Consider the following 50,815-nt stretch of genomic DNA (forward strand, 5'->3'; position numbering starts at 1 on the left):
GAACGATGACGCGCTCTAGCGCTGCAACACCAGAATCCGCGACAACAACTCATCCCGATCCACATAGCACCCTTGGAAATGCCGCGCCCCGGTGGCGGGGTCGAAGGCGTTGCGGGCGTGCAGCGTGCGGCGATTGTCGAAGCACCAGAGCTGGCCGGGCTCCAGGCGTTGCATGACGCGAAACCGTGGTTCGCGGGTCAGGGCGATGAAGCGTCGGTAGGCGTTGTAGAGCCTGGGCATTTGCTCGACCGAGGTGTCGAACGGCCCGCGCAGGAAGTTCGCCATGCGAATTTCCGAGACTTGCCCGAGGGTATCCAGGGCGATGATCGGCGCCAGGCAGCGGTAGTCGCTGTGGCGGTCTTTGTTGCGAAACTCCACCGGGATTTCGCACAACGCAGCGAAGGCGTCGGGATCTTCCTGGCGCAGGGCCTGGGCGATGGCGAAACCATCGACAAAAATGCTCTCGCCGCCTTCAGCGTCGTTGACCAGGCAGTGCAGGAACTGCAAGCCCGGCTGCAATTCCCGAGTCGGCAAGTCGCTGTGCAGTGGCAGGTTGAAAGCGGTGTAGGCGTTGCTGTCGGCGTCGGCCTTGGATTGCACATTGAACAGCACGCCGAAGTTGCTTTCGCGAATGAAGGAAATCCGCTGGGCAATCGGTTTCAGCGAGCCGGGTTCGGTGGGCACGCCACGCACTTGGGTCAGGCCGATGTCGCGCACCGCCATTAGCCATTGCAGCAGGGCGGCGTTGTCGGTCATCAATGCCGGGTAGTCGAACACGGGTATGCGCAAGTCGTGCTGCCAGAGCTGGCGCCGGGGCTTGCCGGCCAGCCGTTCGGCCCGGGACTGATCGTCGTAGGCGTGGGCACGCAACCAGCCTGGGTCGAAACGGCTCTGGTGGCCGTCCTGCCAGTCCACGCACAGGCAGCCCTGGTCGTCGAGATGGGTCGCGGCGGGCGCCAGGTCTTCAGGGACATCGACGACTTCCAGTACCTGTTCGCGGGTGACGCTGTAGACGCACTGTGGGCAAGGGCAGTTGTCCCGCAGCCACGGATGATGGAAAGGACTGACCCGGCCGTCGGCCCAGGTGACCTGCACCCGGTCCGCCAAGGGTGTCACCACGCTCAGGGAACACACCAGGGGATAGCGGCGGAAATCGGCAAAAGCGGTGGCGGTGCGCATGGCGGTCTCCTGGGCTGTTATCGGGCGGGCGGCAGGGCAATGATCCGACCCATGTACGCTGGGGGCGGCAGGTCGGATTGTTCATCCAGCAGGGCCTGGAGCTTGTCCAGGGTCTGCTCGGTGAAGGGCGCGGCGCGCGGGCCGGCCAGGTCCACGTGCAGGAGCATCTGCTCGTTGCCCGCCAGCTCTTTGTCGCCTCCGGCCAGGTGCAGGCTGTGGTAGAGGTGCAGGCGCTTGGCGTCGTGGCCGATGATTTGCGTGTGCACTTGCACGTCGACGTCTACCTTCACCTCGTGCAGGTAGTTCAGGTGCAGTTCGAGGGTGAACAGCGAATGGCCGCTGGCGTCGCGGTTCTGGCTGTCCAGCCCGAGCAGGTCCATCAGCGCGTCGGTGGCGTAACTGAAAATCAGCAGGTAATAGGCATCGCGCAGATGGCCGTTGTAATCGACCCATTCGGGGCGGATGTGGGTTTTGTAGGTGGTGAGGGTGGGCATGGTGGAACTCCGCAGATGAGCACTGGTGTACACATGTGTGGCGAGGGAGCTTACTCCCGCTGGGGGCGAAGCCCCCCAAACGCTGATAACGCGGTGTATCAGAAATATCGCGTCAGCTGGTTTTGCGACCGCTTCGCGGTCGAGCGGGAGCAAGCTCCCTCGCCACAGGAATAGCGTTTAGTCACCAAAGGCCATGCCATGCCTGGCCTTGGTGGCTTTCACGGCCTCCAACACCGCCAGCAGGCAATCGTCACGGTAGCGCTCCAATGCTGAAATGCTGTGGTTGCCCAGTTGTGCGCTGGTCCCATCCACCACGTCATCGATCAGCTTCTCGGTCAGCTCCGGCGCCGGCAGGTAGGTCCACGGCAGTTGCAGCGCCGGGCCGAACTGGGCCATGAAGTGGCGCATGCCGGCGTCGCCACCGGCCAGGGTGTAGGTCAGGAAGGTGCCCATGAATGACCAGCGCAACCCGGCGCCAAAGCGAATGGCGTCGTCGATCTCGCCGGTGGTCGCCACGCCGTCGTTGACCAGATGCAGGGCCTCGCGCCACAGCGCTTCGAGCAAGCGGTCGGCGATGAATCCGGGCACTTCCTTGCGCACGTGCAACGGTCGCATGCCGAGGGATTGGTAAACCTGCATCGCCGCCTGAACGGCTTCGGGCGCAGTGTTTTTGCCGCCGACCACTTCGACCAGGGGCAACAGGTAAACCGGGTTGAACGGATGCCCGACCACGCAGCGCTCCGGATGGGTGGAGCCTTCATAGAACTCGCTCGGCAGCAGGCCCGAGGTGCTGGAGCCGATCAACGCGTCCGGCTTGGCGGCGGCGCTGATCTGGCTGTGCAGCTGGAGTTTCAATTCCAGGCGCTCGGGGGCGCTCTCCTGGATGAAGTCGGCGTCGCGCACGCATTCTTCGATGGTCGCGACGAAGCGCAGCCGGTCCTGAGAGGCGCCGGGTGCCAGGCCCTGTTGTTCCAGCGCACCCCAGGCATTGGCGACGCGCTTGCGCAGCGCCGCTTCGGCGCCGGGCGCCGGGTCCCAGGCCACGACGTCCAGCCCATGGGCCAGGGCGCGACTGACCCAGCCGCTGCCGATTACACCGCTGCCCAGGGCGGCGAAGGTCTTGATGTCGGTGATAAAGCGCATGGTGATTTCCTGAAATAGTTCGGTGAGCTGATTGTGGGGGAGCCTTTGTGGAGCGAGCCTGCTCGCGATGGCGCAGTGTCAGTCGGCACATTCGGCGCCTGTTGCACCGTCATCGCGAGCAGGCTCGCTCCCACAGGGACGGGGGTGTCTGGTCAGCTACGCTGGGTCAGCCCCATCTTCTTGCGACCTTCCGCCGGGGTGAGCACCCGCGCCCCGAGGCGGCTGAGGATTTCGCTGGCGCGTTCCACCAGTTGGCCGTTGGTGGCGAGTACGCCTTTGTCCAGCCACAGGTTGTCTTCCAGCCCGACTCGTACGTTGCCGCCCAGCAGCACGGCCTGGGCCGCCATCGGCATTTGCATGCGGCCGATGCCGAAGCCGGCCCACACCGCATCGGCTGGCAGGTTATCGACCATGGCTTTCATGGTGGTGGTGTCGGCCGGCGCACCCCATGGGATACCCAGGCACAGCTGGAACAGCGGGTTGTCCAGCAGGCCTTCCTTGATCATCTGCTTGGCGAACCACAGGTGGCCGGTGTCGAAGATTTCCAGTTCGGCTTTCACTCCCAGCTCGGTGATGCGCTTGGCGCCCGCCCGCAGTTGCGCCGGAGTCGAGACGTAAATGGTGTCGCCGTCGCCGAAGTTCAGGGTGCCGCAATCGAGCGTGCAGATTTCCGGCAGCAGTTCTTCGACATGGGCCAGGCGCGTCAGCGGGCCCACCAGGTCGGTGTTGGGACCGAACTCCATCGGCCGTTCGCCGGGCCCGATCTCCAGATCACCACCCATGCCGGCGGTGAGGTTGACGATGATGTCCACGTCCGCCTCGCGGATGCGCTCCATCACTTCGCGGTACAGCGCCACGTTGCGGCTGAACTTGCCGGTCTGCGGGTCGCGGACGTGGCAGTGGACCACCGTGGCACCGGCCTTGGCGGCCTCGACGGCGGCCTCGGCGATCTGTTTCGGGGTGACCGGGACGTGGGGGCTCTTGGCGGTCGTGTCGCCAGCACCGGTGAGTGCGCAGGTGATGATGACGTCGTGGTTCATGGTACGGCTTCCTTCAGGCGAGGTGAGTCACTGCGCAGCCCGGTGGGTGCTGCGCAGATGGATAACGAGTGATCAGTTGCTGGTGAGCTTGAGGTTGTCGGCGGCCGGCTTGCCGTCGAAGGTGGTGACGCCTTCGAGCCAGCGCTGTTTGTCCTGCGGATGGTCCTTGAGCCATTGCCGGGCCGACTCGAGGGGGTCCTTGTGATCCAGCAGCGGCTGCATCATCCGGCTCTCGTCCTCGGCGGTGAACGTCAGGTTGCTCAACAGGCGGCTGACGTTCGGGCATTGGCTGGCGTAGTCCGGCGCGGTGACGGTCCAGACGGTGGCCATGCCTTCGTTCGGGCCGAGGGCGTCTTCGCTGCCTGTGAGGTAGGTCATCTGCACGTTGACGTTCATCGGGTGCGGGGCCCAGCCGAAAAACACCACGGCTTCCTTGCGGCGCACGGCGCGGTCCACGGCGGCGAGCATGCCGGCTTCGCTGGATTCGACCAGCTGGAACTTGCCCAGGCCGAACTGGTTCTTGGCGATCATGGCCTTGATCTGGGTGTTGGCGCCGGAGCCTGGTTCGATGCCGTAGATCTTGCCGCCCAGCTCTTTTTCAAACCTGGCGATGTCGGCGAAGGTTTTCAGGCCCTTGTCGGCCAGGTAAGTCGGCACGGCGAGGGTGGCGCGGGCGTCCTTGAGGCTTGGTTGGTCCAGTACCTTGACCTGCCTGGCTTCGACGAACGGGGTGATGGTCTGGGTCATCAAGGGATTCCAGTACCCCAGGAATACGTCCAGGCGCTGGTCGCGAATCCCGGCAAAGATGATCTGCTGGGAGGCGCTGGTCTGTTTGGTCTTGTAGCCGAGGCCATCGAGCATCACCTGGGTCAGCGCGCTGGTGGCGATGACGTCAGTCCAGTTGACCACGCCCAGGCGCACGTTCTGACACGCGGCGGGCTCGGCCGCCAGGGCGGCGCCATTCAGGAAAGTGGTACCGCACACAGCAAGAACGCAAGAGCTGATCAATCGTTTCATGGCGGGGTCCTCGGCAGCTTATTGTTATGGATTCCGGTGTCTGCGCGCCGGTGATGCCAAGTTACGCAGGCGAGCCCTCGGCAAAGCGCACTGCGGCGACGCGCTCTTGCACTGCAGCGACCAACTGGCGTATCAAGTTCCCACGCTACCCGCCAACCGAGTGCGCTTAATGTCCCAGGATTTCTACTTTTTGTTGATGCCGGGTTTTTCGGCCATCGGTTTCATTTCGGCCATCGAGCCGTTGCGCGTCGCCAATCGATTTCGCGGTGAGCTGTACCGCTGGCATGTGCTGAGTGCCGACGGCGGGGCGGTGCTGGCGAGCAATGGCATGTCGGTCAATGCCGATGCGGCGCTTGAGCCGTTGAAGAAAGGCGCGACGCTGTGGGTGGTGGCGGGGTTCGAACCGCTGAAGTTCGCCACGCCGGCATTGGAGCGTTGGCTGCATCGGCTGGACAAGGAAGGCGTGACCCTGGGCGGCATCGATACCGGCAGCGTGGTCCTGGCCGAGGCGGGGTTGTTGGAAGGGCACCGAGTGACGCTGCACTGGGAAGCCATCGAGGCGTTCAAGGAGTCCTATCCGCAGCTCAGCGTGACCCAGGAGCTGTTCGAGATCGACCGCCGCCGCATCACCTGTGCCGGCGGTACGGCGTCCATCGACCTCATGCTGGACCTGATCGGCCAGGCCCACGGTGCCGAGCTGGCAATCCAGGTCAGTGAGCAATTCGTGCTGGGGCGCATTCGTCCACGCAAGGACCACCAGCGAATGGAAGTCGCCAGTCGCTACGGCGTGCGTAACAAGAAACTGGTGCACGTCATCGGTGAAATGGAGAGCCACAGCGAGCCGCCGCTGACGACCCTGGAGTTGGCCGAGGCCATCGGCGTCACCCGACGCCAGCTCGAACGGCTGTTCCGCCTGCATCTGAATGACACCCCGAGCAACTTCTACCTGCGCCTGCGTCTGGAAAAAGCCCGGCAACTGCTGCGCCAGACTGACATGAGCGTGCTGGAGGTCAGCATCGCCTGTGGCTTTGAGTCACCGTCGTATTTCACCCGCAGTTATCGGGCGCGGTTCGAGCGGTGTCCGCGGGAGGATCGGCGCAAGGTGGTCTGATGGCCGAACACGGACCCTGTGGGAGCGAGCCTGCTCGCGATAGCAATGGATCAGGTGACTGATGTGCCGTTTGACAGATCGCTATCGCGAGCAGGCTCGCTCCCACAGGAGATGCCTTGCCTGGTGCATTATTGTTTCTTCAACGCCGCACACGCCGCTTTGTACGCCTCATGCTGATATTTATTCAGCGTCGCCGGCAAAGCGATGTCATGCTTTTTGCTCTGGGCATTGATGGTTTGCGGCGACAGCAGCGTCACTTCGCAGCCTTCCAACAGCTGGAAAACCCCTTCGATCTTGAACGTGGTCGGGCCGCCGGCGAACTCGCCTTTCTTGCTGCGCTTCTTGATGGCGATCCGCTCGATACCGTTGTCCAGCACAAACGCCCGGACCTGGGCTGCGAACGCCCTGACGTTGGCTGCCTCGTCATCGTCGTCCAGAGCGATTTTCTTGGTGTTCAGCGCAACGTGGCTCAGCGCCTGCTGATCCAGCGAGGCAACGGCGATGATCGCTTCGCTGCCTTTGATTTCAATGCCGCAGATAATCATTCGAACCTTCGGGATCGGGGTATGAGGCTCAAGTCTATCCACATCGAAGCCAGGAGACGTGGTGATTTTGTCGCCTCAATCCATGGTCTTGCGCAGGTCCAGCATGATCTTGTCAAAGTAGTCGACCCGGATGATGCCGAAACGGGGGTATTCGAAGTCCAGGATCACATACAGCACGCCAACCATGACCGCCGCATAACCCAGGCTGTGCAGCCATTTGCGTTGGGCTGTACCGGCCATGCCGTAGCCGATCAGCACGGCGCTGATCAGGGCCATGGTCACCAGCATCAGATAGATGGCCAAGGGTGGATGGGTCTCGTGCGCCACGGCGCGGGTGGTGGTGATGTCGATCATTTCATTCTGCGCTTGCAGCACGCTGGTTCCCAACGTCGGAGTGGGCATCTTTTGCATGGCGCCGATCGTGCTTTTCCAGATGGCCTGTTGCAAAGCGTTGGCTCGGTCGTGGGCCGCCTCGTCGACCTGATCCTCGCGCAGATCACGGTAATACTCGATCCGGGCGTCGACATAGTCCCGGAACGCCTGGCGTATGACAGGTTGCTCGCTGGCCGGCAGCAGATCCAGGCGCAGCCAGGCGGTACCCATGGCGTTGGTTTCGGCAATGATCAACGCTCGCCGTTGATCCAGGCGCGAGGCTGCGCCGGAGAAGGTGAAGGCGATCAATAGTGCCAACAGACCGAACACCGCGCCTTCAATGGCCCCGATGCCTTGGCGGGCGCCCTCGGGATCCTGGGCCAGATGACGATTGCCGATCCGGCGACCGGCCTCGATACCCAGCACGATGGCAATGAAAATGGCCGCGCCGTAGAAGGGCAAGACAGTGAGCGCATGCATTCGAGAATCCCCGCAAAGCGAAGCGTGGGTTCATCCTAGGATTCTCGTAGTGATCCGCCTACTGTCAGAGTTGACAGTAGGCGGTGGCGGAGCCGCCCTGCTGCAAGACGACGTGCAGCTACAGCTCCAACTGATCGGCATGGATGCCAAAGACAGCGGCAATTTTCTCGCGAGTCGCCCGGCGAGGTTTGGCGACGGATTCCTGCTGGGCAAAGGCCGGCTGAGAAATCCCGAGACGTCTGGCAACGTCTTCCTGGGTCAGGCTCAGGTGTTCGCGCCAGGCGCGGATGGGGGTTGCGCCGTCGACGATACGGCTGACGACTTCATGGGGGATCAGGTCGGGCTCCAGCTTTTGCGCAACGTACTGGGCATATGGGATGACCACAAATGCCGGATTGCCGTCTGCATCGTTGATGATCTGAATATCAGTAGGTACGTTCATCGCGTTTCTTGACCTCTTGAATGCTGACGACCTTGATCGCCCCGTCCCAGTCGAACATGACTCGATAATTCCCCACCCGGAGGCGGTACGCATAGTCATGGCCGACGAGCGCTTTGACGTTAGTCACATCAGGCATCCGGGTGAGCAACGTAACGGCATCCCGAACCTGGACCTGATGAACAGAATGCAATCTCAGAAGCTGCTTAACGGCCTTTCTGGTCCAGTGAATGGTGTTCATGGGAAATATAAGTTTTTTATAAGTTTTTTTAAATGCTGACTTATATTTCCCTCAACGCCAACGGATGAAAGTTGTCGGGATATTGCTCCAGGTGCAAGTCACTGCACGGTGCGTCTCCAGATCATGAAGATTTGCTCTTGTTGCGCCATCACTCTTGCCCAATCGACTCCAAAAACTCCGACCGATCATCGCTCACCTGGGCCATGCAGTCGTTTTCGGCGATTTTGTAGGCTTCGCTGCCGGGTTTGGCCGGGAAGGCGGCGATGGCGCAGTCGGCTTCGCGCTGTTTGAGCCACAGCTGCTGGGCGGCCTTGATCTTGGCGGTGATGTCGGTCAGCTGGGTCTTGTCGCTGGCGTAGCGGGTTTGCAGGCGTTCGTTGAGGCTTTGCAGGTTTTCGCTGAGCAGTTGTTCGGCGGCGGTCTTGCCGTAGGCCGAGCAGGCCAGGGTCTGGACGTCGTTTTCCACGGCGTCGCAAGGGTTCGGTTCGGTGTCTTCGGTTGCGTGTGCGACGGTGCTGATCAGTGCCAAAGCCAGGAAGATTGATTTCATCGCGTTGCCGCTCAAGTCCAGTGAAAGCCAGTGATGCCGCGGATTCTGGCGCAACCGTGGGCTAAAGAACAGACGGGCAGGGTGGGCCTGTCATGGCCCAATGTCGGTGATTGACGCTTTCGGCAATTCCCCTGTCGTTTTTGCACCCGGTCCCCACGGCCCCGAGGCATATGCTGGCCCCAAAGCGCCGGCAGACGATTCGGCGCATGAAATCCGATAAAAGGGGACTGCCTGATGAGCCCAGCCGAATTGCACGCCGACAGCATCGTTATCGACGGGCTGATCATTGCCAAATGGAACCGCGACCTGTTCGAAGACATGCGCAAAGGCGGCCTGACCGCCGCCAACTGCACGGTGTCGGTGTGGGAAGGCTTCCAGGCCACCATCAATAACATCGTCGCCAGCCAGAAACTGATCCGCGAAAACAGCGACCTGGTGATCCCGGTGAAAACCACCGCCGACATCCGTCGCGCCAAGGAACAGGGCAAGACCGGCATCATCTTCGGGTTCCAGAACGCCCATGCGTTCGAAGACCAGCTCGGTTACGTCGAGATCTTCAAGCAGCTCGGCGTCGGTGTGGTGCAGATGTGCTACAACACCCAGAATCTGGTGGGCACCGGCTGCTACGAGCGTGACGGCGGCCTGTCGGGCTTCGGTCGTGAAATCGTCGCCGAGATGAACCGCGTCGGCATCATGTGCGACCTGTCCCACGTCGGTTCCAAGACCTCCGAAGAGGTCATCCTCGAATCGAAGAAGCCGGTCTGCTATTCCCACTGCCTGCCGTCCGGCCTCAAAGAGCACCCGCGCAACAAGTCCGATGAAGAGCTGAAGTTCATTGCCGACCACGGCGGTTTCGTCGGCGTGACCATGTTCGCGCCGTTCCTGGCCAAGGGCATCGATTCGACCATCGACGACTACGCCGAGGCCATTGAGTACACCATGAACATCGTTGGCGAAGACGCCATCGGCATCGGTACCGACTTCACCCAGGGTCACGACCAGGCGTTCTTCGAAATGCTGACCCATGACAAGGGCTACGCCCGCCGCCTGACCAACTTCGGCAAGATCATCAACCCGCTGGGCATCCGCACCGTGGGCGAGTTCCCGAACCTCACCGAGACGCTGCTCAAGCGCGGTCACTCCGAGCGAGTAGTACGCAAAATCATGGGCGAAAACTGGGTGAACGTCCTGAAGGACGTCTGGGGCGAGTGAATACCTCTGGAGCCTACTCCGCTCGCCGATAGCTGCGTCAGGTCCTCGCGCCAAGCTCGCCGTACATGCGTACTGTCTCGCTTGTCGCTCCGGTCCTTCCTTGCTCTCGACGTGCTCGCTACGGCTCCAAAGGCATTCACGCAGCTTTTTTATAAGAGCAAAAGCAAACGCTTCGCTCAGTAATGATCACGAATTTCCGGAGTCAAGTTTTCATGGCCAAAATCGCCCCCCAACTGCCTATCGAAGTCGACAGCGAAACCGGTGTCTGGACCTCCGACGCCCTGCCGATGCTGTACGTGCCGCGTCACTTCTTCGTCAACAACCACATGGGGATCGAGGAGGTGCTGGGCGCCGAGGCCTACGCCGAGATTCTCTACAAGGCCGGCTACAAATCCGCCTGGCACTGGTGTGAAAAAGAAGCCGAATGCCATGGTCTGGAAGGCGTCGCGGTGTTCGAGCACTACATGAAGCGTCTGTCGCAGCGCGGCTGGGGCCTGTTCAAGATCCAGGATATCGACCTGGACAAAGGCACCTGCAGCGTCAAGCTCGAGCACTCGGCGTTCGTCTACGTGTACGGCAAGGTCGGGCGCAAGGTCGACTACATGTTCACAGGTTGGTTCGCCGGCGCCATGGACCAGATCCTGGCCGCCCGTGGCAGTTCGATCCGCACCGTGGCCGAGCAGGTCTATGGCGGTTCCGAAGAAGGCCACGACGACGGCCTGTTCATCGTCAAGCCGTTGTAAGTCGAGGACCGCGCCATGGCTTTTGAAGCAATGTTCCAGCCGATCCAGATCGGCAAACTGACCATCCGCAACCGCGTGCTCAGCACCGCCCACGCGGAGGTCTACGCGACCGACGGCGGCATGACCACCGACCGTTACGTGAAGTATTACGAAGAGAAAGCCAAGGGCGGCATCGGCCTGGCGATCTGCGGCGGCTCGTCGGTGGTGGCCATCGACAGCCCGCAGGAATGGTGGAGCTCGGTGAACCTGTCCACCGACCGCATCATCCCGCACTTCCAGAACCTGGCCGACGCCATGCACAAGCATGGCGCCAAGATCATGATCCAGATTACCCACATGGGCCGTCGCTCGCGTTGGGACGGCTTCAACTGGCCGACCCTGATGTCGCCGTCGGGCGTGCGCGAGCCGGTGCACCGTGCCACGTGCAAGACCATCGAGCCGGAAGAAATCTGGCGGGTGATCGGCAACTATGCCCAGGCTGCGCGCCGCGCCAAGGCCGGTGGCCTGGACGGTGTCGAGCTGTCCGCCGTGCACCAGCACATGATCGACCAGTTCTGGAGCCCGCGGGTCAACAAGCGCACCGACGAATGGGGCGGCAGCTTCGAAGGCCGCATGAAGTTCGGCCTGGAAGTGCTCAAGGCCGTGCGCGCCGAAGTGGGCGACGATTTCTGCGTGGGCATGCGCATCTGTGGTGACGAGTTCCACCCCGATGGCCTGTCCCACGAGGACATGAAGCAGATCGCCAAGTACTACGACGACACCGGCATGCTGGATTTCATCGGCGTGGTCGGTTCGGGTTGCGACACCCACAACACGCTGGCCAACGTCATCCCGAACATGAGTTATCCACCGGAGCCGTTCCTGCACCTGGCCGCCGGTATCAAGGAAGTGGTCAAGGTTCCTGTCCTGCACGCGCAGAACATCAAGGACCCGAACCAGGCCACGCGGATCCTGGAAGGCGGTTATGTGGACATGGTCGGCATGACCCGCGCCCACATCGCCGACCCGCACCTGATCGCCAAGATCAAGATGGGCCAGGTCGACCAGATCAAGCAGTGCGTCGGTGCCAACTACTGCATCGACCGTCAGTACCAGGGCCTGGATGTGCTGTGCATCCAGAACGCCGCGACGTCCCGTGAGTACATGGGCGTGCCGCACATCATCGAGAAATCCACCGGGCCGAAACGCAAGGTGGTGGTGGTCGGTGCCGGCCCGGCGGGCATGGAAGCGGCACGCGTCGCTGCCGAGCGCGGCCACGACGTGACCCTGTTCGAGAAGAAGGAATTCATTGGCGGGCAAATCACCACTGCTGCCAAGGCGCCGCAACGGGACCAGATCGCTGGTATTACCCGCTGGTTCCAACTGGAACTGGCGCGCTTGAAAGTCGACCTTCGCCTGGGCGTAGCGGCTGACGCGGCGACCATCATGGACCTGCGTCCGGACGTGGTGGTGCTGGCCGTCGGCGGGCATCCGAACGTGGAGCAGAACGAGCACTGGGGCGCCGCCGAAGGGCTGGTGGTCAGCAGCTGGGACGTGCTCGACGGCAAGGTGCTGCCTGGCAAGAACGTGCTGGTCTACGACACCATCTGCGAGTTCACTGGCATGTCGGTGGCCGACTTCCTGGCCGACAAGGGCAGCCAGGTCGAGATCGTCACCGACGACATCAAGCCGGGCGTTGCGATTGGCGGCACCTCGTTCCCGACCTACTACCGTAGCATGTACCCCAAAGAAGTAATCATGACCGGGGACATGATGCTGGAGAAGGTCTACCGCGAAGGCGACAAGCTGGTGGCGGTGCTGGAGAACGAATACACCGGTGCCAAGGAAGAGCGCGTAGTCGACCAGGTGGTGGTGGAGAACGGCGTGCGGCCGGACGAGGAAATCTATTACGCGCTGAAGGAAGGGTCGCGCAACAAGGGTCAGATTGACGTCGAAGCCCTGTTCGCGATCAAGCCCCAGCCGTGCCTGGAGCAGAGCGGCGATGGCTACCTGCTGTTCCGCATCGGCGACTGCGTGGCCCAGCGTAATACACACGCCGCCATCTATGACGCGCTTCGGCTCTGTAAGGATTTTTGACGGCGTAGCTGCAAGCGGCAAGCTACAAGCTACAAGTAAAAGCACGGTCTCCGCTGCTCTTTCTTGCCGCTTGCAGCTTGTAGCTCGCACCTCGCAGAGGTGACTCTGATGCTTAACACCCTTCTCCCCATCCTGCTCTTCGCTGCCCTGGGCCTCGCGGTCCTCGGCGCCTTGCGCCGGGTAAACATGTGGCGCCGGGGGCGGCCGTCCAAGGTTGACCTGATCGGCGGCCTCTTCGCCATGCCCAAGCGCTACATGGTGGATTTGCACCACGTGGTGGCGCGGGACAAATACATTGCCAACACCCACGTGGCCACGGCCGGTGGTGCGGTGGCGTCCGTCGTGCTGGCGATCCTGGTCCACGGTTTCGGCCTGCATAACCGCTTCCTCGGCTATGCGTTGCTGCTGATGTCCGCCGTGATGTTCGTCGGCGCAATCTTCGTCTACCTGCGTCGGCGCAATCCGCCGTCACGTCTGTCGAAAGGCCCGTGGATGCGCCTGCCGAAAAGCCTGCTGGCATTCTCGGTATCGTTCTTCCTGGTGACCCTGCCGGTGACCGGTATCCTGCCGGAGAACTTCGGCGGCTGGGTGCTGGCGGCAATCCTGGGGATTGGCGTGCTGTGGGGCGTCTCGGAATTGTTCTTCGGCATGACTTGGGGCGGGCCGATGAAGCACGCTTTCGCCGGCGCCCTGCACCTGGCCTGGCACCGTCGTGCCGAGCGCTTTGGCGGCGGTCGCTCCACCGGCCTCAAGCCGCTGGACCTGAACGACCCGGCCGCGCCGCTGGGTGTGGAGAAACCCAAGGATTTCACCTGGAACCAGTTGCTCGGCTTCGACGCCTGCGTGCAGTGCGGTAAATGCGAAGCCGCTTGCCCGGCGTTCGCCGCCGGTCAGCCGCTGAACCCGAAAAAACTCATTCAGGACATGGTCGTCGGCCTGGCCGGCGGTACCGATGCCAAGTTCGCCGGCAGCCCGTATCCGGGCAAGCCGGTGGGCGAGCACGGCGGTAATCCGCACCAGCCGATCGTCAATGGCCTGGTGGACGCCGAGACGCTGTGGTCGTGCACCACCTGCCGTGCCTGCGTCGAGGAGTGCCCGATGATGATCGAGCACGTCGATGCCATCGTCGACATGCGCCGGCACCTGACCCTGGAAAAAGGCGCCACCCCGAACAAGGGCGCCGAGGTGCTGGAAAACCTCATTGCCACCGACAACCCTGGCGGCTTCGCCCCGGGCGGGCGGATGAACTGGGCGGCGGACTTGAACCTGAACCTGCTCAGCGAGAAGAAATCCACCGACGTGCTCTTCTGGGTCGGTGACGGCGCCTTCGACATGCGCAACCAGCGTACCCTGCGTGCGTTCGTCAAAGTGCTCAAGGCGGCGAAGATCGATTTTGCCGTGCTCGGCCTCGAGGAACGCGACAGCGGCGACGTGGCCCGGCGCCTGGGTGATGAAGCGACGTTCCAGCTGTTGGCCAAGCGCAACATCCAGACCCTGGCCAAATACAGCTTCAACCGCATCGTCACTTGCGACCCTCACAGCTTCCACGTACTGAAAAACGAGTACGGTGCCTTCGATGGCAACTACCTGGTGCAGCATCACAGCACTTACCTGGCGGAGATCATCGGCGCTGGCGCCCTCAATCTCGGCCAGCACAAGGGTGACAGTGTGACGTACCACGACCCGTGCTACCTGGGTCGCTACAACGGCGAGTACGAGGCCCCGCGCCAGGTGCTGCGCGCACTGGGCATCGAGGTCAAGGAAATGCAGCGTTCCGGCTTCCGCTCCCGTTGCTGCGGTGGCGGTGGCGGTGCGCCGATCACCGACATCCCGGGCAAGCAGCGGATCCCTGACATGCGCATGGAGGACATCCGTGAAACCGGTGCCGAACTGGTGGCCGTGGGTTGTCCACAGTGCACCGCGATGCTCGAAGGCGTGGTCGAACCTCGCCCGATGATCAAGGACATCGCCGAGCTGGTGGCCGACGCATTGCTCGAAGACGCGGCGCCGAGCAAGCCGGTGGCCTCGACCAAACGTGAACCTGCGGAGGTGCATTAATGAGCGACATCATCCGCCGCGACCCTCGCGCCGAGTGGATCGCCCGCAACCGCCTGCACCCGCTGCACGCGGCCATGCAACCGGTGCAGCACAGCTGGATGGGGCCTAACGGCGTCATTCGCAAGAATGTCCATGGCGTCGGTTTCATCGGCCCCAACGGTATCAAGCGCATTGACCGCAGCGGTGCCCAGCAGGGCGGCACCAGCAAACGCAGCGCCACTGTCGAAGTGCAACTGCCGCTGCATCAGGTTCCGCAACCGGCGTTCTACATCAGCGTCGTGCCCGACATGGTCGGTGGCCGCCTCAGCAGCCACGACCGCGATCTGTTGGGCCTGGCTCATCAGTTGGCCGGCTCCGACGGTGCCGTCTTGGCGGTGGTCTTCGGTGAGCATAAGGAAAGCGCGTTCGCCACGGCGGGCGTCGATCGCTTGTTGGTGCTCGAAGGGGACGAGTTCAATGGTTATGCACCGGAACAGCGGGTCCAGGGCCTGCGGGCTGTGGATAATCAGTTCAACCCGCGTCATTGGTTGCTGCCCGACAGTCGCAGCGGTGGCGGCGAACTGGGCCGGCGTTTCGCCGCGGCTCTGGGCGAGCGCCCGGCCACGCGGGTCTGGCAGGTCAAGGGCGAAGAGTGCATCGGCCGCGCCGGTGCCGGCTTGCAGGACTTGGCCCGGCCATTGGCGCGGTTGATCCTGGCCGCAGCCGAATGTGCCGAGCCGGTCAGTGAATCCCGTCATGAAGCCTTGCCGGTGGAGTTATCCACAAGCGTGGCGCGCAGTTTGTCGCGTATCGAAGACCTGGGTGCGGTGGCGGTGGACCCGGGCGCGATCCCGATGGCCGAAGCCGAGTTCATTTTCTCCGGCGGCAACGGCGTCAAGGACTGGGCACTGTTCCACCAGGCCGCCGCCGCCCTGGGCGCGACTGAAGGCGCCTCGCGAGTGGCGGTGGACGATGGCTTCATGGCCCGCGACCGCCAGGTCGGCGCCAGCGGCACCTGGGTCACGGCGCGGGTCTACGTGGCCGTGGGCATTTCCGGGGCGATCCAGCACCTGCAAGGCATCGGTGCCTGCGACAAGGTGGTGGCGATCAACCTCGATCCGGGCTGCGACATGATCAAACGGGCGGACCTGTCGGTGATCGGTGACAGCTCGGCGATCTTCAAGGCGCTGATCGCTGCGGTAGAGGCTTACCGCAACGAAGCCAAACGCGACGCGGCCTAAGCGAAGGATTCAAGCATGACGACTCAAGTGATCAGCCTGGTGTCCATCGGCGCCCACCCGACCTCCGGTCGCCCACGGCGCGCCGAGCAGGATGCCCGCGCCGTGGAGCTGGGCTTGCAACTGGCCGGCAACGACTTACAGGTGCTGCACGCCGGTGACGTGGCCGAACCGGCCCTGCGGGCTTACCTGGGTATGGGCCTGGACGATCTCCATGTGCTGGAAAACCCTGACGGGGCCGATGCATTACCGGCCCTGACCGATTATCTACGTGACGCCGGTGCTCAGGTGGTGCTGACCGGCAGCCAGGCTGAAACCGGCGAGGGCTCGGGCATGCTCCCGTTCCTGCTGGCGGAAAACCTCGGCTGGCCGCTGGTGGTGGGGCTGGCCCAGGTCGAATCCATCGACAATGGCACGGCACTGGTGCTGCAGGCCTTGCCCCGTGGGCAACGCCGCCGCCTGAAAGTGCGCCTGCCATTCCTGGCGACTGTGGATAACGCCGCGCCCAAGCCTCGGCAAAGCGCCTACGGCCCGGCGCGACGTGGCGCCCTGCATGCCGAGGAAGTCGAGGTAATCGACGACACGCTGCTTGCCGTAGCGACCCTGCAACCGGCCAAGCCACGGCCCAAGCGACTCAAAGTCATCAAGGCCAAGAGCGGCGCCGACCGCATGAAAGCCGCCACGGCCAAGGCCAGCGGCGGAGGCGGGCAGGTGCTCAAGGGGGTGACCCCGGAGGCTGGCGCTGAGGCAATTCTCAAGCTGTTGATTGAAGAGGGCGTGGTCCGCTAGTCCCAAGATCGTCTGGAACTCCTGTGGGAGCGAGCTTGCTCGCGATAGCAATCTGTTAGTCGCTGATGTTGTTGACTGATAGATCGCTATCGCGAGCAGACTCGCTCCCACAGGGGGATGGTTTACCCACAAACTTGCCGAGTTTCCCACAATCCCTGTGCGCGCCTCTGTGGATAACCTGTTCGCCCCTCGCCCTGACCCACGTCAATCAAGCCCTGCGGGCCTGCGCTCAAAAAACAACCAGCCTAACCTACGGTTTTAGCTGGCTTTTCCCGGTAGATAGCGAGCTGGAGCTGCGTGCATTTGCCCCCAATCTCTGTTGGCGCTTCTGTGGATAAGATGTTCGCTATCGTCTGTAAGCCATACGGTACGTAGCTCCCAGGCATTTGATCATTAAATGATCAAATGCCTGGGTTGCAGCGGGATTTTTCCTAAAAAGCCGCGTGTTACACGGTGTAGAGGTGTTTTTCCACAGAACCGTCAAAATTACCCCCAAACGCTGTTGGCGCTTCTGTGGATAAGGTGTTCGCTCACCGCCATAGCCCTTGTACGGCAAGGGTTACGAGTGATTGATTAAAAAATAACCTACGCCTAATGCAAATCATAGCTGCGCATAAGTCACGGTTTTTCTTCGCTTTACGGAAAGAAAACCCCCGGTCTCATCCAACTTGTCCCCATTTGCTGTGGGCTGTGTTGTGGATAACTTGTATTCAAACCTCTCCACGCCACGGCGGGCTTAGTCGCAATCGAAATAGATCAAATTTCGTACAGTTCTAAGGAACTGGCTTGACTAGGACCTGTCGCCTGTCTTCACTCAGGGCACAAGGACTCCGTTTTTATCCACATCAGGTTCAGGGAGAACGCATGATGGATAGCCAGCCCTACCACGCTTGTCCGCTTTTCACTGTCATAGCCCGCCCGCCATGCCCTACCTCGTTGCCCCTGCGTGCTCATTGGCGTGCCGCCAATCCGCGTGCGCGGCTATAGCGCTCCCTTGACCATCTGAATCTTCCCGCAACACCGCTGACTGCCGCTCGAACCCCTACGAGAGAGTGGCCAGGCGTTCGTGCGCCCGATTGCAGGCAACCGCAGAGTTGCCCCATCTGCCTTGAGAGGACTGAACATGACACGGATCTCAACCCCCATCAGCCAAATCCAGGAACACTACGACGTGATTGTCATCGGTTCCGGCTACGGCGGTGGCATTGCCGCCTCGCGCCTGTCCCGGGCCGGGCGCAAGGTGTGCCTGCTGGAGCGTGGCCGCGAGATACAGCCCGGCGAGTATCCCAACACCCTGCTGGCGGCCACCGAGGACCTGCAGGTGCATGACCCGGACGGCCACATCGGTTCGCGCACCGGGTTGTATGATTTGCACGTCAATGCCCAGCAGAACGTGGTGGTCGGTTGTGGCCTGGGTGGGACCTCGTTGATCAACGCCAACGTTTCGCTGGAGCCGGAGCCGGGCGTGTTCGAGGATCCGCGCTGGCCGCAGGCGGTGCGCGAGCACCGTGACACACTGCTTAAGGACGGCTATGAGCGGGCCCGGGAGATGCTCAAGCCCAATCCGTATCCAGCCTCGCAGCCAAAGCTGCCCAAGCTCGATGCTCACAAGAAGTCGGCCGATTACCTCAAGCAAGGCGCGCATTTCTACAAGCCGCCGATCAACGTGACCTTCGACAAACTGCCCGACAACCTCAACCACGTCGGCGTCGAACAACTGCCGTGCAATGGTTGTGGCGATTGCGTCTCGGGCTGTAACAACAAGGCCAAGAACACCACGTTGATGAACTACCTGCCGGATGCCTGGAACCATGGCGCGGAGATTTTCTGCCAGGCCGAGGTGCGCCACTTGGAACGCGACGGCAATGGCTGGATCGTGCACTTCCAATACCTGGACAGCGGCCGCGAGTTGTTCTCTGCGCCGACCCTGTTCGTGCGTGCCGACATCGTGGTGGTGTCCGCCGGGACCCTGGGTTCTACCGAAATCATGCTGCGCTCGCGGGACAGAGGCCTGTCGATGTCCAACCAGTTGGGCGAGAACATGAGTGGCAACGGCGACATCCTCGGCTTTGGCCACAACTGCGACCAGACCATCAACGGCATCGGCTTTGGCGCCCACTCGGCCAAGGAACTGGAACCGGTGGGGCCGTGCATCACCTCGATCATCGACATGCGCACCGAGGGCGACTGGCGCAGCCGCATGGTCATCGAGGAAGGCTCGATCCCCGGCGCCCTCGGCCGGCCGATGGTGCCGAGCATGGCGGCGTTCGCCGCAATGATCGGCGTGCCCACCGACACCGGTTTCGGCGCCAGCCTCAAATACAAGGGTCGCGAAGCCGAAAGCCTGGTGCGCGGCCCTTACTACGGCGCGCTGCATAACATGCAGACCTACCTGATCATGAGCCACGACAACGGCAAGGGTCGCATGGTGCTCGACAGCAAGGACCAGCTGCGCATCGATTGGCCTGGCGTCGGCGAGCAGGAAAACGTGACCCTCGGCAATGAGCGCCTGCACCAGAGCACCAAGGCCCTGGGCGGGATCTGGGTGGAGAACCCGATCTGGACCAAGCTGCTCAGGCACAGCATCGTTTCAGTCCACCCGTTGGGCGGTTGCGTGATGGGCGACGATGCGACCCAAGGCGTGGTCAATCACAAGGGCCAGGTATTCAGCGGCACCAGCGGCACGGACGTCCACCCCGGATTGTACGTGGCCGATGGCGCCGTGATACCGACCTCGCTGGCGGTCAATCCGCTGTTGACGATATCGGCCGTGAGCGAACGCAACATGGGGCTGCTCGCGGCGGACCATGGCTGGAGCATCGATTACACGCTGCCTTCGGCGCCGCGTAAACCGGTGGCTGCGCCGACCCTCGGGGTGCAGTTCACCGAGACGATGAAGGGCTACTTTTCCACAGCCTTTACCCAACCCCAGGGCACCGATCTGTCGCTTTACGAAGCGGCGGCCAAGCGTGGCAAAAACGATAACTCGCCTATCGAATTCACCCTGACCATTACCGGCGACGATCTCAATCGACTGATCAAGGAGCCGGAGCACGCCGCGACCATCGTCGGCACCCTGGACGCACCGCTGCTCTCGCCCCAGCCGCTGGTCGCCAGCAACGGGGTGTTCAATCTGTTCGAGCAATATCAGGAACAGGTCGGCGTGCGGCACATGAACTACGACATGAAACTGACCGCCGAAGACGGCACCGACTATTACTTCAGCGCTTTCAAGACCGTGCCCGAGGACAATGGCGTGCTGAATATCTGGCACGACACCAGCACGTTGTACGTCACGCTTTATCGCGGCCCGGACAAGACCGGCGCGGTGCTTGGCTCGGGGGTAATGCACATCCTGCCGGCCGATTTCGCCAGGCAGATGACCACCATGAAAGTGCTCAACGCGCGCAACGAGCGCGAACGGTTGGATGCGCTGGCGCGGTTCGGCAAGTTCTTCGCCGGGATCCTCTGGGAAAGCTATGGCGGGGTGTTTGCCGGCGACATCTACTTCAACCCGGACGCGCCGCCGAGGATCAAGCGGCCGCTGGATGCACCGGCGCCGACCGTGCATTTCTTCGAGACCGAGGACAATGTCCAACTGCGCCTGACCCGCTACCAGGCAGGCACCAAGGGCCCGGTGATGCTGGTGCATGGCTTGGGCGTGGGTTCGAATATTTTCTCCACCGACACCATCCACACCAACCTGCTGGAGTACCTGTGCAAGCACCAGTACGACGTGTGGTTGCTGGATCTGCGGGTGAGCATCCTGCTGCCGGTAAGCAAGCAGGAATGGAACGGCGACCAAGTGGCCCAATACGACTTCAAGGCAGCCATCGAGCAGATCCAGCAAGCGACCCTGGCCCGTGACGTGCAGTGCGTGGTGCACTGCTACGGCGCGACGACGTTTTTCATGTCGATGCTGGCCGGGTTGCAAGGGGTGCGCTCGGTGGTCTGCTCGCAGATTGCCGCCGACACGGTGGTCGCTACCGCCACCGGCTTGAAAGCCGGCCTGCACCTGCCGGGGATGCTCGATGCCATCGGCATCAAATCCCTGACGGCCTACGCCGACACCAAGGAGAACTGGTTCAACAAACTCTACGACAAGGCGTTGAATGGTTATGCCCGGATCGAGGCCCAGGGCTACTGCACCAACCCGGTCTGCCACCGCATCACCTTCATGTACGCGTCGCTGTACCGCCACGACACCCTCAACGAAACCCTGCACGACAACCTGCATGAGCTGTTCGGCGAGTCGAACATGCACACCTTCGAGCACCTGGCGCTGATCGTGCGCAAAGGGCACCTGGTGGACTTCAAGGGCAACGACGTCTACATGCCGCATTTCGACCGGCTGAAACTGCCGATCTGCTTCATCAGCGGTTCCGACAACCAATGCTACCTGCCGCAAAGCACCCTCAAGACCTATGAGCGCCTGTGCGACCTGCACGGCCCGCAACTGTTCAGCCGCCACGAGATACCGGGCTACGGCCATATCGACTGCATCTTCGGCAAGGATGCGGTGGTGGATGTGTATCCGATCATCCTTGAACACTTGGAGAAGACTGCGTTGGGTTGAAGTCGTGGTGAACCCGTGGCGAGGGAGCTTGCTCCCGCTCGGCCGGTCCGCGCTCGGGCGAAGCAGTCTTCGCTTTTGGTATTTGGGGGGCGCTGCGCGCCCCAGCGGGAGCAAGCTCCCTCGCCACAAAAAGCGTTGCTCTGAGCCAAAGAAGAAGGAAAAGGATGCCCATGAACACTTACATCCGCTGGTTCCAACGCATCATCTGGGTCGGGATTGTCATGAACATGGTCTTCGCGATTCCGGCGCTGTTCGCGCCGGCATTGCTGACGTCCATGCTCGGCCTGCCGCCCGTGCTGTCCGATCCCTGGCTGGAGAACACCGGCATGCTGCTGGTGGGGATCAGCCTGTTCTACATGCCTTCGGGCTTCAACGCGCCGCGTTTCGTGGTGAATTCGTGGCTGTGCGTACTGTCGCGGCTGGTGGCGGTGGTGTTCTGGATCTATCTGATCAACACCAACAACCAGGGTCATTTGTTCGAACCGATGCTGCTGGGCGACTTGAGCATGTTCCTGATCCTGGGTGTGCTGTTGTACCTGGGCAGCCCGGCGCAGAACCGTCCGCTGGCCTTGCTCCGCGCAGGCTGGCGCGAGTGGCGCGCCGGTTGGGCCCGGCACTGGCAAAGCCACGGCTTCAGGATCGGCACCCTGGTGGTCGTGCTGCTGTTGGGTTTCATCGGCTACCAGACCTGGTATCAGATGATCCGCGAGGTGCCGCAGCCGGACTTCACCTCCGACGAGGACCACTACAAGTACGCGGCCATCGGCCTGGGCATCGAGGCGCGGATTCCGTACTACCTGTTCGCCGTGCTGCCGCAGATGTGCCCGGAGAAACTGCCCAAGCCTGGCGGCTACGAGGTGTTCGGCTTCCTCTATGAAAATGGCAACGACCTGCCCATCGGCATGGCGAAGCGGCAACTCGGCTATCCCACCGTGGAACCTAACTGCGCGCTGTGCCACACCGGGTCCTACCGGGCCAACGCCTCGGACGTCGCGGTTCCGGTCGCCACGGCACCGGCCAATACCTTGCAACTGCAAGCCTTTCAATGGTTCGCCTACGATTGCGCCAGCGACCCGAAATTCACCCCCGAGGCGGTGATGACGGCGATCAATGCCAGGTTCGAGCTGGGCTTTTTCGAGAAGCTCTACAACCGCTACCTGATCATCCCGATGGCCAAGAGCGCGCTGCTCAAGCAGAAGCAGGCCTACGCCTGGCAGAAACTGCGTCCGGCCCAGGGCCCGGGACGCACCGACACCTTCAACCCGACCAAAATGGTGGTGTTCGGCTTCCCGGATGACTCGACCATCGGCACCGTGGACTTGCCGCAGGTCTGGAACCAGAAACCCCGGGAGTCGATGTACCTGCACTGGGACGGCAATAACAACAAGATCCATGAGCGCAATTACGCGGCGGCGATGGCCGTGGGCGCGACGCCGGAATCGGTGCTGCCGCCGAGTTTCAATCGGGTCACCAATTGGCTGTTGGGCCACAAGGCGCCGGCCTGGCCGTTCGCCCTGGATCAGGCGAAAGTCGCCCAGGGCAAACCGATCTGGGATAAGAACTGCGCCGGTTGCCACGACTTCGGCCGCAGCGACACCGGCCAGGTCACTACCAATATCGATCAGCTGGGCACCGATCCCCATCGGCTGAATTCCTTCACCACAGGGCTGGTGGCGGCCTTCCATGGCTTCAAGAAACCGCCGTTCGACTTCGAGGCCTATCGCAAGACCCAGAGCTACAGCAACACGCCCACCGACGGCATCTGGCTACGGGCGCCTTACCTGCACAACGGCTCGGTGCCGACCCTGTGGGACCTGCTGCAGACACCGGAGAAACGGCCGCAGGTGTTCTACACCGGCTCCGACCTCTACGACCAGGAGAAGGTCGGCTTCGTCACTAGCGGCGCGCAGATGAAAAAGTCGGCGGACTTCAAGTACGACACTCGCCTGGAGGGCAATCACAACGGCGGTCACCTGTATGGCACGCAACTGTCGGATATCGACAAGCGCGCCCTGATTGAATTCATGAAGACCCTGTAGCCCAGGGCATAGCGAAGGAGCGTTCCCATGTCATTACTGCACCATCTGGAACATGAGTTCGACAAGGTCAAGGTCCGCCTGCACGGGTTGGTCACGCGGCTGGAAATGTCCTGGAAGAAGCTCGTCAACGACCTGGAGCCCGAGGAGTTCCAGGCCATCGTCAAACTGCTGGAACGGGGGCACGACCAGGCCCGGCACGTCATCGAGCACGGCGACCTGCCGGACGACGAGCCGGCGGTGCCATGGGAGCTGTCCCATGGTCTGTCGATCCTGAAAATCGGCAACGCCACGCCGCTGCCGCAAACGGAGGACGAATTGCCGACCCGGGTGCTCAAGGACGGTACCTTGCTTGGTTGTCGCAAATGGGAACTGCTGGACCTGTTGTGGAGCGAGGCGTTGCTCAAGTGGATCGAGAACCTGCGGCACCACGCGCCGTTCGCGACCAATCCGGCACTGGTCAGGATGGACAGTGATGTAGTCTTGGCCATCGCCGGCGACTGGGGCACCGGGCCTTTCGACAGTCATGCCCCGGCAGTGGCGGTCGCCAACCAGATGCAACTGGCCCGGGCCGATTTCACCATTCACTTGGGGGATGTGTACTACGCCGGGACCCATTCCCAGGAAGACGTCGACATGGTCGGCTGGCCGCAGGGCAAGCACGGTTCGTTCACCCTCAACTCCAACCATGAGATGTACAGCGGCGCCCATGGCTATTTCAAGGAACTGGCCAAGCGCTTCCCGGTGCAGCAGGGCACCAGCTACTTTGCCTTGTACAACGACGACTGGCTGGTGGTGGGCCTCGACACGGCCTATGCCTCCGACGCGATGAACCTGTACATGGACGGCACCCTCAACGCGCAACAGATCGACTGGATGAAAAACCTGCCCAAGCGCAAGAAGCTGATGGTGCTCAGCCATCACCAGGGCTTCGATATTTCCGGGCACCACAAGACCACACTGTACCAGCCGGTGTGCGACGCCCTGGGCCGGGAGCCGGATTACTGGTATTGGGGGCACCTGCACAACGGTATCTGTTATGCCCCTCAAGGTGGGTTGCACGCCCGTTGCGCCGGGCACGGGGCGATTCCCTATGGCACTACCAGCGAGCTGAACGGCCATGCTCGGGTGTTGTGGTCGGAAACGAAGCTGGCCGGGGATGAGGTGTATCCGGAGCGGGTGTTGAACGGGTATGTGAAGGTGCGGCTGGTGGGGGAGAACATCGAAGAGACGTTTTATGGGGAGGATGGGTCGGTGCGCTGGTCTTCAGTGATTGGGTGAATGTGAGACCCAATCGCGAGCAGGCTCGCTCCCACATTCAACCGAGTTCCTTCTGAAGAGACTCAGTCAACTGTGGGAGCGAGCCTGCTCGCGAGCCTTTGCTTTTAGCCCTGGACCGGCACGCCCTTTAGGTACGGAGCCGGTTCGGCGCCGAGGTTGTTGAGCATGCGCTCACTGTACCAATCCACGAAGTTCACCACGCCGAACTCATAGGTCTTGGAGTACGGGCCTGGCTGGTAGGCGGTGGAGTTGATGCCGCGCTGGTTTTCTTCGGCCAGACGACGGTCCTGGTCGTTGGTGGCGTCCCAGACCTGGCGCATGCGCTCCACGTCGTAGTCCACGCCTTCGACCGCGTCCTTGTGAACCAGCCACTTGGTGGTGACCATGGTTTCCTGGGCGCTGATCGGCCACACGGTGAACACGATGATGTGGTCGCCCATGCAGTGGTTCCACGAGTGCGGCAGGTGCAGGATACGCATCGAGCCCAGGTCCGGGTTCTTGATGCGACCCATCAACTTGGCGCAGCCCTGCTTGCCGTCCAGGGTCATCGACACGGTGCCCTTGAGCAGCGGCATGCGCACGATACGGTTACGCAGGCCGAAACTCTTGTGGGCATAAGGGATCTTCTCGGCTTCCCAGGCAGCGGCGGATTCGGCTACGTGATCCTTGAAGGCCTGGTCGGCGCGCGGGTCGGTGACGTCGTCCCACTCCAGCAGGGTCTTGAGCAACTCCGGGTGCGAGCCGCCGCAGTGGTAGCACTCGCGGTTGTTCTCCAGCACCAGTTTCCAGTTGGCTTTTTCCATCAAGGTGGTTTGTACCGCCACCTTGGTGTTTTCCATGTCGTACGGTTCCATGTAGTGATTCAACGTAGACAGGAAATCGTCGATCGGTGGTGGGTTTTCCGCCAGGCTGATGAAGATGTAGCCGCCGGAAGTCTTCACATTCACCGGCTTGAGGCCGTACTGCTTCATGTCGAAGTCGGCACCCATTTCGGTACCGGCGAACAGCAGGCGACCGTCCAGTTCATAGGTCCACTGGTGGTAATGGCAGACCAGTTTGGCGACCTTGCCCTTGTCGCTGGTGCACAAGCGCGAACCGCGGTGGCGGCAGACGTTGTGGAAGGCATGCACCACGCCCTCGGCGCCGCGGATCACGATGATCGGGTTCTTGCCCACTTGCAGGGTCAGGTAGTTGCCCTTGGCCGGGATCTCGCAGGTCATGCCGGCGATCAACCACTCCTTCTGGAAGATCTCCTGCATGTCGATGTCGAACAGGCGCTCGTCGCTGTAGAACGGCTGCGGCAGCGAGAACGTGCGCTCGCGCTCCTGCAGCATCTGTGCGGTGGCCTTGCGTGCGGGTTCCAGCGGATCGCCCAGGCTCAGGGTGGTGGTCACGTCCATCGTTTTTATCCTCAAGGCCATCTGTGTGGCCGACGAAAAATGGCTAGTCGGTTGTGCGACGCAAGGCAGAAAACATTGTTTGTCTGTTGGAGCGAGTGTGGGGCCGCGCAGGGGCGGAACCTTATCCATGGGCGACATGGCCCAATCTGTTCCCGACGCGCAAGCCCCGGTGGTTGGGGGCTGGTCGCGATAAGTACGTGGATGTCGCGAATAGGTAAACGACGGTTCCGGCGCCTGCGCACAATCGCCACCATGAAGGCCGGTAGTCGGCCGTGGAGATCAGCATGTCCAATAATTTCCTGAACCCGGTCACCACCCAGACCTGGGCCAATGGCCGACATATCGTGCGTTGCGTCAAAGTCATCCAGGAAACCTGGGATGTGCGCACCTTTTGCTTCATGGCCGACCAGCCGATCATGTTCTTCTTCAAACCGGGGCAGTTCGTGACCCTGGAACTGGAGATCGAAGGCCAGCAGGTCATGCGCTCCTACACTATCTCCAGCTCGCCGTCGGTGCCCTACAGTTTTTCGGTGACCATCAAGCGCGTGCCGGGGGGCAAGGTGTCCAACTGGCTGCACGACACCCTGCATGAAGGCCAGGAACTGGCGGTGCACGGCCCGGTGGGGCTGTTCAATGCCATCGATTTTTCCGCCCCGAAAGTCCTCTACCTCAGCGGTGGCGTCGGGATCACGCCAGTCATGTCCATGGCGCGCTGGTACTACGACACCAACGGCAACGTCGACATGGTGTTCATCCACAGCGCCCGTTCGCCGAAGGACATCATCTACCACCGCGAACTGGAGCACATGGCGTCGCGGATCGACAACTTCAGCCTGCACCTGATCTGCGAGAAACATGGCCTGGGCGAGCCTTGGGCCGGTTACCGCGGTTACCTGAACCACAAGATGCTGGAATTGATGGCGCCGGACTTCCTCGAGCGCGAAGTGTTCTGCTGCGGCCCGACGCCGTACATGAACGCGGTCAAGCGCCTGCTGGAAGCCGCTGGTTTCGACATGAAGCGTTACCACGAGGAATCCTTCGGTGCCACGCCACCGGAAGCCCGTGCCGACGCAGTGGAGCAAGCCGAACAGGCTGCCGAGGCGCCGGAGGTCGATGCAGCGGACCTGCACCTGGTGGAGTTCACTTCCTCGGGCAAGAGCATTCGCGTGGCGCCGGGCGAAACCGTCCACGCCGCGGCCGCCAAGCTCGGCATGATGATTCCCAAGGCTTGCGGCATGGGCATCTGCGGCACGTGCAAAGTGTTGAAGCTGGGCGGGGAAGTGGAGATGGATCACAACGGTGGGATCACCGAGGACGACGAGGCCGAAGGTTACATCCTGTCGTGCTGCAGCGTGCCGAAGGGGGATGTGCGGATCGAGTTCTGATCGCCAGCCACCCCCTATGTGGCGAGGGGGCTTGCTCGCGCTGGGCCGGTCCGCGCCCGGGCGCAGCAGCTCCTTTACAAGTGCATGCGGTCCATCAGTGAGATTGCATCGTCAGGATTGCGACTGCTGTGCAGTCGAGCGGGAGCAAGCTCCCTCGCCACAGTAGAGCCTCTCCCGCCAGATTGCGGTCGCCTCAGACGCTCATCACTTCCCGGATATCCGCCGCCAATTCCCGCACCCGCGCCTCTTCGGTGTCCCACGAACACATGAAGCGTGCGCCGCCCTTGCCGATGAAGGTGTAGAAGCGCCAGCCGCGAGCGGTGAGGGCGGCGATGGCCGGCTCCGAGAGTTGCAGGAACACGCCGTTGGCCTGGACCGGGAACATCAGTTCCACACCGGGGATGTCGCTGACCAGCTGCGCCAGCAGTTGTGCGCAGTGGTTGGCGTGGCGGGCGTGCTTGAGCCAGGCGTCGTTCTGCAACAGGCCGACCCAAGGCGCGGACAGAAAGCGCATCTTGGAGGCCAGTTGCCCGGCCTGCTTGCAGCGATAGTCGAAGTCTTCGGCCAGGTCGTGGTTGAAGAACAGGATCGCCTCGCCCACCGCCATGCCATTTTTCGTACCACCAAAGCACAACACGTCGACGCCGGCCTTCCAGGTCAGGTCCGCCGGGGTGCAGCCGAGGAAAGCGCAGGCATTGGAAAACCGCGCGCCGTCCATGTGCAGGTTCAGCCCCAATTCCTTGCAGGTGAGGCTGATGGCGCGGATTTCATCCGGGGTGTAGACGCTGCCGACTTCGGTGGCCTGGGTCAGGGTCACGACCCGTGGCTTAGGGTAGTGAATATCCTGGCGCTTGAGGGCGACTTCGCGGATCGACTCGGGTGTCAGCTTGCCGTTCTCGGTGCGCGCCACCAGCAGCTTGGAACCGTTGGAGAAGAATTCCGGTGCGCCGCATTCGTCGGTTTCGACGTGGGCGGTTTCCGAGCAGATCACGCTGTGGTAACTCTGGCAGAGCGAGGACAGCGCCAGGGAGTTGGCCGCCGTGCCGTTGAACGCGAAGAACACTTCGCAGTCGGTTTCGAACAAGGCCCGGAAATCATCCGCCGCGCGGTGGGTCCACTCATCATCACCGTAGGCGCGTTGGTGGCCCTGGTTGGCTTCTTCCATGGCCGCCCAGGCTTCGGGACAAATGCCGGAATAGTTGTCACTGGCAAACTGTTGACTCTTGTCGGTCATGGCCTTGCTCCTTCAGTAGAGAGTCCTGGGTAAGAGATCCCTGGCGAGCTCCCGGGTGGGGAGTCCGTGGTTCGGCGTGTTTGAGTCCACAACGCCGTGTTCGATGCTGGTGCGCACTTTACCCAAGATTAGCGAGGGAACACACCGGATGTTTCTGTCAGGAAATCACAAAGTCATCGGGCCGTTTCGTCCATGAGCCGGCGTGACGGGGCGCTGGACCTGCTCAAGTGGCTGGCTCTGCTGGCGATGGTGCTCGATCATCTGCGATATGTCGGTTTCTCCGCCGATTGGCTGTACGTGCCGGGACGCCTGGCGTTTCCCTGGTTCTGCCTGGCGATGGCGGTCAACCTGGCGCGCAGCGGGACGAACGCTGGGCGCGGACGTTACTTGGGATGGTTGCTGTTATTCAGCGCCGTGAGCGAAATCCCTTACCGATTGTTCTTTCCCGAGCCCGCCACCTTCAATGTGATGCCGACCCTGGTCCTGGGTTTGCTGGTCGCCCTCGGTTGGCAGGTGCCGACGCTCCGTGCGCGGTGTCTGGCGGTGGTGGCGTTAATGTTGGCGGCGCTGTTCTCGGCGCGGCTGATGTTCGGCTTCTTCGGCGTGCTTCTGCCGCTGGCGATGCTGCTGGTGTTGCGTCGGCCCTGGTACCTGTTTTTATTGCCGGGGATTGTGTGCGTGGCGGCCAATCAATGGCGCGTTCTATATGGCGCCGCGTGGCTGGGGGACGCCGTGGCGTTGTGGGGCTTGCTGGTTTGTCTGTTGGCGCCAGGACTTGGGTTGGCGCTGTTGCGCCAGGCCGGTCGCGTTCAGCCGCCGGCGATGCGGCGTTGGGCTTATGCGCTTTATCCGGCGCATTTTCTGATTCTGCTTGCGGTTCGCCAGATCGCCGCGTAACCCCTTGTGGCGAGGGAGCGCACTCCCGCTGGGCTACGCAGTAGCCCCAGGGCCTGAGAATGCGATTTGTCAGATGCAACGTGTTTGCCGGTTTCACGCCTGCTGCGCAGTCGAGCGGGAGCAAGCTCCCTCGCCACAGTTACCCAGGCGCGTCTGTGCTTTTGAATGCATGTCGTAAACGCGCCTTTGCGTGGCGTCCATAGGCATTTGACTTGCCTGCGCCAGCCATACCATCGCATCCAAAGGGCACTGTCGAACCGGCGGTGCCTCACCAAGACAAAAAGGCGCAACGCCGCCGCTGGGAGAGACGCGATGTTCAGCAAGCAAGACCAGATCCAGGGTTACGATGATGCACTGCTGGCGGCGATGAACGCCGAAGAGCAACGCCAGGAAGATCACATCGAACTGATCGCGTCAGAGAACTACACCAGCAAGCGCGTGATGCAGGCCCAGGGCAGCGGCCTGACCAACAAATACGCCGAAGGCTATCCGGGCAAGCGCTACTACGGCGGCTGCGAGCACGTCGACAAAGTCGAGGCCCTGGCCATCGAACGCGCCAAGCAACTGTTCGGCGCCGACTACGCCAACGTCCAGCCGCACTCCGGTTCTTCGGCCAACAGCGCCGTATACCTGGCCCTGCTGCAAGCCGGCGACACCATCCTGGGCATGAGCCTGGCCCACGGCGGTCACTTGACCCACGGTGCCAAGGTGTCGTCCTCGGGCAAACTCTACAACGCGGTGCAGTACGGCATCGACACCACCACCGGCCTGATCGACTACGACGAAGTCGAGCGCCTGGCGGTCGAGCACAAGCCGAAAATGATCGTCGCCGGGTTCTCGGCCTACTCCAAGACCCTGGACTTCCCACGCTTCCGCCAGATCGCCGACAAGGTCGGTGCCCTGCTGTTCGTCGACATGGCCCACGTCGCCGGTCTGGTCGCCGCTGGTCTGTACCCGAACCCGCTGCCTTACGCCGACGTGGTCACCACCACCACCCACAAGACCCTGCGCGGTCCGCGTGGTGGCCTGATCCTCGCCAAGTCCAACGAAGAGATCGAGAAAAAGCTCAACGCCGCGGTATTCCCGGGCGCCCAGGGCGGCCCGCTGATGCATGTGATCGCCGGCAAGGCGGTGTGCTTCAAGGAAGCGTTGGAGCCTGGTTTCAAGGCCTACCAGCAGCAAGTGATCGAGAACGCCCAGGCCATGGCTGGCGTGTTCATCAAGCGCGGCTACGATGTAGTGTCCGGCGGCACCGATAACCACCTGTTCCTGGTCAGCCTGATCCGTCAGGGCCTGACCGGCAAGGACGCCGACGCCGCCCTGGGCCGCGCCCACATCACCGTGAACAAGAACGCCGTGCCGAACGATCCGCAGTCGCCGTTCGTGACCTCGGGCCTGCGCATCGGCACCCCGGCGGTGACCACTCGTGGCTTCAAGGTCAGCCAGTGCGTGACGCTGGCCGGCTGGATCTGCGACATCCTCGACAACCTCGGCGACGCCGATGTCGAGGCCAACGTTGCCCAGCAAGTAGCGGCCCTGTGCGCGGACTTCCCGGTTTATCGCTGAGTCGGTTTTGGAGTAAATGACTATGCAACGCTATTCGGGCTTCGGCCTCTTCAAACACTCTCTCAGCCATCACGAAAACTGGCAGCGGATGTGGCGCACGCCCACCCCGAAGAAAGTCTACGACGTGGTCATCGTCGGCGGTGGCGGGCACGGCCTGGCGACCGCCTACTACCTGGCCAAGGAGCACGGCATCACCAACGTGGCCGTGGTCGAGAAAGGCTGGCTGGGCGGCGGTAACACCGCCCGCAACACCACCATCGTGCGTTCCAACTACCTGTGGGACGAGTCGGCCCACCTGTACGAACACGCGATGAAGCTTTGGGAAGGCCTGTCCCAGGACCTGAACTACAACGTGATGTTCTCCCAGCGCGGTGTGTACAACCTGTGCCACACCCTGCAGGACATCCGTGATTCCGAGCGTCGGGTCAACGCCAACCGCCTCAACGGCGTGGACGGCGAACTGCTCAACGCCAAGCAAGTGGCCGACGAGATCCCCTACCTGGATTGCTCGAAAAACACTCGCTACCCGGTGATGGGCGCCACCGTCCAGCGTCGCGGCGGCGTGGCCCGTCACGATGCCGTGGCCTGGGGCTTTGCCCGTGCCGCCGATGCCCTCGGCGTGGACTTGATCCAGCAAACCGAAGTGATCGGTTTCCGCAAGGAAAACGGCGTGTGCATCGGGGTGGAAACCAACAAAGGCTTCATCGGCGCCAAGCGCGTCGGCGTGGTCACCGCCGGTAACTCGGGGCACATGGCCAAGCTGGCCGGCTTCCGCCTGCCGGTCGAATCCCACCCGCTGCAAGCGCTGGTGTCGGAGCCGATCAAGCCGATCATCGACAGCGTGATCATGTCCAACGCCGTGCACGGCTACATCAGCCAGTCCGACAAGGGCGACCTGGTGATCGGCGCCGGTATCGACGGCTGGGTCGGCTACGGCCAGCGCGGCTCGTACCCGGTGATCGAGCACACCATCCAGGCCATCGTCGAGATGTTCCCGGTGCTCTCGCGGGTGCGGATGAACCGGCAGTGGGGCGGCATCGTCGACACCACGCCGGACGCCTGCCCGATCATCTCCAAGACCCCGGTGCCGAACATGTTCTTCAACTGCGGTTGGGGCACCGGTGGCTTCAAGGCCACCCCGGGCTCGGGCAACGTGTTTGCCGCCAGCCTGGCCAAGGGTGAAATGCACCCTCTGGCCGCGCCGTTTTCCATCGACCGTTTCCACAACGGTGCATTGATCGACGAACACGGCGCTGCTGCCGTCGCCCACTAACAGGAGAAATCCCTATGTTGCACATCTTCTGTCCTCACTGCGGCGAACTGCGCTCCGAAGAGGAATTCCATTCGTCCGGCCAGGCGCACATTCCGCGCCCGCTGGATCCGAACGCCTGCACCGACGAGCAGTGGGGCGACTACATGTTTTTCCGCGACAACCCCCGCGGCCTGCACCACGAGCTGTGGATTCACGCCGCCGGTTGCCGCCAGTACTTCAACGCGACTCGCGACACCGTGACCTACGAGATTCTCGAAACCTACAAGATCGGCCAAAAGCCGCAATTCACCGACAAGGCTGACAGTCCGAAAGCGGCCGCACAGGCTCTGGGAGAGAAGGTATGAGCCAGATCAATCGCCTGTCCAACGGCGGACGGATCGACCGCAACAAAGCGCTGAGCTTCACCTTCAACGGCCAGACCTACAAAGGCTTCGAAGGCGACACCCTGGCCGCTGCCTTGTTGGCCAACGGCGTCGACATCATTGGTCGCAGCTTCAAGTATTCCCGTCCCCGCGGCATCTTCGCCGCCGGTGCCGAAGAGCCGAATGCGGTGCTGCAGATCGGCGCCACCGAAGCCACGCAGATCCCTAACGTGCGTGCCACACAGCAGGCGCTGTACCAAGGCCTGGTCGCCACCAGCACCAACGGCTGGCCGAACGTGAACAACGACATGATGGGCATTCTCGGCAAGGTCGGCGGCAAGCTGATGCCGCCGGGCTTCTACTACAAAACCTTCATGTACCCGCAATCGTTCTGGATGACGTACGAGAAGTACATCCGCAAGGCCGCGGGCCTGGGTCGCTCGCCGACCGAGAACGATCCGGACACCTACGACTACATGAACCGTCATTGCGACGTGCTGGTGGTCGGTGCAGGTCCTGCTGGCCTGGCCGCTGCACTGGCTGCTGGACGCAGCGGTGCGCGGGTGATCCTGGCGGACGAGCAGGAAGAGTTCGGCGGCAGCCTGCTCGATTCCCGCGAGAGCCTGGACGGCAAGCCTGCGGCTGAGTGGGTAGCGGCGGTGATTGCCGAACTGCGCTCGATGCCGGAAGTGGTGCTGCTGCCTCGCGCCACGGTGAATGGCTACCACGACCACAACTTCCTGACCATTCACGAACGCCTCACCGACCACCTCGGTGACCGTGCGCCGATCGGTCAGGTGCGCCAGCGCATCAACCGCGTCCGCGCCAAGCGCGTGGTGCTGGCGACCGGGGCCTGCGAGCGCCCGCTGGTCTACGGCAACAACGACGTGCCCGGCAACATGCTGGCCGGCGCGGTGTCCACCTATGTGCGTCGCTACGGCGTGGCACCGGGCAAGAAACTGGTGCTGAGCACAAACAACGACCACGCTTATCGCGTAGCGCTGGACTGGTTCGATGCCGGCCTGCAAGTGGTCGCGGTCGCCGATGCTCGCAGCAACCCACGGGGTGCGCTGGTGGAAGAGGCGCGTGCCAAGGGCATCCGCATCCTCACCGGCAGCGCCGTGATCGAGGCTCGTGGCAGCAAGCGCGTCACCGGTGCTCGGATCGCCGCCATTGATGTCAAGGCGCACAAAGTCACCAGCCCAGGCGAATGGCTGGACTGCGACCTGGTTGCCAGCTCCGGCGGCTACAGCCCGGTGGTCCACCTGGCGTCGCACCTGGGCGGCAAGCCGATCTGGCGTGAAGACATCCTCGGTTTCGTACCCGGCGAAGCACCGCAGAAGCGCGTGTGCGTCGGCGGTGTGAATGGCGTCTACAGCCTCGCCGATTCCCTCGCCGATGGTTTTGAAGGCGGCGTGCGCGCCGCCAGCGAAGCCGGTTTCAAAGCGGTGGAGGGCGTGTTGCCCAAAGCCCTGAGCCGTCACGAGGAACCGACCCTGGCGCTGTTCCAGGTGCCGCACGAAAAAGCGACCGCACGGGCGCCGAAGCAATTCGTCGACCTGCAGAACGACGTCACCGCTGCCGCCATCGAACTCGCCACCCGCGAAGGCTTCGAGTCGGTAGAGCACGTCAAGCGCTACACCGCACTGGGCTTCGGTACCGACCAGGGCAAACTGGGCAACGTCAACGGCCTGGCCATCGCGGCCCGTTCGCTGAACGTGAGCATCCCGCAGATGGGCACCACCATGTTCCGTCCGAACTACACGCCGGTGACCTTCGGCGCGGTGGCCGGCCGGCACTGCGGGCACATCTTCGAACCGGTTCGCTTCACCGCGCTGCACGCCTGGCACCTGAAGAACGGTGCCGAGTTCGAAGACGTCGGCCAGTGGAAACGCCCTTGGTATTTCCCACGGAACGGCGAAGACATGCACGCTGCGGTCAAGCGCGAATGCAAGGCCGTGCGTGACAGCGTCGGCCTGCTGGACGCCTCGACCCTGGGCAAAATCGACATCCAGGGCCCGGACGCCCGCGAGTTCCTCAACCGCATCTACACCAACGCCTGGACCAAGCTCGACGTGGGCAAGGCGCGCTATGGCCTGATGTGCAAGGAAGACGGCATGGTGTTCGACGACGGCGTGACTGCCTGCGTCGGCGACAACCACTTCATCATGACCACCACCACCGGCGGTGCGGCCCGCGTGCTGCAATGGCTGGAGATCTACCAGCAGACCGAATGGCCGGACCTGAAGGTGTACTTCACCTCGGTCACCGACCACTGGGCGACCATGACCCTGTCGGGCCCCAACAGCCGCAAGCTGTTGAGCGAAGTCACCGACATCGACCTGGACAGGGACGGCTTCCCGTTCATGACCTGGAAGGAAGGGCTGGTGGGCGGCGTGCCGGCGCGGGTGTTCCGCATCTCGTTCACCGGTGAGCTGTCGTACGAAATCAACGTACAGGCCGACTACGCCATGGGCGTGCTCGAACAGATCGTCGAGGCCGGCAAGAAGTACAACCTGACCCCGTACGGCACCGAGACCATGCACGTACTGCGGGCCGAGAAGGGCTTCATCATCGTCGGCCAGGACACCGACGGCTCGATGACCCCGGACGACTTGAACATGGGCTGGTGCGTGGGTCGTACCAAGCCGTTCTCGTGGATCGGCTGGCGTGGCATGAACCGCGAGGATTGCGTGCGCGAGGACCGCAAGCAACTGGTAGGCCTCAAGCCGATCGACCCGAATGTCTGGCTGCCGGAAGGTGCGCAACTGGTCTTCAACCCCAAGCAGTCGATCCCGATGACCATGGTCGGTCACGTGACCTCCAGCTACGCGCACAACTCCCTGGGCTATTCGTTTGCCATGGGTGTGGTCAAGGGCGGTCTGAAGCGCATCGGCGAGCGGGTGTTCTCGCCGCAAGCCGACGGCAGCGTGATCGAGGCAGAGATTGTTTCTTCGGTGTTCTTCGATCCGAAGGGGGATCGGCAGAATATCTGATGACCGTCAGATTCTGTGGAGGCAGGGCTGCCGCATTCGCGAGCAAGCCCGCTCCCACAGGATCGAAGGGGTTGAAGAAATTTAGGCCAGGCATCAATCCAATGTGGGAGCGGGCTTGCTCGCGAAGACGGCAGCACAGTCACTACAAGGGTTGAGCCCAGCGCACTACTGAATTCAAGACAGGTGCTATATGACAGCAGCCAATGTTTACCAACAACGCCCGACCACCGGGGCCAAAGCCGAGTCGTCGCTGCACCATGCCGACCTCGCCAGCCTGGTGGGCAAGGGTCGCAAGAACGCCGGCGTGACCGTGCGCGAGAAGAAACTCCTGGGCCATTTGACCATTCGTGGCGATGGTCACGACGCCGCATTCGCCGCTGGCGTGCACAAGGCCCTGGGCATCGAGTTGCCGGGCGCGCTGAGCATCATCGTCAAGGGCGAAACCAGCCTGCAATGGATGGGCCCGGATGAATGGCTGCTGGTGGTGCCGACCGGTGAAGAGTTCGCCGCCGAGCAGAAACTGCGCGAAGCCCTGGGCGGCCTCCACATCCAGATCGTCAACGTCAGCGGCGGCCAGCAGATTCTCGAACTGTCCGGCCCGAACGTGCGCGACGTGCTGATGAAATCCACCAGCTACGACGTCCATCCAAGCAATTTTCCGGTGGGCAAGGCCGTGGGCACGGTGTTCGCCAAGTCGCAACTGGTGATCCGTCATACCGCCGAAGACACCTGGGAACTGCTGATCCGCCGCAGCTTCTCCGATTACTGGTGGCTGTGGTTGCAGGATGCGGCGGCTGAGTATGGGTTGAGTGTTCAGGCTTAACGCAGTGCTCGAATGCTTTTGTGGCGAGGGAGCTTGCTCCCGCTCGGCTGCGTAGCAGTCGTAAAGCCTGAGCCCGCGTTCCTGATAAGGGCGCGGTTGCTGACATTGGGGTTGCTGCGCAACCCAGCGGGAGCAAGCTCCCTCGCCACAGGGTTTCTCTGTCGCACCGAAAATTTGAACAGGAGTCACCGAATGAGCCGCGCCCCGGATACATGGATCTTGACTGCCGACTGCCCCAGCGTGCTCGGCACGGTGGACGCGGTGACCCGCTTTCTGTTCGAGCAGGGCTGCTACGTCACCGAGCACCACTCTTTCGACGACCGACTCTCGGGGCGTTTCTTCATTCGTGTGGAATTCCGCCAGCCTGACGGTTTCGTCGAGCAGGCTTTCCGCGCCGGCCTGGCCGAGCGTGCCGAAGCCTTTGGCATGGTCTTCGAACTGACCCCGCCCAACTACCGGCCGAAAGTGGTGATCATGGTCTCCAAGGCCGATCACTGCCTCAATGACTTGCTCTACCGCCAGCGCATCGGCCAGTTGTCCATGGACGTGGTAGCGGTGGTTTCCAACCATCCGGACCTCAAGCCGTTGGCCGACTGGCACCAGATTCCCTACTACCATTTCCCCCTGGATCCGAACGACAAGCCGGCCCAGGAGCGGCAGGTGTGGCAGGTCATCGAAGAAACCGGCGCCGAACTGGTGATCCTCGCCCGCTACATGCAGGTGTTGTCGCCGGAGCTGTGCCGCAAGCTCGACGGCAAGGCCATCAACATCCACCACTCCCTGCTGCCGGGCTTCAAGGGCGCCAAGCCGTATCACCAGGCCTACAACAAAGGTGTGAAGCTGGTTGGCGCGACGGCGCACTACATCAACAACGACCTGGACGAAGGCCCGATCATCGCCCAGGGCGTGGAAGTGGTGGATCACAGCCATTACCCCGAAGACCTGATCGCCAAGGGACGGGATATCGAAGGACTGACGCTGGCCAGGGCGGTGGGGTATCACATTGAACGGCGGGTGTTCCTCAACGCCAATCGCACGGTCGTTCTTTAGACCGACATCGCGAGCAGGCTCGCTCCCACAGGATTTGTGTCGGTATACAAATATTAGTTACACCAAAAACCATGTGGGAGCGGGCTTGCTCGCGATGAGGCCCTTACAGACAACAAAGAAACAAAGACACAAGCACTAACCCGAGCAATCAACGCGCTGCCTGCCTGGGCAACGCAGTTCCATAAAAACAACAGCGAGGTGAAAGCATGTCCGGTAATCGTGGTGTCGTGTATCTCGGCCAAGGCAAGGTTGAAGTACAGAAAATCGACTATCCAAAAATGCAGGACCCGCGTGGCAGGAAGATCGAGCACGGCGTCATCCTGCGCGTGGTATCCACCAACATCTGCGGCTCCGACCAGCACATGGTGCGCGGCCGCACCACCGCCCAGACCGGCCTGGTCCTGGGCCATGAAATCACCGGTGAAGTGATCGAGAAGGGCAGCGATGTCGAGAACCTGAAAATCGGTGACCTGGTATCGGTGCCGTTCAACGTGGCATGCGGGCGCTGCCGTTCCTGCAAGGAGCAACACACCGGCGTTTGCCTGACCGTCAACCCGGCGCGTGCCGGCGGTGCCTACGGCTACGTCGACATGGGCGACTGGACTGGCGGCCAGGCCGAATACGTGCTGGTGCCGTATGCCGACTTCAACCTGCTGAAACTGCCGAACCGTGACAAGGCCATGGAGAAAATCCGTGACCTGACCTGCCTCTCCGACATCCTGCCGACCGGCTACCACGGTGCCGTCACCGCGGGCGTCGGCCCAGGCAGCACCGTGTACATCGCCGGTGCCGGCCCGGTTGGCCTGGCGGCCGCTGCTTCGGCGCGCCTGCTGGGCGCGGCGGTGGTCATCGTCGGTGACGTCAACCCGGTGCGCCTGGCCCACGCCAAGGCCCAGGGCTTCGAAATCGCCGACCTGTCCAAGGACACCCCGCTGCACGAGCAGATCGCCGATCTGCTGGGCGAGCCGGAAGTCGATTGCGCCGTCGATGCCGTGGGCTTCGAAGCCCGTGGTCACGGCCATGAAGGCGTCAAGCACGAAGCCCCGGCCACCGTGCTCAACTCCCTGATGCAAGTGACCCGCGTCGCCGGCAAGATCGGTATCCCCGGCCTGTACGTGACCGAAGACCCGGGCGCCGTCGACGCTGCCGCCAAGATCGGTGCCCTGAGCATCCGCTTCGGCCTGGGCTGGGCCAAATCCCACAGCTTTCACACCGGCCAGACCCCGGTGATGAAGTACAACCGTGCGCTGATGCAAGCGATCATGTGGGACCGGATCAACATTGCTGAAATCGTGGGTGTGCAGGTGATCAGCCTGGATGACGCACCGAAGGGGTACGGCGAGTTTGATGCGGGTGTGCCGAAGAAGTTTGTGATTGATCCGCATAAGATGTTTAGTGCGGCGTAGCGTTGAACCAGGAGAGTGGAGAGGGCGCTTAGCGTTGTCCTCTCTGCCTCCACCATTCCACCTCAAGGCCATTCCTAATAACTGCTTGGGCTCTTTCATAGCGTTTTAGCCCAATTGCGTTAATCAGCCTTTTTGTCTTCATCTTCATTACTTCCTCATCGGGTGAGACGGTGAGAGGCTGTGGAGTGCTTCCCGAACGGCGGTAGGGTTGCAGTTGCTCATAGTGGGGCTCACCCATACCCCTTGGTTCAGGCATTGACCAGTCGGTATGAAGCCTTGCATTAGCAGGCGGTGCTGGCAAAGGTCGGTACTGCAGATCCGCAGGGTCGTGTATGTTGCTTGCGGCGGTTGGACTTCCTGATTGGACTGACCTGGAAGACTGCGAGACAACAGACCCGTTGGAAGATTGATACAGTGGATTTTTTGCTACAGAGTTGATCGCTTGTTTTGAAGAGGTCAGAGAATGGTCTAGGAATACATGTTCGCGAAGTGAACTTGTCGAACCCGCAATGGTGGCTTGACGTCTTAGAGTAGGCTTCGCGACGTGGGTCGTAGCAAAATTCCTAGGGCTTCTACGATTAAAAAAATTTAATAGACCTCTCCATAGGCTAGGAAAGTGTCCGGTAGTGTCAGTCCAGTTTATAGGGTCTCCGGCACAATACGCGTATGCATTCAATCCGCCCTTTCCAAACGGACTCATCGAATCCGGACTATTAAAGCGCATGAGCGCAGTGTTAAACGCCCGATAACCATTGCCCAACAAATAATGCCCCGTCACTGGATCCTGCCGTTCACCGTTGAAACCGAGCAGGCTGAGTAGACCGCTTTCCGGAACGCGGTGACCATATGGCGTGTAGGCGAGGGGATGCATCTGCTTGTTGAGCGCATGCAGTACCGACCGCTGTTGGTCGGTCGCAAGCAGTGTGGTTTTGACGGCACCGTTCTGCTGCTGTTGTTGGGCCAGGACTAGATCGCCTTGCTGGAAAATCGAACGGTGCGCCGATCCTTGAATTTCGGTGGATAGGCGTTCCTTCAGGTAGAACCGCCGGGAACCGGTCTGGGCGGTTGGCGTGCAGGCGACCAGCCGATCCAGAGGGTCGTAGCAGTATTGGCAGAGTACATTTTCGCGTTCGACCGGCATGCCAGATGAGTTCGTCACGATGTCGCTCCTGCGCCCTACTCAACATCGATACTCTGGTCAATCGACCACAGGTCGTGCCGGACTTTTGTCATAGCGTCCGCTGCTCCGGGACAGGCCCAAACCTCGATGTCGTCCAGGTGTAAAAAGAAAGGTTTGACGTAAGGCGAGGAGTGCAGTCGGAACTCCACATGAACGAGCGTCGGAGCGACGCCTTCCGGTGCGACAAACGCGAGGCCTCCTGCACTCCACCTATCAGGTATAGATCCAATGAACCAGCGCTTGCCATATTGAAGAATGGTGCACGAGGCGCTGCAAGGATTGCTTGTCTTCAAAGAATAAGAAACCGTTATTGGCGTGCCAGGTTTCACCGCGATTTGTTGGACGAGCCTTGAGCGCTCGGTCAAATGCGCTTGCCCCTCGACGATAGTTATCTCCCCGTCGTAGTCCCACCCCTCAAGCCCATTATCGAAGCTGCCATTGTGCAGTAGCTGTACCGGTTGGCACTCGGTTTCGTCAAAATAGAACTCCACATCATCGACATCATAAGCGCCTTGTGACGTGAAGATCAGGTCGATGGAGCCTGCGTTGTCGACCGTGAAATCGACTTCGTATGGGCCTGTCCGATTGATGCTGCAATAGCCGTTCCCTACCGAAAGCCTGACTCCGCCGATGCCGTAGTACGAAGAAATATTAAACAATAATTTGACGGTGCCTGGCGCATTTAGCCTAACGGTCTGCCTCAGGTTGCCATTAGGCGCGAACCTTGCGCGACCGCCTGCCCATGTAACACTGGTAGCGTTCCAGCCTTCAAGACCGGTTTCAAATGTACCGTTGTTAATTAGATTTTCGCGATGTCTGTCCACCTGCTTATCCATAAATTTACTCCTTGCATCTGCAGGGTTATTTTAAGTTTCCCGAGTCGTATTATTCTGGCGTGACTCTCGTCGCCTGCATGCCTTTCTCGCTCCGCTCTACTTCAAAAGACACTGCTTGTCGTTCTTTCAAGGTTTTATAACCCTCGCCGGAAATCGCGGAATAATGAACGAACAGTTCTTCGCCGCCCTTGCCGCAGGTAATAAATCCATAGCCTTTTGCATCGTTAAACCATTTAACGGTGCCTTTGATTCGGTCGTTCATTGTTATTGTCCTAAGCCCGAATGAATAGAGGCGCAGGGAGCCGCGTCGCTCGTTCGCCTTGTTTCCGCTGACACAGTTCGAGCTTAAAGTCGGTCTGAACAGCTGCCTACTGTCAGAGCTGACAGTAGGCAATGCCGAAAGGAAATAACCGCTGGCGGATGATATTCAGATGATTGTCACGAAGCGGTCATGCCTTGGGCTTGGGCCTGCAATCGTCGGCCGATCACGTCCAGTACGTCGCAGCCATCGCGCAGCGGAATTGCCAGCAACAGGGCGAAGTCCTGGAGGACAATGGCGTCGGAGCCAATCTCCTCGCGGAAGGCGATGTTTTCCAGCAGTGGATGGCGGCGCGGATGCGGTAGGTGGCGGTTTCGTGGGGGACGTCGAGGGACGCTTGGGTGCCGATGAGCGGGGTGGCCGCGGTATGCAAGTTGGCGAACCGGAAAACCATGGAACCGGCAGACCCGAAGGCTTCCCGCGCACCACTGCCATTCAGCAGTTCTGCGGGTGCAAAAGCCCGTGTCAACCACGGCTTCTGAGCAATAGTCTAATGAGTCGCCAAACCCGAGTCGTCATGTGGACGACGGAGAAACTAAAGGTATCGCGTTATGGAAGGAGCAAGGCTCGTCATTGCGGGGATTTACCAAGTAGTTGCGGTAATTCTGGTCCGTGCTGATCGACCGCCGTCGTGGCGAGGGAGCTTGCTCCCGCTGGGGTGCGAAGCAGCCCTAGCTTTTCAGACCCCAGGGGCGAGCGCTGCGCACTCGAGCGCGAGCAAGCTCGCTCGCCACGGTCAGTCGCGTGCAGTTGCGGTCCTGACGCGCTCGCAGAACTCGGGGTAGAAGCCCCGGGTGTTCGGGTTGCGACATTCGGCTTTTAGCTGGGTCAGCGCGGCGGCGTTGAATGTCAGCCTGCGGGGCTGGCTGGCGAAGGTGGTGTATCCGTCTCGCTGGGTCTTGATGGCATCGAACCCTCGCATGTCGTAAACCAGCTCCACATCGTCGTCGGCCAGCCGTCGGGCCTGGACCGTCACGTGGGTGTATTGCTTGCCCCCCGGCGCATTATTCAGCGCCGCCAGGCCGTGGCCGACGATGCGCAGCAGGTCCGCCACCCAGGCGTCGTCGCTTTCCGGAGGGACACCGGGACGGTAGCGCACCGTCAGCGTTTGCGGGTCATTGCGGATGACGTCGGTCAGGGCCGGGTCGTAGCGCTTGATGCGGTGTTCAATGGTCAACCAGGTCTTTTGTTCGTCGCTGGTGCCGTCGGCCACTTCAGGATTGAGCGGGCCACGCTGGCATTCGCTGACGCCTAGGGCAACGAGCATGCCCGTGAGGATGACCGCGAGGGTCGCTCCACCGATTTTTATGTTCATAAGTAAAACTCGCGGGGGGAGCCGCACGGTACGGTAATTCCGCCAGCACGAACAAGAGCTCGATCAGGGATGTTCAATAACTTACGTTGAAATACTCCGCGTCCATTAGTCGACACGCCTGAGTACTTGCGCTTTTGCAACGATTGTCGGACCACAGGGAATAGCTGGGCTCCAGTACTTGCGGATGATCCCGCTTCAGATTGATCTGGCCATACTTGCACGTGATCGTCGCGCTGGATGACGGTGCAGCCTCGTGGAGCTCGTATTCGGCGCCTTCGAATTTCAGCGACAGCGGGTCGACCACAGCCACGAGGCTCTCGCTCTTCCATTCACGATTTTCGAGCGCATCGACAAAATAAACGTCTTCCAGGGATTCAACGTTCCTGTGCAGCTCGGAGGCGACGGGACACACTATCTCACCGGCTTGAACGTGACCGATGAACAGCATCATGAAACTCACCCCTCCCGCCAGTACATTGTTCATCTGCCAGCCTCCATGGCCTATTAGATTGCCGCGGCTATGACCGGGCAGGCCACTGTCAATGTTGGCAGTGATTTATGTCAATTTTGAACTATGAGGGAATATTGGAAATTTTTTTGGTGATCATTGATCGCTGTTGTTTCTGGTGAATCAGACGTTTCCGGCATAGCCGAAGGAGTTTTCCGTAGACATCGTCTGGCATGGCGGAACAATCGCTTTACGGTCCAGTCCTACGGAGGGTTCAAGCAGCCCACCCTGGGCGTTCTTTTCAGATGTCCGAGGATGCGTCTCCTATGAAGGTTTCACGCGGTTTTGCCCTGTCTTGCCTGCTGTCATTCGCGGCAAGCCCGGCCTTCGCTCAGTTCAGTCTCGATGACGCGGCCAACGTGCTGTCGGCGATGCAGGGCAATCAGAGCGAACAAGGGAAAGGGGCAGTGGCGGCAGCGCCGAAAGCCGCCGGATTGCTCAATACCCTCGGTTCGGAACTCAAGATCACTCCGGAACAGGCCATAGGCGGCGCCGGGGCAATGCTAGGGCTGGCGAAGAATCGGCTCAGCGAGCCGCAGTTTTCCGAGTTGAGCAGAAGCGTGCCGGGCCTTGATCAGATTGCCAGTAACAACGCCATTGGTGGGCTTGATGGGTTGGGTGGTTTGCTGGGTGGTGGGTCGGACAAGAACGCCTTGCTCGACGGTTTGCTCGGTAATGTCGAGGACACTCAAGACCTGAATAATGCTTTCAGTGCGCTGGGCATGGACGGCAGTATGATCGCGCAGTTTGCTCCGGTGATTCTTGAATATCTTGGGCAGCAGGGGGTGGGGAGTTCGTTGCTGCAGAACCTTGGGGGGATTTGGGGTACGGGGGCGGGTGTTTGACGACGGTGGCGCCATCGGAAATCCGCCACGGGACTATCAGAATCTAAAGCTGTGTCGATGGTTTTCGATCAGATAGCCGCCTGCTGCATTAATGGCGCCGCGTTATATTAATTCTGTTGTCGGATGGTCATTAGGTTGGTCTCGGTGTGGTTATTTATATAAATAGCGCGTCGAATAATTGCCATATCAATAAGTTCGCGGTTTCTGGGCTGGTGGTTAAGCTGTTGATTTTCAAATTCTAATGTGCGAAATGCAATTTCCGCGTCGAAAGGAAGTACGTCCAGCAGTGTCGGAGAATGTGTAAGGACCCCATTTTCCGGGTATTTAACGTAGTGGATTGCATGTAGCGATGGGTTTTTACTGAAGCCATACCCGCGTTGGGCCTCTTTGTAGGCCAGCAAAGCTTCCTCGTAGGTTTTTGGGGCAGAGCTAACGGCGTAGGTTTTTAGTTTGTCCGGTAACGCCCGTTCATTTTGTATGATCGTATCTGCGAGAGCTTTCAAGTCCGCACTGTAGGGACGGCCATTTGCCCTTTCAGGTAAAGCGATAGTTTCTGGGGATGGAGGAAGCATTTCAGCCAAGTTCCTCTTATAAGATCTGACGGCATCTTTTACCGAGGAGAAAAATTTAATATGCCCCGTCGGATCCACTGCATTCCTTGGATCCCCAGCACAATACGCATAAGCATTCAACCCACCCTCCCCAAACGGACTCCAACTGTCCGGACTATTAAACCTCATCAAAACCGGATTAAACGCCCGATACCCGTTTCCCAGTAAATAATGCCCCGTCACCGGATCCGGCCGTTCGCCATTAAACCCCAGCAAACTGAGCAAACCGTTTTCCGCCGGGCGATGACCGTAGGGCGTGTAAGCGAGGGGATGTGTTTGAGTTGCATCGTGGGCAGTCAACACTGTCCGCTGTTGATCAGTCGCCAGCAACGTGGCGTCGGCCTTCAAATTCTCGCGTCGTAACTGCGCCAACAACTGATCGTCATGCTGGAAGACGCTGCGTTGCACCGCGCCCTGTATCTCGGTCGCCAGCCGGCTTTTGCAATAAAAACGCTGGATGCCGGCTTCCGCGGCTGGCGAACAGTCGGTCAGGCGGTCCAGCGGATCATAGTGATAGCGGCACAGTACGGTTTTGCGAGGATCGGCAGGCATACACCGCACTCCATGCAAGGTCCAGGAATCAGGACCTCCAGCATCGGCGGTTTTCCAGGCGCTGCCTACTATCAGAACTGCTAGTCACCACTACGCAGCACGGCAATCCGCCGATCCTTCTCGGTCCACAGCTGATTCACCCATTCCTGCACCTTCTGGCGAAACACCGGGTCGTTTTCGTAATCGCCTTGCCACAGCGCCGGGTCCAGTTCGCGGGTCTGTATGTCGATGATGACTCGGGGCACCGCGCCGCTGATCAAATCCCAGAACCCGGGGATCCGGTCCTGCGGGTAGACCACCGTGACGTCGAGGATGGCGTCCAGTTGCTCACCCATCGCCGCCAGTACGAACGCCACGCCACCGGCCTTGGGCTTGAGCAGGTGGGTGAAAGGCGATTGTTGCTGTTGGCTTTTGGCCGTGGTGAAGCGCGTGCCTTCGAGGTAGTTCACTACGGTGACCGGCTGGCGCTTGAACAGCTCGCAAGCGGCCTTGGTGATTTCCAGATCCTTGCCGGCCAGTTCCGGGTTCTTCGCCAGGAAGGCCTTGGTGTAGCGTTTCATGAAGGGGTAGTCCAGCGCCCACCAGGCCAAGCCGAGGAACGGTACCCAGATCAGTTCTTTCTTGAGGAAGAACTTGAAGAACGGCGTGCGGCGGTTGAGGGTCTGGACCAGGGCGGGGATGTCGACCCAGGATTGGTGGTTGCTGATCACCAGGTAAGACGTGTCGCGGCGCAGGTCGGCGCCGCCGCGGATGTCCCAGCGGGTGGGGATGCACAAGGCGAAGATCAGCTTGTCGATTTCCGCCCAGGTCTCGGCGATCCACATCACTGCCCACGAGGCATAGTCCCGGAAGCGTCCGGGCAGGATCAGCTTGAGCAGGGCGAACACCATCAACGGCCCGAACAGCACCAGGGTGTTGAGTAACAGCAGCAGGGTGACGAAACAGCCGGTGAGCAGGCGGCGCATAGATGACTCTTGCAGACGGATGGACGGGCCATCATAAGCAGCTTCGGGCAGCAGGCCAAATGGGTGTGGACGAATGTTTCACCTTTTGGCGGGTATGCTGGGTTTGCTTCTGTGGCGAGGGGATTTATCCCCGTCGGGCTGCGCAGCGGCCCAATCTCTGTGCAGCGATTGGGCACTATGGCGAGCGCTTCGCACTCGAACGGGGATAAATCCCCTCGCCACAAGGGCAGCGCAGTGGTATCGAGGGCGACCGAACGAATCCATCGGCCACTGTCTAAAATCCCACCCCACACAGGAAGCTTTATTGCATGAAATCCATTCTCGCCTTGCTGTCCCTTGTGGTTTTTCCAGCGCTGGCCGCCGAGCCGACCCTGTACGGGCGCTACGAATACATCGCGCTGCCGGAGATCGGCGGCGAGGTGCTCAAGGCCAAGATGGACACCGGCGCGCTGACCGCGTCGCTGTCGGCCAAGGACATCGAGACCTTTACCCGCGATGGTGATGACTGGGTACGGTTCCGCCTGGCGACCAAGGACGCGGACAACAAGGTCTACGAGCATAAGATCGCCCGCATCAGCAAGATCAAGACCCGTTCCGAAGAAGATGAAGACGACGACGAAAAGATTGCGCCGAGCAAGCGCCCGGTGGTCGACCTGGAGATGTGCCTGGGTAACGTCAAGCGCACCGTGGAGGTCAACCTGACCGACCGCAGCAGCTTCAACTACCCGTTGCTGATCGGTGCCAAGGCGCTGCGCGAGTTCGGCGCGGCGGTGAACCCGGCCCGGCGTTATACCGCTGACAAGCCGGACTGCTGATTTCCCCGATTGACGTGCCCCAAGGGTTGGGGCACCGTTCCGGCACCTTTACTGTCGGGCTCGGACGCCATGCCTCACATTCTGATTGTCGAAGACGAAGCCGCCATCGCCGATACGCTGGTGTTTGCCCTGCAAGGGGAGGGCTTTGACACCACCTGGCTGAGCCTCGGCGCGGCGGCGCTGGAGCACCAGAAAAACACCCCGGCGGACCTGATCATCCTCGATGTGGGCCTGCCGGATATCAGCGGATTTGAAACCTGCAAAAATCTCAGACGTTTCAGCGACGTTCCGGTCATCTTTCTTACAGCCCGGGATGGCGAGATCGACCGGGTCGTTGGCCTGGAGATCGGTGCCGACGATTATGTGGTCAAGCCGTTCAGTCCTCGTGAGGTCGCGGCCAGGGTCCGCGCCATTCTCAAGCGTGTGGCGCCGCGCCCGGCGCCGGAGCTGGGCGCGATGTTGTTTCAGGTGGACAGCGAGCGGGTACAGATCAGCTATCGCGGCAAGCCGTTGAACCTTACCCGCCATGAATTCCGTCTGCTGAACTGTCTGCTTGAACAGCCGGAGCGAGTCTTCAGTCGCGAACAGTTGCTCGATGCCCTGGGTGTGGCCAGTGATGCCGGCTACGAGCGCAGCATCGACGGCCACATCAAGAGCGTGCGCGCCAAATTGCGCCTGGTCAGGCCCGAGGCGGAGCCGATCCAGACCCATCGTGGTCTCGGCTACAGTTACAGCCCGGGGCATAGCTGATGTCGTTGGGCATCCGGATCTTCCTGGTCTATGTACTGTTCATCAGCCTGACCGGGTATTTCGTGTTCGGCACGGTGATCGAACAGATCCGCCCTGGCGTGCGCCAGTCCACCGAGGAAACCCTGGTGGACACCGCGAACCTGATGGCCGAGATCCTGCGCGATGATTTCAAGGCCGGCACCCTCAACCAGAATCGCTGGCCGCAGCTGCTCAGGGCCTACGGCGAGCGCCGGCCGGCGGCGACCATCTGGGGCTTGCCGAAAAACCAGGTCAGCCACCGGATCTATGTCACGGATGCCAAAGGCATCGTGGTGCTGGACTCCAGTGGTGTGGCGGTGGGCCGGGACTACTCGCGCTGGAACGACGTGTACCTGACCTTGCGCGGCCAATACGGTGCGCGTTCGACTCGCGCCAACCCGGATGATCCGGCGTCATCGGTGATGCATGTCGGCGCGCCGATCCGCGACAATGGTCGGATCATCGGCGTGGTCACCGTCGCCAAGCCCAACAGCTCGCTGCAACCTTATATCGACCGTACGGAGCGGCGCCTGCTGCTTTATGGCGTCGGGCTGATCGGCCTGGGCCTGTTGCTCGGCGCCTTGCTGTCCTGGTGGCTCAGTTCGGCGCTGCGCCGCTTGACCCGCTACGCACAGGCGGTCAGCCAGGGACAACGGGTCGAAGTGCCGCATTACCGCGGCGGCGAGTTCGAGCAACTGGCCGGCGCGGTGGACCACATGCGCACCCAACTGGAAGGCAAGGCCTACGTCGAGCGCTACGTGCATACCTTGACCCACGAGCTCAAGAGTCCGCTGGCGGCCATTCGCGGTGCCGCCGAACTGCTGCAGAGCGACATGCCGCCGGCCCAGCACCAGCGCTTCGTCAGCAACATTGATAGCGAAAGCATGCGCATGCAGCAGTTGATCGAGCGCTTGCTCAACCTGGCCCAGGTCGAGCAGCGCCAGGGTCTGGAGGAAGTCGTCGCCGTGCCGCTGGCCGGGTTGTTCGAGGAACTGCTGGAAGCGCGCAGTGGCTGGATCGAGAGCCGGCAGTTACGCGTGGAACGGCAAATTGCTGCGGACCTGACGCTGATGGGTGAACCGTTCCTGTTGCGCCAGGCGTTGGGCAATCTACTGGAGAATGCCTTGGACTTCACGCCGGTCAATGGGCTGCTGCGCATCAGCGCCGAGCGTATCGGAAACCGGGTCGAGATTCGCCTGTTCAACCAGGCCGAACCGATCCCCGACTACGCCTTGCCGCGCCTGAGCGAGCGTTTCTATTCCTTGCCGCGACCGGACAGTGGCCGCAAGAGCACCGGGCTGGGGCTCAACTTCGTCGAGGAGGTGGTGCAGTTGCATGGTGGGGAGCTCGGGATTGGTAATGTCGAGGGTGGGGTCGAGGTGGTGTTGCGGTTGCCTTGAAATGAGCTTCCCTTGACGGAACGCCGTCGTGGCGAGGGAGCTTGCTCCCGCTCGGCTGCGTAGCAGTCGCTTTCTGAGGAGCGCTTCGCACTCCAGCGGGAGCAAGCTCCCTCGCCACGGGGTTTCGGCCTGTAAGAGCGGTTGAGTCTCCACACAAACTCCACATTCAGCTCATAAACATCCCACAAAACCTCTCCAGACTCTCTCCCATTCGAACAGGGAGAGCCCCACATGAACCGCAGCCTCGCCATGAAACTGGGCATGATTGCCCTACTGATTCTTCTGCTGATGATCCCGCTGTTGATGATCAATGGCCTTATCGACGAGCGCCAGGAACTGCGCGACGGGGTGTTGCAGGACATCGCCCGCAGTTCCAGCAACAGCCAGCAGTTGATCGGGCCGATGATCGTGGTGCCGTTTCGCAAGGACGTTAAGGTCTGGAACACTAACGAGAAGACCGGCGTGCGCTTTCTGGAAACCGTTGAGCACAGGGGAGAATTGTATTTTCTGCCGGAGCAATTCGAACTCGACGGCCAGGTCCGTACCGAGACCCGCGCGCGGGGAATCTACGAGGCGCGGTTGTTCCACGCCGAGAACCGCATTGACGGGCGTTTCAAGGTGCCCGAGCGCTTTGGCCTGTCGGCCAAGGAAGCAGCGGATTACCGCTTCGACGAACCGTACCTGAGCGTGGGCATCAGCGACATTCGCGGCATCGAGAACGCGCTGACCCTGAAGCTCAACCAGCAGACCGTCGATTTCCTGCCTGGCTCGCGGGTCGGCTGGCTGGGGCAGGGCGTGCACGTGCCGCTGCCGATGGTCAATGCCCAGGCCAGCGCCGACCTGACCTTCGGCTTCGACCTGAGCCTGCAGGGGACCGGTGAGTTGCAGGTGCTGCCGGTGGGCAAGACCAACAAAGTGCACCTGAGCGCCGACTGGCCGCACCCTAGCTTCATCGGCAACTACCTGCCGACCAACCGCGAGATCAATGAACACGGTTTCAGCGCTGACTGGCAGACCTCGTTCTTTTCCACCAACCTCGAAGAGGCCCTGCAGAGCTGCATCGACAGCGATAGCTGCGAAACCTTCCGCAGCCGTGCCTTTGGCGTGAGCTTCATCGACCCGGTGGACCAGTACCTCAAGAGCGACCGGGCGATCAAATATGCGCTGCTGTTCATCGCGCTGACCTTCGCTGGTTTCTTCCTTTTCGAAGTGCTCAAGAGCCTGGCGGTGCACCCGGTCCAGTACGCCCTGGTCGGTGTGGCGCTGGCATTCTTCTACCTGCTGCTGTTGTCACTGTCGGAGCACATCGGCTTCGCCCTGGCATACGTGTTGTCGGCCAGTGCCTGTGTGGTGCTGATCGGGTTCTATGTCTGCCATGTGCTGCGCAGCGTGAACCATGGCCTGGGGGTCTCGGCGGGACTGGCGGCGTTGTACGCCTTGCTCTACGGCTTGCTGAGCGCCGAAGACTACGCGCTGCTGATGGGCTCGCTGCTGCTGTTCGGCCTGCTGGGGGTGTTCATGGTGCTGACCCGCAAGCTGGACTGGTATAGGGTCGGAGCCAAGCCTGTTGCGGCCATGAGCTTTGATCTGGGAGAGGTGAAATGAGCCGGTCGTTGGGCTTGCGTGAGGATCAGCGAGTGGGGGAGGTGTTGGTGATGCGCATTGCCGGGTTGTTTCCTTTGGATCCGTTGCGCGGCCATCGCGAGCAGG

43 protein-coding genes and 1 pseudogene are annotated in these 50,815 nt (G+C 61.4%); 24 read left to right on the forward strand and 20 right to left on the reverse strand.

Annotation, left to right across the window (positions count from 1 at the left end; genetic code table 11):
• Positions 1–15: 15 nt before the first annotated feature.
• The 5 genes from ACLEJR_RS24425 to choX form a co-directional block, all read right to left on the reverse strand.
• Entirely contained in the window at positions 16–1,179 is a 1,164-nt protein-coding gene (locus ACLEJR_RS24425; RefSeq protein WP_440817123.1) for a gamma-butyrobetaine dioxygenase, read from the reverse strand.
• 17 nt (positions 1,180–1,196) lie between these two features.
• Positions 1,197–1,673 carry a thioesterase family protein gene (locus ACLEJR_RS24430; RefSeq protein WP_440796252.1) on the reverse strand — a complete coding sequence of 159 codons (477 nt, stop codon included), beginning with the start codon at positions 1,671–1,673 and terminating at the stop codon, positions 1,197–1,199.
• 177 nt (positions 1,674–1,850) lie between these two features.
• Entirely contained in the window at positions 1,851–2,816 is a 966-nt protein-coding gene (locus ACLEJR_RS24435; RefSeq protein ID WP_440796254.1) for an L-carnitine dehydrogenase, read from the reverse strand.
• A 152-nt stretch (positions 2,817–2,968) separates the two neighbouring features.
• Positions 2,969–3,856: a 3-keto-5-aminohexanoate cleavage protein gene (locus tag ACLEJR_RS24440; protein WP_440817124.1), complete on the reverse strand. Its 888-nt coding sequence runs from the start codon at positions 3,854–3,856 to the stop codon at positions 2,969–2,971.
• Positions 3,857–3,928: 72 nt separating this feature from the next.
• Entirely contained in the window at positions 3,929–4,873 is a 945-nt protein-coding gene (choX, locus tag ACLEJR_RS24445) for a choline ABC transporter substrate-binding protein (protein ID WP_440817127.1), read from the reverse strand.
• 169 nt (positions 4,874–5,042) lie between these two features.
• On the opposite strand from choX, the gene ACLEJR_RS24450 reads away from it, so the two are divergent.
• On the forward strand, positions 5,043–5,984 hold the full coding sequence (locus ACLEJR_RS24450; protein ID WP_440796260.1) for a GlxA family transcriptional regulator: 942 nt from the start codon (positions 5,043–5,045) through the stop codon (positions 5,982–5,984).
• Between the two features lie 128 nt (positions 5,985–6,112).
• On the opposite strand, the gene ACLEJR_RS24455 is transcribed toward ACLEJR_RS24450, so the two are convergent.
• From ACLEJR_RS24455 to ACLEJR_RS24475, 5 genes are all read right to left on the reverse strand, one after another.
• Complete coding sequence (locus tag ACLEJR_RS24455) at positions 6,113–6,529, reverse strand: DUF3010 family protein (RefSeq protein ID WP_440817130.1); 417 nt, start codon at positions 6,527–6,529, stop codon at positions 6,113–6,115.
• A 75-nt stretch (positions 6,530–6,604) separates the two neighbouring features.
• A complete protein-coding gene (locus tag ACLEJR_RS24460; RefSeq protein ID WP_440796264.1) occupies positions 6,605–7,381 on the reverse strand; it encodes a DUF4239 domain-containing protein in 777 nt (258 codons plus the stop codon).
• A gap of 118 nt (positions 7,382–7,499) precedes the next feature.
• Positions 7,500–7,823: a helix-turn-helix domain-containing protein gene (locus ACLEJR_RS24465; protein WP_440796266.1), complete on the reverse strand. Its 324-nt coding sequence runs from the start codon at positions 7,821–7,823 to the stop codon at positions 7,500–7,502.
• A complete protein-coding gene (locus tag ACLEJR_RS24470; protein ID WP_440796268.1) occupies positions 7,807–8,061 on the reverse strand; it encodes a type II toxin-antitoxin system RelE family toxin in 255 nt (84 codons plus the stop codon). The genes ACLEJR_RS24465 and ACLEJR_RS24470 overlap by 17 nt, the downstream gene beginning before the upstream one ends.
• Before the next feature lie 148 nt (positions 8,062–8,209).
• Positions 8,210–8,611, reverse strand: coding sequence for a lysozyme inhibitor LprI family protein (locus ACLEJR_RS24475; protein WP_440796270.1), 402 nt, complete (start codon positions 8,609–8,611; stop codon positions 8,210–8,212).
• A gap of 234 nt (positions 8,612–8,845) precedes the next feature.
• On the opposite strand from ACLEJR_RS24475, the gene ACLEJR_RS24480 reads away from it, so the two are divergent.
• From ACLEJR_RS24480 to ACLEJR_RS24520, 9 genes are all read left to right on the forward strand, one after another.
• Positions 8,846–9,823, forward strand: a complete 978-nt coding sequence (locus ACLEJR_RS24480; protein ID WP_440796272.1) for a dipeptidase — start codon at positions 8,846–8,848, stop codon at positions 9,821–9,823.
• A gap of 212 nt (positions 9,824–10,035) precedes the next feature.
• The gene (locus ACLEJR_RS24485) at positions 10,036–10,566 is read left to right on the forward strand and encodes a DUF5943 domain-containing protein (protein ID WP_440796274.1); all 531 of its coding nucleotides are present in this window, start codon (positions 10,036–10,038) and stop codon (positions 10,564–10,566) included.
• Positions 10,567–10,581: 15 nt separating this feature from the next.
• On the forward strand, positions 10,582–12,642 hold the full coding sequence (gene dgcA, locus ACLEJR_RS24490) for a dimethylglycine demethylation protein DgcA (protein ID WP_440796276.1): 2,061 nt from the start codon (positions 10,582–10,584) through the stop codon (positions 12,640–12,642).
• Between the two features lie 108 nt (positions 12,643–12,750).
• The gene (gene dgcB, locus ACLEJR_RS24495) at positions 12,751–14,700 is read left to right on the forward strand and encodes a dimethylglycine demethylation protein DgcB (RefSeq protein ID WP_440817132.1); all 1,950 of its coding nucleotides are present in this window, start codon (positions 12,751–12,753) and stop codon (positions 14,698–14,700) included.
• Positions 14,700–15,920, forward strand: coding sequence for an electron transfer flavoprotein subunit alpha (gene etfA / locus ACLEJR_RS24500; protein ID WP_440817134.1), 1,221 nt, complete (start codon positions 14,700–14,702; stop codon positions 15,918–15,920). The genes dgcB and etfA overlap by 1 nt, the downstream gene beginning before the upstream one ends.
• A 15-nt stretch (positions 15,921–15,935) precedes the next feature.
• Positions 15,936–16,706 (forward strand): electron transfer flavoprotein subunit beta, encoded by a 771-nt coding sequence (gene etfB, locus ACLEJR_RS24505; protein ID WP_440817136.1) that lies wholly within the window; start codon positions 15,936–15,938, stop codon positions 16,704–16,706.
• A gap of 1,123 nt (positions 16,707–17,829) precedes the next feature.
• Positions 17,830–21,282 (forward strand): GMC oxidoreductase, encoded by a 3,453-nt coding sequence (locus tag ACLEJR_RS24510; RefSeq protein ID WP_440817138.1) that lies wholly within the window; start codon positions 17,830–17,832, stop codon positions 21,280–21,282.
• Between the two features lie 170 nt (positions 21,283–21,452).
• On the forward strand, positions 21,453–23,321 hold the full coding sequence (locus ACLEJR_RS24515) for a hypothetical protein (RefSeq protein WP_440817140.1): 1,869 nt from the start codon (positions 21,453–21,455) through the stop codon (positions 23,319–23,321).
• Positions 23,322–23,348: 27 nt separating this feature from the next.
• Positions 23,349–24,599 (forward strand): metallophosphoesterase, encoded by a 1,251-nt coding sequence (locus tag ACLEJR_RS24520; RefSeq protein ID WP_440817142.1) that lies wholly within the window; start codon positions 23,349–23,351, stop codon positions 24,597–24,599.
• Positions 24,600–24,703: 104 nt separating this feature from the next.
• Here the strand turns inward: ACLEJR_RS24520 and gbcA are convergent, their stop codons facing one another.
• Positions 24,704–25,999 (reverse strand): glycine-betaine demethylase subunit GbcA, encoded by a 1,296-nt coding sequence (gene gbcA, locus ACLEJR_RS24525; RefSeq protein WP_440796289.1) that lies wholly within the window; start codon positions 25,997–25,999, stop codon positions 24,704–24,706.
• 284 nt (positions 26,000–26,283) lie between these two features.
• On the opposite strand from gbcA, the gene gbcB reads away from it, so the two are divergent.
• Positions 26,284–27,384, forward strand: coding sequence for a glycine-betaine demethylase subunit GbcB (gbcB, locus tag ACLEJR_RS24530; RefSeq protein WP_072430865.1), 1,101 nt, complete (start codon positions 26,284–26,286; stop codon positions 27,382–27,384).
• A gap of 193 nt (positions 27,385–27,577) precedes the next feature.
• On the opposite strand, the gene ACLEJR_RS24535 is transcribed toward gbcB, so the two are convergent.
• A complete protein-coding gene (locus ACLEJR_RS24535) occupies positions 27,578–28,618 on the reverse strand; it encodes a threonine aldolase family protein (RefSeq protein WP_440796292.1) in 1,041 nt (346 codons plus the stop codon).
• 192 nt (positions 28,619–28,810) lie between these two features.
• On the opposite strand from ACLEJR_RS24535, the gene ACLEJR_RS24540 reads away from it, so the two are divergent.
• The 8 genes from ACLEJR_RS24540 to fdhA all read left to right on the forward strand — a co-directional run bounded on the left by ACLEJR_RS24540 (position 28,811) and on the right by fdhA (position 38,991).
• The gene (locus ACLEJR_RS24540; RefSeq protein WP_440817144.1) at positions 28,811–29,515 is read left to right on the forward strand and encodes a TraX family protein; all 705 of its coding nucleotides are present in this window, start codon (positions 28,811–28,813) and stop codon (positions 29,513–29,515) included.
• A 312-nt stretch (positions 29,516–29,827) separates the two neighbouring features.
• The gene (gene glyA, locus ACLEJR_RS24545; RefSeq protein WP_024779447.1) at positions 29,828–31,081 is read left to right on the forward strand and encodes a serine hydroxymethyltransferase; all 1,254 of its coding nucleotides are present in this window, start codon (positions 29,828–29,830) and stop codon (positions 31,079–31,081) included.
• Positions 31,082–31,103: 22 nt separating this feature from the next.
• Positions 31,104–32,354 (forward strand): sarcosine oxidase subunit beta family protein, encoded by a 1,251-nt coding sequence (locus ACLEJR_RS24550; protein WP_047702349.1) that lies wholly within the window; start codon positions 31,104–31,106, stop codon positions 32,352–32,354.
• Between the two features lie 14 nt (positions 32,355–32,368).
• Positions 32,369–32,698, forward strand: a complete 330-nt coding sequence (locus ACLEJR_RS24555; protein ID WP_440796294.1) for a sarcosine oxidase subunit delta — start codon at positions 32,369–32,371, stop codon at positions 32,696–32,698.
• Positions 32,695–35,712 (forward strand): sarcosine oxidase subunit alpha, encoded by a 3,018-nt coding sequence (locus ACLEJR_RS24560; protein ID WP_440796295.1) that lies wholly within the window; start codon positions 32,695–32,697, stop codon positions 35,710–35,712. Before ACLEJR_RS24555 ends, ACLEJR_RS24560 begins: the two co-directional genes overlap by 4 nt.
• 190 nt (positions 35,713–35,902) lie before the next feature.
• On the forward strand, positions 35,903–36,535 hold the full coding sequence (locus ACLEJR_RS24565; RefSeq protein ID WP_440796297.1) for a sarcosine oxidase subunit gamma: 633 nt from the start codon (positions 35,903–35,905) through the stop codon (positions 36,533–36,535).
• A 192-nt stretch (positions 36,536–36,727) separates the two neighbouring features.
• Positions 36,728–37,585 carry a formyltetrahydrofolate deformylase gene (gene purU, locus ACLEJR_RS24570; protein WP_440817147.1) on the forward strand — a complete coding sequence of 286 codons (858 nt, stop codon included), beginning with the start codon at positions 36,728–36,730 and terminating at the stop codon, positions 37,583–37,585.
• Between the two features lie 206 nt (positions 37,586–37,791).
• Positions 37,792–38,991 (forward strand): formaldehyde dehydrogenase, glutathione-independent, encoded by a 1,200-nt coding sequence (fdhA, locus tag ACLEJR_RS24575; RefSeq protein ID WP_053151494.1) that lies wholly within the window; start codon positions 37,792–37,794, stop codon positions 38,989–38,991.
• Positions 38,992–39,019: 28 nt separating this feature from the next.
• On the opposite strand, the gene ACLEJR_RS24580 is transcribed toward fdhA, so the two are convergent.
• The 6 genes and pseudogenes from ACLEJR_RS24580 to ACLEJR_RS24605 all read right to left on the reverse strand — a co-directional run bounded on the left by ACLEJR_RS24580 (position 39,020) and on the right by ACLEJR_RS24605 (position 43,125).
• Complete coding sequence (locus ACLEJR_RS24580; RefSeq protein WP_440817150.1) at positions 39,020–40,150, reverse strand: RHS repeat-associated core domain-containing protein; 1,131 nt, start codon at positions 40,148–40,150, stop codon at positions 39,020–39,022.
• A gap of 17 nt (positions 40,151–40,167) precedes the next feature.
• Positions 40,168–41,007 (reverse strand): hypothetical protein, encoded by an 840-nt coding sequence (locus ACLEJR_RS24585; protein ID WP_440817152.1) that lies wholly within the window; start codon positions 41,005–41,007, stop codon positions 40,168–40,170.
• 49 nt (positions 41,008–41,056) lie between these two features.
• Positions 41,057–41,269, reverse strand: a complete 213-nt coding sequence (locus tag ACLEJR_RS24590; RefSeq protein ID WP_440796302.1) for a cold-shock protein — start codon at positions 41,267–41,269, stop codon at positions 41,057–41,059.
• 176 nt (positions 41,270–41,445) lie between these two features.
• A pseudogene (locus ACLEJR_RS24595) lies at positions 41,446–41,720 on the reverse strand (hypothetical protein).
• A 342-nt stretch (positions 41,721–42,062) separates the two neighbouring features.
• Positions 42,063–42,641, reverse strand: a complete 579-nt coding sequence (locus ACLEJR_RS24600; RefSeq protein ID WP_440817155.1) for a hypothetical protein — start codon at positions 42,639–42,641, stop codon at positions 42,063–42,065.
• A gap of 73 nt (positions 42,642–42,714) precedes the next feature.
• Positions 42,715–43,125: a DUF3757 domain-containing protein gene (locus ACLEJR_RS24605; protein ID WP_440817157.1), complete on the reverse strand. Its 411-nt coding sequence runs from the start codon at positions 43,123–43,125 to the stop codon at positions 42,715–42,717.
• A gap of 290 nt (positions 43,126–43,415) precedes the next feature.
• Here ACLEJR_RS24605 and ACLEJR_RS24610 point away from each other — a divergent pair, with 290 nt between their 5' ends.
• Entirely contained in the window at positions 43,416–43,994 is a 579-nt protein-coding gene (locus tag ACLEJR_RS24610) for a DUF2780 domain-containing protein (RefSeq protein ID WP_440817159.1), read from the forward strand.
• Between the two features lie 107 nt (positions 43,995–44,101).
• Here ACLEJR_RS24610 and ACLEJR_RS24615 read toward each other — a convergent pair whose 3' ends face one another.
• Positions 44,102–45,157, reverse strand: a complete 1,056-nt coding sequence (locus tag ACLEJR_RS24615) for an RHS repeat-associated core domain-containing protein (RefSeq protein ID WP_440817162.1) — start codon at positions 45,155–45,157, stop codon at positions 44,102–44,104.
• A gap of 80 nt (positions 45,158–45,237) precedes the next feature.
• A complete protein-coding gene (locus ACLEJR_RS24620) occupies positions 45,238–46,122 on the reverse strand; it encodes an acyltransferase (protein ID WP_440817163.1) in 885 nt (294 codons plus the stop codon).
• Between the two features lie 308 nt (positions 46,123–46,430).
• On the opposite strand from ACLEJR_RS24620, the gene rloA2 reads away from it, so the two are divergent.
• The 4 genes from rloA2 to creD all read left to right on the forward strand — a co-directional run bounded on the left by rloA2 (position 46,431) and on the right by creD (position 50,710).
• Positions 46,431–46,937, forward strand: a complete 507-nt coding sequence (gene rloA2, locus ACLEJR_RS24625; RefSeq protein WP_440796312.1) for a retropepsin-like aspartic peptidase RloA2 — start codon at positions 46,431–46,433, stop codon at positions 46,935–46,937.
• Positions 46,938–47,006: 69 nt separating this feature from the next.
• Positions 47,007–47,687: a two-component system response regulator CreB gene (gene creB / locus ACLEJR_RS24630; protein ID WP_440817166.1), complete on the forward strand. Its 681-nt coding sequence runs from the start codon at positions 47,007–47,009 to the stop codon at positions 47,685–47,687.
• Positions 47,687–49,105, forward strand: a complete 1,419-nt coding sequence (creC, locus tag ACLEJR_RS24635; RefSeq protein WP_440796316.1) for a two-component system sensor histidine kinase CreC — start codon at positions 47,687–47,689, stop codon at positions 49,103–49,105. The genes creB and creC overlap by 1 nt, the downstream gene beginning before the upstream one ends.
• Positions 49,106–49,336: 231 nt before the next feature.
• Positions 49,337–50,710: a cell envelope integrity protein CreD gene (gene creD / locus ACLEJR_RS24640; protein WP_440817167.1), complete on the forward strand. Its 1,374-nt coding sequence runs from the start codon at positions 49,337–49,339 to the stop codon at positions 50,708–50,710.
• The last annotated feature ends 105 nt before the right edge of the window (positions 50,711–50,815 follow it).

The organism is Pseudomonas sp. SMN5, from assembly GCF_052041925.1.
In the GTDB taxonomy this organism is placed as follows: domain Bacteria; phylum Pseudomonadota; class Gammaproteobacteria; order Pseudomonadales; family Pseudomonadaceae; genus Aquipseudomonas.

Excerpts from the sequence above, each read along its gene's own strand:
- choX (WP_440817127.1), bottom strand. The coding sequence starts at position 4,873 with ATGAAACGATTGATCAGCTCTTGCGTTCTTGCTGTGTGCGGTACCACT.
- ACLEJR_RS24485 (WP_440796274.1), top strand. The coding sequence starts at position 10,036 with ATGGCCAAAATCGCCCCCCAACTGCCTATCGAAGTCGACAGCGAAACC.
- ACLEJR_RS24610 (WP_440817159.1), top strand. The coding sequence starts at position 43,416 with ATGAAGGTTTCACGCGGTTTTGCCCTGTCTTGCCTGCTGTCATTCGCG.
- ACLEJR_RS24550 (WP_047702349.1), top strand. The coding sequence starts at position 31,104 with ATGCAACGCTATTCGGGCTTCGGCCTCTTCAAACACTCTCTCAGCCAT.
- ACLEJR_RS24615 (WP_440817162.1), bottom strand. The coding sequence starts at position 45,157 with ATGCCTGCCGATCCTCGCAAAACCGTACTGTGCCGCTATCACTATGAT.
- ACLEJR_RS24590 (WP_440796302.1), bottom strand. The coding sequence starts at position 41,269 with ATGAACGACCGAATCAAAGGCACCGTTAAATGGTTTAACGATGCAAAA.
- ACLEJR_RS24465 (WP_440796266.1), bottom strand. The coding sequence starts at position 7,823 with ATGAACGTACCTACTGATATTCAGATCATCAACGATGCAGACGGCAAT.
- ACLEJR_RS24435 (WP_440796254.1), bottom strand. The coding sequence starts at position 2,816 with ATGCGCTTTATCACCGACATCAAGACCTTCGCCGCCCTGGGCAGCGGT.
- ACLEJR_RS24470 (WP_440796268.1), bottom strand. The coding sequence starts at position 8,061 with ATGAACACCATTCACTGGACCAGAAAGGCCGTTAAGCAGCTTCTGAGA.
- ACLEJR_RS24585 (WP_440817152.1), bottom strand. The coding sequence starts at position 41,007 with ATGGATAAGCAGGTGGACAGACATCGCGAAAATCTAATTAACAACGGT.
- ACLEJR_RS24480 (WP_440796272.1), top strand. The coding sequence starts at position 8,846 with ATGAGCCCAGCCGAATTGCACGCCGACAGCATCGTTATCGACGGGCTG.
- ACLEJR_RS24540 (WP_440817144.1), top strand. The coding sequence starts at position 28,811 with ATGAGCCGGCGTGACGGGGCGCTGGACCTGCTCAAGTGGCTGGCTCTG.
- ACLEJR_RS24605 (WP_440817157.1), bottom strand. The coding sequence starts at position 43,125 with ATGAACAATGTACTGGCGGGAGGGGTGAGTTTCATGATGCTGTTCATC.
- ACLEJR_RS24425 (WP_440817123.1), bottom strand. The coding sequence starts at position 1,179 with ATGCGCACCGCCACCGCTTTTGCCGATTTCCGCCGCTATCCCCTGGTG.
- ACLEJR_RS24460 (WP_440796264.1), bottom strand. The coding sequence starts at position 7,381 with ATGCATGCGCTCACTGTCTTGCCCTTCTACGGCGCGGCCATTTTCATT.
- ACLEJR_RS24560 (WP_440796295.1), top strand. The coding sequence starts at position 32,695 with ATGAGCCAGATCAATCGCCTGTCCAACGGCGGACGGATCGACCGCAAC.
- etfA (WP_440817134.1), top strand. The coding sequence starts at position 14,700 with ATGAGCGACATCATCCGCCGCGACCCTCGCGCCGAGTGGATCGCCCGC.
- etfB (WP_440817136.1), top strand. The coding sequence starts at position 15,936 with ATGACGACTCAAGTGATCAGCCTGGTGTCCATCGGCGCCCACCCGACC.
- creB (WP_440817166.1), top strand. The coding sequence starts at position 47,007 with ATGCCTCACATTCTGATTGTCGAAGACGAAGCCGCCATCGCCGATACG.
- ACLEJR_RS24535 (WP_440796292.1), bottom strand. The coding sequence starts at position 28,618 with ATGACCGACAAGAGTCAACAGTTTGCCAGTGACAACTATTCCGGCATT.
- gbcA (WP_440796289.1), bottom strand. The coding sequence starts at position 25,999 with ATGGACGTGACCACCACCCTGAGCCTGGGCGATCCGCTGGAACCCGCA.
- ACLEJR_RS24600 (WP_440817155.1), bottom strand. The coding sequence starts at position 42,641 with ATGAACATAAAAATCGGTGGAGCGACCCTCGCGGTCATCCTCACGGGC.
- ACLEJR_RS24555 (WP_440796294.1), top strand. The coding sequence starts at position 32,369 with ATGTTGCACATCTTCTGTCCTCACTGCGGCGAACTGCGCTCCGAAGAG.
- ACLEJR_RS24520 (WP_440817142.1), top strand. The coding sequence starts at position 23,349 with ATGTCATTACTGCACCATCTGGAACATGAGTTCGACAAGGTCAAGGTC.
- dgcA (WP_440796276.1), top strand. The coding sequence starts at position 10,582 with ATGGCTTTTGAAGCAATGTTCCAGCCGATCCAGATCGGCAAACTGACC.
- ACLEJR_RS24440 (WP_440817124.1), bottom strand. The coding sequence starts at position 3,856 with ATGAACCACGACGTCATCATCACCTGCGCACTCACCGGTGCTGGCGAC.
- ACLEJR_RS24455 (WP_440817130.1), bottom strand. The coding sequence starts at position 6,529 with ATGATTATCTGCGGCATTGAAATCAAAGGCAGCGAAGCGATCATCGCC.
- rloA2 (WP_440796312.1), top strand. The coding sequence starts at position 46,431 with ATGAAATCCATTCTCGCCTTGCTGTCCCTTGTGGTTTTTCCAGCGCTG.
- dgcB (WP_440817132.1), top strand. The coding sequence starts at position 12,751 with ATGCTTAACACCCTTCTCCCCATCCTGCTCTTCGCTGCCCTGGGCCTC.
- ACLEJR_RS24515 (WP_440817140.1), top strand. The coding sequence starts at position 21,453 with ATGAACACTTACATCCGCTGGTTCCAACGCATCATCTGGGTCGGGATT.
- ACLEJR_RS24620 (WP_440817163.1), bottom strand. The coding sequence starts at position 46,122 with ATGCGCCGCCTGCTCACCGGCTGTTTCGTCACCCTGCTGCTGTTACTC.
- ACLEJR_RS24510 (WP_440817138.1), top strand. The coding sequence starts at position 17,830 with ATGACACGGATCTCAACCCCCATCAGCCAAATCCAGGAACACTACGAC.
- purU (WP_440817147.1), top strand. The coding sequence starts at position 36,728 with ATGAGCCGCGCCCCGGATACATGGATCTTGACTGCCGACTGCCCCAGC.
- ACLEJR_RS24475 (WP_440796270.1), bottom strand. The coding sequence starts at position 8,611 with ATGAAATCAATCTTCCTGGCTTTGGCACTGATCAGCACCGTCGCACAC.
- ACLEJR_RS24430 (WP_440796252.1), bottom strand. The coding sequence starts at position 1,673 with ATGCCCACCCTCACCACCTACAAAACCCACATCCGCCCCGAATGGGTC.
- ACLEJR_RS24450 (WP_440796260.1), top strand. The coding sequence starts at position 5,043 with ATGTCCCAGGATTTCTACTTTTTGTTGATGCCGGGTTTTTCGGCCATC.
- glyA (WP_024779447.1), top strand. The coding sequence starts at position 29,828 with ATGTTCAGCAAGCAAGACCAGATCCAGGGTTACGATGATGCACTGCTG.
- creC (WP_440796316.1), top strand. The coding sequence starts at position 47,687 with ATGTCGTTGGGCATCCGGATCTTCCTGGTCTATGTACTGTTCATCAGC.
- gbcB (WP_072430865.1), top strand. The coding sequence starts at position 26,284 with ATGTCCAATAATTTCCTGAACCCGGTCACCACCCAGACCTGGGCCAAT.
- creD (WP_440817167.1), top strand. The coding sequence starts at position 49,337 with ATGAACCGCAGCCTCGCCATGAAACTGGGCATGATTGCCCTACTGATT.
- ACLEJR_RS24565 (WP_440796297.1), top strand. The coding sequence starts at position 35,903 with ATGACAGCAGCCAATGTTTACCAACAACGCCCGACCACCGGGGCCAAA.
- fdhA (WP_053151494.1), top strand. The coding sequence starts at position 37,792 with ATGTCCGGTAATCGTGGTGTCGTGTATCTCGGCCAAGGCAAGGTTGAA.